The sequence below is a fragment of the Azospirillum sp. OGB3 genome (assembly GCF_014192915.1).
Classification (GTDB): domain Bacteria; phylum Pseudomonadota; class Alphaproteobacteria; order Azospirillales; family Azospirillaceae; genus Azospirillum.
In genome coordinates this window covers 54,804-109,674 of record NZ_JACHYN010000002.1, presented here as the reverse complement: position 1 = coordinate 109,674, position 54,871 = coordinate 54,804, and the positions used below count along the sequence as shown (strand labels likewise).

The 54,871-nt window shown below is 68.8% G+C and carries 54 protein-coding genes and 1 tRNA gene (1 of these 55 running past the window's edge); 36 read left to right on the top strand and 19 right to left on the bottom strand.

What is annotated here, in order from left to right; all coding sequences use genetic code 11:
- Both FHW79_RS04385 and ipdC read right to left on the bottom strand, forming a co-directional pair.
- Positions 1-70 carry the beginning of a hypothetical protein gene (locus FHW79_RS04385; protein WP_014239485.1) on the bottom strand. 500 nt of this gene lie to the left of the window's left edge, so only the first 70 of its 570 coding nucleotides appear in the window; the start codon lies at positions 68-70; the stop codon falls past the left edge of the window.
- Positions 71-274: 204 nt separating this feature from the next.
- The gene (gene ipdC, locus FHW79_RS04380) at positions 275-1,912 is read right to left on the bottom strand and encodes an indolepyruvate/phenylpyruvate decarboxylase (protein ID WP_183177828.1); all 1,638 of its coding nucleotides are present in this window, start codon (positions 1,910-1,912) and stop codon (positions 275-277) included.
- 401 nt (positions 1,913-2,313) lie between these two features.
- Between ipdC and gltX the strand changes: the two genes are divergently transcribed.
- Both gltX and cysS read left to right on the top strand, forming a co-directional pair.
- Positions 2,314-3,657 carry a glutamate--tRNA ligase gene (gene gltX, locus FHW79_RS04375; protein WP_183177827.1) on the top strand — a complete coding sequence of 448 codons (1,344 nt, stop codon included), beginning with the start codon at positions 2,314-2,316 and terminating at the stop codon, positions 3,655-3,657.
- 76 nt (positions 3,658-3,733) lie between these two features.
- Entirely contained in the window at positions 3,734-5,107 is a 1,374-nt protein-coding gene (gene cysS / locus FHW79_RS04370; protein WP_183177826.1) for a cysteine--tRNA ligase, read from the top strand.
- A gap of 259 nt (positions 5,108-5,366) precedes the next feature.
- On the opposite strand, the gene FHW79_RS04365 is transcribed toward cysS, so the two are convergent.
- Together FHW79_RS04365 and adh are read right to left on the bottom strand one after the other, a co-directional pair.
- On the bottom strand, positions 5,367-5,750 hold the full coding sequence (locus FHW79_RS04365; protein WP_183177825.1) for a DUF779 domain-containing protein: 384 nt from the start codon (positions 5,748-5,750) through the stop codon (positions 5,367-5,369).
- A 98-nt stretch (positions 5,751-5,848) separates the two neighbouring features.
- Positions 5,849-7,369: an aldehyde dehydrogenase gene (gene adh, locus FHW79_RS04360; RefSeq protein ID WP_183177824.1), complete on the bottom strand. Its 1,521-nt coding sequence runs from the start codon at positions 7,367-7,369 to the stop codon at positions 5,849-5,851.
- A 253-nt stretch (positions 7,370-7,622) separates the two neighbouring features.
- Here adh and FHW79_RS04355 point away from each other — a divergent pair, with 253 nt between their 5' ends.
- The 6 genes from FHW79_RS04355 to FHW79_RS04330 all read left to right on the top strand — a co-directional run bounded on the left by FHW79_RS04355 (position 7,623) and on the right by FHW79_RS04330 (position 11,727).
- Positions 7,623-8,030 (top strand): LysR family transcriptional regulator, encoded by a 408-nt coding sequence (locus FHW79_RS04355; protein WP_114859276.1) that lies wholly within the window; start codon positions 7,623-7,625, stop codon positions 8,028-8,030.
- Positions 8,031-8,087: 57 nt separating this feature from the next.
- Positions 8,088-8,483 (top strand): cytochrome c family protein, encoded by a 396-nt coding sequence (locus tag FHW79_RS04350; RefSeq protein WP_183177823.1) that lies wholly within the window; start codon positions 8,088-8,090, stop codon positions 8,481-8,483.
- A 73-nt stretch (positions 8,484-8,556) separates the two neighbouring features.
- Entirely contained in the window at positions 8,557-8,802 is a 246-nt protein-coding gene (locus FHW79_RS04345; RefSeq protein WP_183177822.1) for a hypothetical protein, read from the top strand.
- Between the two features lie 109 nt (positions 8,803-8,911).
- On the top strand, positions 8,912-9,490 hold the full coding sequence (locus tag FHW79_RS04340) for a YqaA family protein (protein WP_014241343.1): 579 nt from the start codon (positions 8,912-8,914) through the stop codon (positions 9,488-9,490).
- Positions 9,491-9,586: 96 nt separating this feature from the next.
- Complete coding sequence (locus FHW79_RS04335) at positions 9,587-10,570, top strand: SDR family oxidoreductase (RefSeq protein WP_183177821.1); 984 nt, start codon at positions 9,587-9,589, stop codon at positions 10,568-10,570.
- A gap of 293 nt (positions 10,571-10,863) precedes the next feature.
- Positions 10,864-11,727, top strand: a complete 864-nt coding sequence (locus tag FHW79_RS04330; protein WP_247884177.1) for an RNA methyltransferase — start codon at positions 10,864-10,866, stop codon at positions 11,725-11,727.
- A gap of 21 nt (positions 11,728-11,748) precedes the next feature.
- On the opposite strand, the gene FHW79_RS04325 is transcribed toward FHW79_RS04330, so the two are convergent.
- Positions 11,749-12,198, bottom strand: a complete 450-nt coding sequence (locus FHW79_RS04325) for an RNA polymerase sigma factor region1.1 domain-containing protein (protein WP_183177819.1) — start codon at positions 12,196-12,198, stop codon at positions 11,749-11,751.
- A gap of 165 nt (positions 12,199-12,363) precedes the next feature.
- On the opposite strand from FHW79_RS04325, the gene msrA reads away from it, so the two are divergent.
- The 4 genes from msrA (at position 12,364) to FHW79_RS04305 (ending at position 16,493) form a co-directional block, all read left to right on the top strand.
- A complete protein-coding gene (gene msrA, locus FHW79_RS04320; RefSeq protein ID WP_211108120.1) occupies positions 12,364-13,005 on the top strand; it encodes a peptide-methionine (S)-S-oxide reductase MsrA in 642 nt (213 codons plus the stop codon).
- Between the two features lie 208 nt (positions 13,006-13,213).
- Entirely contained in the window at positions 13,214-13,930 is a 717-nt protein-coding gene (locus FHW79_RS04315) for a PAS domain-containing protein (protein ID WP_183177818.1), read from the top strand.
- A complete protein-coding gene (locus FHW79_RS04310; protein ID WP_183177817.1) occupies positions 13,927-15,984 on the top strand; it encodes a DNA translocase FtsK in 2,058 nt (685 codons plus the stop codon). The genes FHW79_RS04315 and FHW79_RS04310 overlap by 4 nt, the downstream gene beginning before the upstream one ends.
- Positions 15,985-16,001: 17 nt before the next feature.
- Positions 16,002-16,493 carry a DinB family protein gene (locus tag FHW79_RS04305; RefSeq protein ID WP_183177816.1) on the top strand — a complete coding sequence of 164 codons (492 nt, stop codon included), beginning with the start codon at positions 16,002-16,004 and terminating at the stop codon, positions 16,491-16,493.
- Positions 16,494-16,506: 13 nt separating this feature from the next.
- Here FHW79_RS04305 and FHW79_RS04300 read toward each other — a convergent pair whose 3' ends face one another.
- From FHW79_RS04300 to FHW79_RS04290, 3 genes are all read right to left on the bottom strand, one after another.
- Entirely contained in the window at positions 16,507-17,235 is a 729-nt protein-coding gene (locus FHW79_RS04300; protein ID WP_183177815.1) for an MgtC/SapB family protein, read from the bottom strand.
- 253 nt (positions 17,236-17,488) lie between these two features.
- Positions 17,489-17,890 (bottom strand): hypothetical protein, encoded by a 402-nt coding sequence (locus tag FHW79_RS04295; RefSeq protein ID WP_183177814.1) that lies wholly within the window; start codon positions 17,888-17,890, stop codon positions 17,489-17,491.
- Positions 17,891-17,903: 13 nt separating this feature from the next.
- A complete protein-coding gene (locus FHW79_RS04290) occupies positions 17,904-18,725 on the bottom strand; it encodes a hypothetical protein (protein WP_183177813.1) in 822 nt (273 codons plus the stop codon).
- A 322-nt stretch (positions 18,726-19,047) separates the two neighbouring features.
- On the opposite strand from FHW79_RS04290, the gene carB reads away from it, so the two are divergent.
- Both carB and greA read left to right on the top strand, forming a co-directional pair.
- Positions 19,048-22,299 (top strand): carbamoyl-phosphate synthase large subunit, encoded by a 3,252-nt coding sequence (gene carB, locus FHW79_RS04285; protein WP_183177812.1) that lies wholly within the window; start codon positions 19,048-19,050, stop codon positions 22,297-22,299.
- 82 nt (positions 22,300-22,381) lie between these two features.
- On the top strand, positions 22,382-22,855 hold the full coding sequence (greA, locus tag FHW79_RS04280; RefSeq protein WP_079285121.1) for a transcription elongation factor GreA: 474 nt from the start codon (positions 22,382-22,384) through the stop codon (positions 22,853-22,855).
- A gap of 122 nt (positions 22,856-22,977) precedes the next feature.
- On the opposite strand, the gene FHW79_RS04275 is transcribed toward greA, so the two are convergent.
- On the bottom strand, positions 22,978-23,889 hold the full coding sequence (locus FHW79_RS04275; RefSeq protein WP_183177811.1) for a dienelactone hydrolase family protein: 912 nt from the start codon (positions 23,887-23,889) through the stop codon (positions 22,978-22,980).
- 252 nt (positions 23,890-24,141) lie between these two features.
- Positions 24,142-24,696, bottom strand: a complete 555-nt coding sequence (locus FHW79_RS04270; RefSeq protein WP_183177810.1) for an Lrp/AsnC family transcriptional regulator — start codon at positions 24,694-24,696, stop codon at positions 24,142-24,144.
- Positions 24,697-24,872: 176 nt separating this feature from the next.
- Between FHW79_RS04270 and FHW79_RS04265 the strand changes: the two genes are divergently transcribed.
- From FHW79_RS04265 to trxB, 4 genes are all read left to right on the top strand, one after another.
- Entirely contained in the window at positions 24,873-25,862 is a 990-nt protein-coding gene (locus FHW79_RS04265) for a mitochondrial fission ELM1 family protein (protein WP_183177809.1), read from the top strand.
- Positions 25,863-26,027: 165 nt separating this feature from the next.
- Entirely contained in the window at positions 26,028-26,684 is a 657-nt protein-coding gene (locus FHW79_RS04260) for a 2OG-Fe(II) oxygenase (RefSeq protein ID WP_183177808.1), read from the top strand.
- A 40-nt stretch (positions 26,685-26,724) separates the two neighbouring features.
- Positions 26,725-27,369 (top strand): 2OG-Fe(II) oxygenase, encoded by a 645-nt coding sequence (locus FHW79_RS04255; protein ID WP_183177807.1) that lies wholly within the window; start codon positions 26,725-26,727, stop codon positions 27,367-27,369.
- A 147-nt stretch (positions 27,370-27,516) separates the two neighbouring features.
- Positions 27,517-28,503 carry a thioredoxin-disulfide reductase gene (gene trxB / locus FHW79_RS04250; RefSeq protein WP_183177806.1) on the top strand — a complete coding sequence of 329 codons (987 nt, stop codon included), beginning with the start codon at positions 27,517-27,519 and terminating at the stop codon, positions 28,501-28,503.
- Between the two features lie 46 nt (positions 28,504-28,549).
- Here trxB and FHW79_RS04245 read toward each other — a convergent pair whose 3' ends face one another.
- From FHW79_RS04245 to FHW79_RS04235, 3 genes are all read right to left on the bottom strand, one after another.
- Complete coding sequence (locus tag FHW79_RS04245; RefSeq protein WP_183177805.1) at positions 28,550-29,008, bottom strand: DoxX family protein; 459 nt, start codon at positions 29,006-29,008, stop codon at positions 28,550-28,552.
- 136 nt (positions 29,009-29,144) lie between these two features.
- Entirely contained in the window at positions 29,145-29,612 is a 468-nt protein-coding gene (locus tag FHW79_RS04240) for a Dps family protein (RefSeq protein WP_035675596.1), read from the bottom strand.
- A gap of 239 nt (positions 29,613-29,851) precedes the next feature.
- Positions 29,852-30,349, bottom strand: a complete 498-nt coding sequence (locus FHW79_RS04235; RefSeq protein ID WP_183177804.1) for a cache domain-containing protein — start codon at positions 30,347-30,349, stop codon at positions 29,852-29,854.
- 234 nt (positions 30,350-30,583) lie between these two features.
- Between FHW79_RS04235 and FHW79_RS04230 the strand changes: the two genes are divergently transcribed.
- From FHW79_RS04230 to nhaA, 3 genes are all read left to right on the top strand, one after another.
- Positions 30,584-31,507, top strand: a complete 924-nt coding sequence (locus FHW79_RS04230) for a 2-dehydropantoate 2-reductase (protein ID WP_183177803.1) — start codon at positions 30,584-30,586, stop codon at positions 31,505-31,507.
- 247 nt (positions 31,508-31,754) lie between these two features.
- Entirely contained in the window at positions 31,755-33,794 is a 2,040-nt protein-coding gene (locus FHW79_RS04225) for an elongation factor G (RefSeq protein ID WP_183177802.1), read from the top strand.
- Between the two features lie 153 nt (positions 33,795-33,947).
- Positions 33,948-35,174: a Na+/H+ antiporter NhaA gene (gene nhaA, locus FHW79_RS04220; protein WP_183177801.1), complete on the top strand. Its 1,227-nt coding sequence runs from the start codon at positions 33,948-33,950 to the stop codon at positions 35,172-35,174.
- A gap of 80 nt (positions 35,175-35,254) precedes the next feature.
- Here nhaA and FHW79_RS04215 read toward each other — a convergent pair whose 3' ends face one another.
- Both FHW79_RS04215 and FHW79_RS04210 read right to left on the bottom strand, forming a co-directional pair.
- The gene (locus tag FHW79_RS04215) at positions 35,255-35,602 is read right to left on the bottom strand and encodes a hypothetical protein (RefSeq protein WP_183177800.1); all 348 of its coding nucleotides are present in this window, start codon (positions 35,600-35,602) and stop codon (positions 35,255-35,257) included.
- Positions 35,603-35,813: 211 nt separating this feature from the next.
- Positions 35,814-37,019 (bottom strand): pyridoxal phosphate-dependent aminotransferase, encoded by a 1,206-nt coding sequence (locus FHW79_RS04210; protein WP_183177799.1) that lies wholly within the window; start codon positions 37,017-37,019, stop codon positions 35,814-35,816.
- 263 nt (positions 37,020-37,282) lie between these two features.
- Here FHW79_RS04210 and FHW79_RS04205 point away from each other — a divergent pair, with 263 nt between their 5' ends.
- Positions 37,283-37,711 (top strand): cytochrome c, encoded by a 429-nt coding sequence (locus FHW79_RS04205; protein WP_183177798.1) that lies wholly within the window; start codon positions 37,283-37,285, stop codon positions 37,709-37,711.
- Between the two features lie 63 nt (positions 37,712-37,774).
- Here the strand turns inward: FHW79_RS04205 and FHW79_RS04200 are convergent, their stop codons facing one another.
- Positions 37,775-38,482: a cytochrome b/b6 domain-containing protein gene (locus tag FHW79_RS04200; RefSeq protein ID WP_183177797.1), complete on the bottom strand. Its 708-nt coding sequence runs from the start codon at positions 38,480-38,482 to the stop codon at positions 37,775-37,777.
- Between the two features lie 212 nt (positions 38,483-38,694).
- On the opposite strand from FHW79_RS04200, the gene FHW79_RS04195 reads away from it, so the two are divergent.
- The 7 genes from FHW79_RS04195 (at position 38,695) to FHW79_RS04165 (ending at position 45,436) form a co-directional block, all read left to right on the top strand.
- Positions 38,695-38,934, top strand: coding sequence for a DUF4170 domain-containing protein (locus FHW79_RS04195; RefSeq protein WP_035675610.1), 240 nt, complete (start codon positions 38,695-38,697; stop codon positions 38,932-38,934).
- Between the two features lie 62 nt (positions 38,935-38,996).
- Positions 38,997-39,530 (top strand): metallophosphoesterase family protein, encoded by a 534-nt coding sequence (locus tag FHW79_RS04190; protein WP_183177796.1) that lies wholly within the window; start codon positions 38,997-38,999, stop codon positions 39,528-39,530.
- A 201-nt stretch (positions 39,531-39,731) separates the two neighbouring features.
- On the top strand, positions 39,732-40,256 hold the full coding sequence (locus tag FHW79_RS04185) for a sigma-70 family RNA polymerase sigma factor (protein ID WP_183177795.1): 525 nt from the start codon (positions 39,732-39,734) through the stop codon (positions 40,254-40,256).
- 118 nt (positions 40,257-40,374) lie between these two features.
- On the top strand, positions 40,375-41,385 hold the full coding sequence (locus FHW79_RS04180; protein WP_183177794.1) for a FecR family protein: 1,011 nt from the start codon (positions 40,375-40,377) through the stop codon (positions 41,383-41,385).
- Between the two features lie 236 nt (positions 41,386-41,621).
- Positions 41,622-44,039: a TonB-dependent receptor gene (locus FHW79_RS04175; RefSeq protein WP_247884176.1), complete on the top strand. Its 2,418-nt coding sequence runs from the start codon at positions 41,622-41,624 to the stop codon at positions 44,037-44,039.
- Positions 44,040-44,090: 51 nt separating this feature from the next.
- Positions 44,091-45,254: a PepSY domain-containing protein gene (locus tag FHW79_RS04170; protein WP_183177793.1), complete on the top strand. Its 1,164-nt coding sequence runs from the start codon at positions 44,091-44,093 to the stop codon at positions 45,252-45,254.
- Positions 45,251-45,436 (top strand): hypothetical protein, encoded by a 186-nt coding sequence (locus FHW79_RS04165; protein ID WP_149165700.1) that lies wholly within the window; start codon positions 45,251-45,253, stop codon positions 45,434-45,436. The genes FHW79_RS04170 and FHW79_RS04165 overlap by 4 nt, the downstream gene beginning before the upstream one ends.
- Before the next feature lie 343 nt (positions 45,437-45,779).
- Here FHW79_RS04165 and FHW79_RS04160 read toward each other — a convergent pair whose 3' ends face one another.
- Positions 45,780-46,856 (bottom strand): IS5 family transposase, encoded by a 1,077-nt coding sequence (locus FHW79_RS04160; RefSeq protein WP_183177792.1) that lies wholly within the window; start codon positions 46,854-46,856, stop codon positions 45,780-45,782.
- A 368-nt stretch (positions 46,857-47,224) separates the two neighbouring features.
- On the opposite strand from FHW79_RS04160, the gene FHW79_RS04155 reads away from it, so the two are divergent.
- The 6 genes from FHW79_RS04155 (at position 47,225) to FHW79_RS04130 (ending at position 51,681) form a co-directional block, all read left to right on the top strand.
- Positions 47,225-48,178 (top strand): GTP-binding protein, encoded by a 954-nt coding sequence (locus tag FHW79_RS04155; RefSeq protein WP_348984073.1) that lies wholly within the window; start codon positions 47,225-47,227, stop codon positions 48,176-48,178.
- A 37-nt stretch (positions 48,179-48,215) separates the two neighbouring features.
- On the top strand, positions 48,216-48,938 hold the full coding sequence (gene nthB, locus FHW79_RS04150; protein ID WP_183177790.1) for a nitrile hydratase subunit beta: 723 nt from the start codon (positions 48,216-48,218) through the stop codon (positions 48,936-48,938).
- 15 nt (positions 48,939-48,953) lie between these two features.
- Positions 48,954-49,574 carry a nitrile hydratase subunit alpha gene (gene nthA / locus FHW79_RS04145; RefSeq protein ID WP_183177789.1) on the top strand — a complete coding sequence of 207 codons (621 nt, stop codon included), beginning with the start codon at positions 48,954-48,956 and terminating at the stop codon, positions 49,572-49,574.
- Positions 49,575-49,614: 40 nt separating this feature from the next.
- A complete protein-coding gene (locus tag FHW79_RS04140) occupies positions 49,615-49,971 on the top strand; it encodes a nitrile hydratase accessory protein (protein ID WP_183177788.1) in 357 nt (118 codons plus the stop codon).
- A gap of 29 nt (positions 49,972-50,000) precedes the next feature.
- Positions 50,001-50,654 (top strand): energy-coupling factor ABC transporter permease, encoded by a 654-nt coding sequence (locus FHW79_RS04135; RefSeq protein WP_183177787.1) that lies wholly within the window; start codon positions 50,001-50,003, stop codon positions 50,652-50,654.
- A gap of 70 nt (positions 50,655-50,724) precedes the next feature.
- On the top strand, positions 50,725-51,681 hold the full coding sequence (locus tag FHW79_RS04130; RefSeq protein WP_183177786.1) for a DJ-1/PfpI family protein: 957 nt from the start codon (positions 50,725-50,727) through the stop codon (positions 51,679-51,681).
- Between the two features lie 878 nt (positions 51,682-52,559).
- Here the strand turns inward: FHW79_RS04130 and FHW79_RS04125 are convergent.
- Together FHW79_RS04125 and FHW79_RS04120 are read right to left on the bottom strand one after the other, a co-directional pair.
- Positions 52,560-52,650: transfer RNA gene (locus FHW79_RS04125), tRNA-Ser, on the bottom strand.
- Positions 52,651-52,768: 118 nt separating this feature from the next.
- The gene (locus FHW79_RS04120; protein ID WP_183177785.1) at positions 52,769-53,572 is read right to left on the bottom strand and encodes an alpha/beta hydrolase; all 804 of its coding nucleotides are present in this window, start codon (positions 53,570-53,572) and stop codon (positions 52,769-52,771) included.
- A gap of 42 nt (positions 53,573-53,614) precedes the next feature.
- On the opposite strand from FHW79_RS04120, the gene FHW79_RS04115 reads away from it, so the two are divergent.
- On the top strand, positions 53,615-54,856 hold the full coding sequence (locus FHW79_RS04115; protein ID WP_183177784.1) for a glycosyltransferase family 4 protein: 1,242 nt from the start codon (positions 53,615-53,617) through the stop codon (positions 54,854-54,856).
- Positions 54,857-54,871: the final 15 nt, after the last annotated feature.

The window sequence follows — 54,871 nt, the reverse complement described above, 5'->3', positions numbered from 1 at the left end:
CGTTCACGCCCGCGCTGTCACCGCCCATCCACACACGATCGCCGTCCACCAAGCCAACAATGCAGGTCATCGCCGTCCTCGTCCCTGAATAAATTCTGCCCGAAAGCAGGGACAGGGTGGGCTTTTATGGTTAACGAATTGTTGCGCCGCGGCGGTGCCGAAGGGGGTATTTCGCTTCGGCACCTCGCTCCAAGCGCAAGCGCGACAACGGCTTAGCGGGCAATCCCGATCGTTGGGTGGCTGGCCGCCAGCCTGCGGACGCGGTTCCCGCCCCTTACTCCCGGGGTGCTGCGTGCAGGCGCTTCTGCCCCTGGACGAAGCGGGCCAGCGTGTCGGACAGCACGCCGCGCGGGATCATCGCCTCGATCAGCTGGAAGCGCCCGCGCGTGGCGAAGGCCTTGTCCAGCGCCGCCTTCAACTCCGCCCGCGTGCGCACGCGGACGCCATCGCCGCCCATGCCCGCCGCCATGTCGGCGAAGCGCCAGTCGTCCAGGTCGTTGAAGGCGGATTCGGGCTGGAAGGTGCGCAGCATCTCCCAACTGGCGTTGTTGAACAGGATCACGATGGGGTCGATGCCCAGCCGTCGGCAGTTGCCAAGCTCCCACCCGGTCATCTGGAAGGCGCCGTCGCCGACCACGGTCAGGATGCGCTTGCCGCCCGACACGCACTGCGCCCCGATGCCCGCCGGCACGCCGAAGCCCATGCCCGCGTAATAGCCCGGCGCCATCAGCCCGGCGTCGATCATGTCCATCGCGGTGAACAGGCAGTCGCCCATGTCCGCGGCGATCAGCAGCGGCTCCTGCCCGGCGCGGACGCGGTCGTTGACGGCGCGGGCGATGTCCATCGGGGCGATCGGTTCGCCGTCCGCCTGCAGGCCGGTCGGATAGGCGTGGGGCTCCTTGCCGCGGGTCGTCCGGTCGGACGGCGGCAACCGCTCCAGCAGCGCGTCCACCAGCCCGCCCAGCGGGATGTCGGCGTAGGTGTGATAGCCCAGGGTCACCGCCCGGTCGAAGGCGTGGATGGTCTTGCGCAGGTCGATCTTGCGCTGGGACACCGCGAAGTTGGTGTCGCTGAGGATGGCGCCGAGCAGGAACAACCCGTCCGACTCCTCGACCAGCCGGGTGATCTCCGCGTCGCCCGCCACGCCGATGTAGGTGCCGAGCGGCGGGGTCGGCGCGTCGGCCAGCAGGCCGCGCCCCATGAAGGTGGTGACCACCGGCACGCCCAGCCGCTGCGCCAGCTCCGCCACCTTGGCCTCCAGCCCGTAGCGGCGGACCTCGACGCAGACCATCAGCACCGGCGACGTGGCCGAGCGCATGGCCGCCAGAACCTCGTCGGCGCAGGCGGCCAGCGCGTCGCGGTCCACCGGCCAGGCGGGGTCGGCGCCCACCGGCTCGACCTTGGCGTTGACCATGTTGCGGGGAATTTCCAGATAGACCGGGCGCGACAAAGCGCGGGCGGCCCCCAGCACGCGGGCGATCTCCGCCGGAGCCTTGGCCGGGTCGTCCAGCCGAGCCTGGGCTACGGTGATCTCCTTGAACACCTGGAACTGCGTGTCCAGCGTGCGGCCCTGGTGGTGCAGCAGCAGGCCGGCATTGCCCTCCGTCGTGCCCGGCGCGCCGGAGATGACGACAACCGGCGACTTCTCGGCGTAGGCGCCGGCCACCGCGTTCACCATGTTGAAGGCGCCCGCCCCGTAGGTGACCGCCGCCACCCCCAGCGTCGAACTGTAACGCGCCGCCGCGTCCGCCGCGAAGCCCACCGCCGGCTCGTGGCTCAGCGTGTGGAGGGGCAGGATTTGCGTTTCCTCCGCCACCTTGAAGAAGGGCAAGGCGAAGTCGCCCGGAATCCCGAACATGGCCTGTGCGCCGCGATCCTTCAGCGCGCGCAGCAGGGCTTCGGCCAGCTTCATGGCCGCTCTCCCGTTCCAATTGGTTTCGCGGGCCGAAAACCCGCACAGAGGGACAGCATCGCCTCCGCCACCGCTCCGCGCAAGAATTGTTTCAATCGAAACAATCCATGTGCGCCGGAAATTGTGGAGGGGTGGAGGCCGCGCTTGACATCCCCTCTCCCGTCCCGGGAGAGGGAAGGGGCCCACGCGAAGCGTGGGAAGGGTGAGGGTATCGCCAAGGATCAGCGGATTGATCCTCGGACGACCCTCACCCGGCACCTTCGGCGCCACCCTCTCCCGGGGCGGGAGAGGGATTCTTCTCCAAACGCGATAGGCCCCTTGGCGCCTGATGGGCGTCTTTCGGACGGGCGCGCGGCGTGCTACGACTGCCGCCCTGTTCCCGACTTTCGAATGATGCCCGCATGTCCGTCGCCGTCCGCTTCGCCCCCAGCCCGACCGGTCTCCTCCATGTCGGCAATGTGCGCCTTGCGCTCGTCAACTGGCTGTTCGCGCACAAGGCGGGCGGCAATTTCCTGCTGCGCCTCGACGACACGGACGAGGAGCGGTCCAAGCCGGAATACGCGGAGGGGATCGAGCGGGACCTGACCTGGCTCGGCCTGACCTGGGACCGCTTCGCGCGGGAAAGCGACCGCTACGGCCGCTACGACGCGGTGGCGGCGGCGCTGAAGGCGTCCGGCCGGCTCTACCCCTGCTACGAGACGCCGGAGGAGCTGAACCTCAAGCGCGCCAGCCTCGTCTCGCAGGGCCGTCCGCCGATCTACGACCGGGCGGCGCTCCGCCTGAGCGACGCCGACCGCGCCCGCCTGGAGTCGGAGGGGCGCAAGCCGCACTGGCGCTTCAAGCTGGAGCACAAACCGGTCGAATGGACCGACCTCGTGCGCGGGCCGGTGCATTTCGAAGGCTCCGCGCTCAGCGATCCCGTGCTGATCCGCGAGGACGGGCGCCCGCTCTACACGCTTACCAGCGTGGTGGACGACGCCGACCTCGCCATCACCCACGTCATCCGGGGCGAGGACCACGTCGCCAACACGGCGGTGCAGATCCAGATCTTCGAGGCGGTTGGTGGGGCCATCCCGGTCTTCGCCCATCTGCCGCTGCTGACCGACGCGACGGGACAGGGCCTGTCCAAGCGGCTGGGCAGCCTGTCGGTGGCGTCCTTGCGCGAGGAGGAGGGGATCGAGCCGATGGCGCTGGCCAGCCTGCTCGCCAAGCTCGGCACCTCCGACGCCATCGAGCCTCGGCTGACGCTGGACGAGCTGGTGGCCGAGTTCGACATCGCCAAGGTGTCGCGCGCCACCCCGAAGTTCGACCCGGAGGAGCTGCTGCGGCTGAACGCCCGCATCCTCCACCTGCTGCCCTTCGAGCGGGTGTCCGGGGAACTGGCCGCGCTGGGTCTGGATGATGCCGACGCCGCCTTCTGGGAGGCGGTGCGCCCCAACCTGTCGCGCGTCGCGGAGGCCCGCGACTGGTGGGCGGTGACCCACGCCCCGGTCGCCCCGGCGGCGGACGATCCCGCCTTCCTCGCCGAGGCGGCGGCCCTGCTGCCGGATGAGCCGTGGGACCTCTCCACCTGGGGCACCTGGACGGGTGCGGTGAAGGCGAAGACGGGTCGGAAGGGCAAGGATTTGTTCCTCCCCCTGCGCCGGGCCCTCACCGGGCGGGACCATGGACCGGAATTGAAGAACCTGCTACCCCTGATCGGCCGAACCCGCGCGCAAAAGCGCCTCGCGGGAGAGACGGCCTGAAGTCCTTTTCCCCCACCCCGGCCCTTCCCCGCTGGGCGGGGGAGGGGGATGAACCTTTCACAGGAGATAGGGCGCCGTGCCGCTGGACCTCTACAACACGCTGACCCGCCGCAAGGAACGCTTCGAGCCGATGAGTCCGGACCGGGTGGGCATGTATGTGTGTGGACCCACGGTCTACGACACCGCGCACATCGGCAACGCCCGCCCGGTGGTGGTGTTCGACCTGCTGTTCCGGCTGCTGCAACGGCTGTACCCGGCGGTGACCTACGTCCGCAACATCACCGACGTGGACGACAAGATCATCGACCGCTCGCGCGACAGCGGGGAGCCGATCGAGGCGCTGACCAAGCGCACCGCGGACCTCTACCACGCCGACATGGACGCGCTGAACGCGCTGCGCCCGACCATCGAGCCGCGCGCCACGCACCACATCTCGCACATGGTTGCCCTGATCGGCCTGCTGATCGAGCGCGGCCACGCCTACGCCGCGGAAGGGCATGTGCTGTTCTCCGTGCCGTCGATGGCGGAGTACGGGCAGCTCTCCCGCCGCTCGCTGGACGAGATGATCGCCGGCGCCCGCGTCGAGGTCGCCCCCTACAAGCGCGACTCCTCCGACTTCGTGCTGTGGAAGCCGAGCGCCGACGGCCAGCCCGGCTGGGACAGCCCATGGGGCCGCGGCCGGCCGGGCTGGCACATCGAATGCTCGGCCATGGCCAAGGAGCATCTGGGGGTCACCTTCGACATCCACGGCGGCGGGCTGGACCTGATCTTCCCGCACCATGAGAACGAGATCGCCCAGAGCCGCTGCGCCCACGACGGAGAGCCGCTGGCCCGCTACTGGGTCCACAACGGCTTCGTGACCGTCGAGGGCGAGAAGATGTCCAAGTCGCTGGGCAACTTCTTCACCGTGCACGATCTGCTGGACGAGTTCCCCGGCGAGGCCATCCGGCTGACGCTGATGAGCGCCCACTACCGCCAGCCGCTGGACTTCACCCGGGAGGGGCTGAAGCAGTCCAAGGCGACGCTCGACCGCTGGTACCAGGCGTTGCGCGGCGAGCCCGCCGCGGCGGACGCCGAACTGCCCTTCGACGTGCTGGCCGCGCTGGAGGACGACCTCAACAGCCCGCTCGCCATCTCCCATATGCACGAGCTGGCCTCGGCGGTGAACAAGGCGACGGGGGATGCCGGGAAGGCCGCCGCCAAGGGCGCGCTGCGCGCCGCCGGCGAGGCGCTGGGCCTGCTCCAGCAAGACCCGGAGGCGTGGTTCCGCTGGGCGCCGAAGGGGGCCGCCGCCCTGTCCGACATCGACATCCAGCAGCGCATCGACGACCGTCTGGCCGCCCGCAAGGCCAAGAACTACGCGGAGGCCGACCGCATCCGCAAGGAGCTGGCCGACCTCGGCATCATTCTCGAGGACGGCCCGCAGGGCACGACCTGGAAGCGCGCCTGAACGCCACGCCGGCGTTCATCGGATGAAGGGGAGGCTGCGGACGGAACCGCAGCCCCCGCTCATCCAAAGGTCCAAGGGACCACCACTCCCACGCAACGAAAAAGACGCCCTCCGCCGTCGCGGAAGGCGCCTGAGTTCGGTTCCATATGCACCACCACGCGGGGGAGCCGGTCTGAACACGGATCAGACCGCCCGGAGGCCGTGCCGACTGGGAAAGTCCCAAAGTCGAATCCTGAATACCGCATTCCACGAAACAGCGCTATGCCTTTTTCGTCATATCGCTTGGATCGGAGCACAGCGCCTCCACCTCGCCATCGGAGAACAGGCGGGAACGGGTGAGGAAGCGAACGCCCTCCGGCGCCTCCAGCGAGAAGCTGGCGCCGCGGCCCGGCACCACGTCGATGATGAGCTGGGTGTGCGACCAGTACTCGAACTGCGCCGCCCCCATGTAGAAGGGACAGCCCCCGATCTCCCCCAGCCGGACGTCCTGCCCGCCGGGGCGGAACTCGCCGTCCATGAAGCACATCGGCGCGCTGCCGTCGCAGCAGCCGCCGGACTGGTGGAAGAACAGCGGTCCGTAGAGCCCGCGCAGCTTTTCGATCAGCGCCAGGGCCGCCGGTGTGGCGACGACTCGTTCGACCATGGGCGGACACTCCCGAATGAATGGCCCGTCGGATGAGAAAAAGGGCCGGAGGCCGAATGGCCGCCGGCCCAAAGGTCGTCAGGGAGGAGACAGGACGCTTAGAAGAAGCCCAGAGCCTTCGGGCTGTAGCTGACCAGCAGGTTCTTGGTCTGCTGGTAATGGTCGAGCATCATCTTGTGGGTCTCGCGACCGATGCCCGACTGCTTGTAGCCGCCGAAGGCCGCGTGGGCCGGGTAGAGGTGGTAGCAGTTGGTCCACACGCGGCCGGCCTGGATGGCCCGGCCCATGCGGAAGGCGCGGTTGCCGTCGCGGCTCCACACGCCGGCGCCCAGGCCGTAGAGCGTGTCGTTGGCGATGGCGAGCGCCTCCTCCTCGGTCTTGAAGGTGGTCACGGACACGACCGGCCCGAAGATCTCCTCCTGGAAGATGCGCATCTTGTTGTGGCCTTCGAAGACCGTCGGCTGGACGTAGTAGCCGCTCTCCAGCTCGCCGCCCAGATGGGCGCGCTCGCCGCCGACCAGCACCTTTGCCCCCTCGGCCTTGCCGATGTCGATGTAGGAGAGGATCTTCTCGAGCTGGTCGATGGACGCCTGGGCGCCGATCATCGTCGCGGGGTCGAGCGGGCTGCCCTGCTTCACCGCGCCGACGCGGGCCACCGCCCGCTCCATGAACTTGTCGTAGATCTTCTCCTGCACCAGGACGCGCGACGGGCAGGTGCAGACCTCGCCCTGGTTCAGCGCGAACATGGCAAAGCCTTCCAGCGCCTTGTCCAGGAACTCGTCGTCGTCGGCCATCACGTCGTTGAAGAAGATGTTCGGCGACTTGCCGCCCAGCTCCAGCGTGACCGGGATGATGTTCTCCGCCGCGTACTGCATGATCAGGCGGCCGGTCGTCGTCTCGCCGGTGAAGGCGATCTTGGCGATGCGCGGGCTCTGGGCCAGCGGCTTGCCGGCCTCGATGCCGAAGCCGTTGACGACGTTGAGGACGCCGTCGGGCAGCAGGTCGCCGATGATCTCCATCAGCACCATGATGGCCATCGGGGTCTGCTCGGCGGGCTTCAGCACGACGCAGTTGCCGGCGGCCAGCGCCGGGGCCAGCTTCCACACGGCCATCAGCAGCGGGAAGTTCCACGGGATGATCTGGCCGACGACGCCCAGCGGCTCATGGAAGTGATAGGCGTAGGTGGTGTGGTCGATTTCCGCGATGGTGCCTTCCTGGGCGCGGACGCAGCCGGCGAAGTAGCGGAAATGGTCGATGGCGAGGGGCAGGTCGGCGTGGGTCGTCTCGCGGATCGGCTTGCCGTTGTCCAGCGTCTCGGCCAGCGCCAGGACGTCCAGACGCTCTTCCATGCGGTCGGCGATCTTGTTCAGGATGCGCGCGCGCTCCGCCGGGGAGGTGCGGCCCCAGGCGTCCTTGGCCTTGTGGGCGGCGTCCAGAGCCTTCTCGATGTCCTCGGCGGTGGAGCGGGCGACCTCGCACAGCGTCTTGCCGGTGATCGGGGTCAGGTTGGTGAAATACTGGCCCTTCGTCGGCGGAACCCACTGGCCGCCGATGAAGTTGTCGTAGCGCGGCCGGATGGCGACCTGCTTGCTGAGCGTTTCCAGGGCCTGATGGATCACGGCGGTTTCCTCCCGAAGCGGATTGCCCGAACTGAATGTCGTGGAATGACGTTTGGCGGGTTGTGCGCCCTGTGTCCGTTCGTCCGATGATCGGTATCCGTCACAGCGCCCCGCCGTTATCGCGGTTTCGAGGAAGGCCGGTAAATTCGACTTTGGTTGCAGACGCGGAGCCCCCCAGATTCGCGACCGGCCGCCGGGCGGCAGGTGATACCTTGGGCGGAGACCCCTCCGTTTCCCGGCGAGACTTCAGGCCATGACGACCGACATCCGGCTGCGCTTCCTCCACCCCTCCGGCGCCATCGGGCCCGGCAAGGTGTCCCTGCTGGAGGAGATCGACCGCACCGGCTCGATCTCCGCGGCGGCGCGGGCGCTCGGCATGTCCTTCCGCCGCGCGTGGTTCCTGGTGGAAACCATGAATTCCGCCTTCCGCGAGCCGGTGGTGCGCACCAACGTCGGCGGGCGCGAGGGCGGCGGGACCGGCCTGACCGCCTTCGGCCAGGAGGTGATCGCCCGCTACCGCCGCATGGAGGAGGAGGCCCGCCGCGCCGCCGCGCCCCACCTCGCCTGGCTGGACGAGGCGCTGAAACCGGAGGCGGCGTCCGAAAAGGGCGCGGACTCCGCTGATCCAAAGTCCAATGGCCCGGACTCCGGCGATCCGTAAAGTCTCCCTCGACGCCGCGACCTTCCGCCGCGGCGAAACGAAGGAGGCCCCCGACCCATGCGAACCGCCGCCCGCACCGCTGCCCCTGTAGCCTTGGCCGCCCTGGTCCTTCTCGCCGCGGCGCCGCTCCCAGCCCTGGCCGACGGCGATCCGGCGAACGGCGAGAAGCTGTTCCGCCAGTGCAAGGCCTGCCACACGATGGAGGCGGGCAAGAACCGCGTCGGCCCGACGCTGCATGGGCTGTTCGGGCGCAAGGCCGGCACGGTGGACAGCTTCGCCAACTACTCCGAGGGGCTGAAGGCCTCCGGCATCGCGTGGGACGCCAAGACGCTCGACCCCTATCTCGCCAACCCGAAGGCGGTGATCCCCGACAGCCGCATGGCCTTCGCCGGGGTGGCGAAGCCGGAGGACCGGGCCGACCTGATCGCCTATCTGGAAACCGCGACCAAGTGAGCGTCAGCGGGACGGGAACCGCGGCGGCGCCCATCTGTTGCCCGGTTTCCATTCCCGCAGCCGGAGAACGGCCATGGCCGACGACACCGCAGGACAAAAAGGCGCCGAGCCCAAGGACATTCACAAGACCGACATCGAGCCTCTTTGCGACGAACAGAGTGGTGGTGGCGGGTCCAACCCGGACACGCGCTACCGCGGAATGCCCGGCGGCCATCCCGGCGGCTCCCGCGACGGCGACTGCGATCCGGTGGCGCGCGCCGACCCTGAGAAGGCGGAACCGGACGCCGCCGAATCCGGGAGCAGGCCCGCGCCCCGCTAGGCCGATGGCTTAGCCTTTCCGGGGCCGCCCCGAATTGGTCGTAGCCGCTGACACGGTCCCCCGCTAAAACAGGGGCTCCCTCACCGGCACAACACGGGCTGCGACCGGCATGCTGAAGCGCCTTTACGACTGGACGATGGCCAAGGCGGCCTCGAAGAACGCCACCACCTGGCTGGCGGGGGTTTCCTTCGCGGAAAGCTCCTTCTTTCCGATCCCGCCGGACATCCTGATGGTGCCGATGGTGCTCGCCAACCGGCAGGCCGCGTGGCGGATCGCGACGATCTGCACGCTGGCCTCGGTGGTGGGCGGCGTCGCCGGCTACATGATCGGCTACTTCCTGTACGAGGCCATCGGCAAGGCGGTCATCGACTTCTACCACCTGGAAGCCCAGTTCGAGACGCTGCGCCATACCTTCGTCGAATACGGCGCGGAAATTCTCATCATCAAGGGCATGACGCCCATCCCCTACAAGCTGCTGACCATCACCGCGGGTGTCGCGAAGCTGAACATCTGGGTGTTCATCGGCGCCTCGATCCTGTCGCGGGCCATCCGCTTCTATCTGGTCGCCGCCCTGCTCTACTGGTTCGGCGAGCCGGTGCGCGCCTTCATCGAAAAGCGGCTGACCCTGGTCACCACCGCCTTCGCCGTCGCGCTGATCGGCGGCTTCCTGGCGATCAAGCTGATCTGATCCACGGCAACGCCAACCCAACTCCACTGCGGCACCGCGACGCCGGGCCGTCCTGTCCTGTTGATGCCGCAGTGAGGCATTGACGGGAGAGGATGGATGGACAGCGTGCGCGGGGCCGTGGTGGTCGTAACCGGAGCGTCGAGCGGGATCGGGCGGGCCACCGCCCTGACCTTCGCGCGGGAGGGCGCCCGGCTGGTGCTGGCCGCCCGGCGGGAGGCCCTGCTCGACGAGGTCGCCGAGGAATGCCGGGAGCTGGGGGGCGAGGCCGAGGTGGTGCCCACCGACGTCACCGACGCCCAGGCGGTTCTCCGGCTGGCCAACCGGGCGATGCAGGTGTACGGCGGCATCGACGTCTGGGTGAGCAACGCCGGAGTCGGCGCCGTCGGGCGGTTCGAGGACACGCCGCTGGAGGCGCACCGCCGCGTCGTCGAGACCAACCTGTTCGGTCCCTTGCACGCCGCCCACGCCGTGCTGCCGCTGTTCCGCCGGCAGGGCCATGGCGTGCTCATCAACACGGTGTCGGTCGGGGCCTGGGCGCCCGCCCCCTACGCCGCCGCCTACGCGGCCAGCAAGTTCGGGCTGGAGGGCCTTCTGGAAAGCCTGCGGGCGGAGCTGGTCGACGCGCCGGGCGTCCATGTCTGCGGAGTCTATCCCTTCTTCACCGACACGCCGGGCATGTCGCACGGCGCCAATTACACCGGGCACCAGCTCGACGCGGAAAGCCCCTTCTACGGCGACCCGCAGGACGTGGCGGACACCGTGCTGTCCCTCGCCCTGCGCCCGCGCGCCCAGGCGATGGTCGGGGCGATGACGCCGTTGACCCGGCTGGGGCACGCGGTGGCGCCGCGCCTGATGGAGAAGATCGCCGGCTACGGCGCCCACCGCCATTTCAGCCGGACTCCGCCCGCCGCGCCGAGCGACGGGAACCTGTTCAGCCCGGTGGAGCGCGGCCGCGGCGTCACCGGCGGCTTCCGCACCCCGCCGCCCGACTGGGTGTCGCCGCTGCTCGTCGCCGGGGTCGCGGCCGCTGCCGCTGCGGCCTACGCCGGCTACGCGCGGAGACGGAACGGCGGAGATTGAACGCGGTCCTTATGAAGGCAACGCGCGGGAAACGCGGGCAAAGATCGACACGGATTGCTCGGATTGAAACCGGGCTTCACGGAACGGTTGAGGCGGATGCGCCTGAGATGCGGCCTGGATTAAGGAATCCGTGAAATCCGCGCCCAGGTCCGTGAAATCCGTGTCGATCTTGTTTCACAATCACGCGGCGCAGCTCGTCAAGCGATGGCTGCAGGAAAACCACTCAGGGCTTTGAGTTCGGGAACGGGTTGGTCCAGAATGCCGGCCCGTTCCCGCAAGACCCCGAGTCCATCATGCCGAAGCCGACGACCCCGCGCGGCCGTCCGCCCGTCCCGTCCCCTGCCCGCTCCTCCCGTCCGCGTCCGGCCCAGGCCAGCAAGGACGTCCGCCGGGAGGAACCGCGGGAGGAGCCGGGCAAGCTGTTCCGCGTCGCCGGCCTGTCCGCCGTGTCCGCCCTGTTCGCCCATGACGCGGCGCGGGTGGAACGGCTGTTCTTCGAAGAGCGGCTGAAGGCGAAGACCGGCGACTTCTGCAAGGCGATGGCGGCGGCACGCAAACCCTACCGCATGGTCGAGGCCGACGAGCTGGCGAAGGTCGCCGGGACGGTGCTGCACGGCGGGGTGGTCGCGCTGATCGCGCCGCGCCCGGTGCCCGCCTTCGACGGGGAGGCGGCGAAGCGCTGGGCGGCGGACGGCCAGCCGCTGCTGATCCTGGACGGGGTCGGCAACCCGCACAATCTGGGCGCCATCCTGCGCACCGCCGCCTTCTTCGGCCTGCGGCGCGTCGTGGTCTCGGACCATCCCGGACAGGCCCTGCCGTCGGAATCCGCCTACCGGGTGGCCGAGGGCGGGTTCGAATGGGTGGAGCTGTACCGGGCGGCCAACCTGCCGGCGGTTCTGAAGCGGCTGCGCGAGGCCTACCGGGTGGCCGGGACGGCGCTGGGCCGCGGCCGGGCGGTGGTCACCGACCCGGCGGTCCTCACCACGGGCGACCGGCCCGCCGCCGTCGTGCTGGGCAACGAGGAGGACGGGCTTCCCCCCGCCACCCTCGCCGCCTGCGAGGACATCCTGACCCTGCCCGGCACCGGCCGCATCCAGTCGCTGAACGTCGCGGCGACCGCGGCCATCCTCATCCACGCCCTGGCCAAGCCGGGCTGAGGCCGGACCGGAGGCCGGTCCTCAGCCGCCCAGGGCGATGATCAGCACCAGCGCCACGACCAGGACCGAGACGATGGGCAGCATGTCCACGCCGTCGCGGTCCCAGGTCGGCGCCCGGCGCGAGCCGTGATGCGCGCCGTGGGCGTGGCCCAGACCCTCGTCGGCCCAGCCATGTTCGGAAGGGCGGGCGCCGGGGGCTGAGACGGCGGGGGCCGCCGGGCTGGCGATGGTGACCACCCCGGCCCCGCGCTGGTAGTCGCCGCCACCGCCGCTGCGCGGGCGCTTCAGCCGTTCGTCGGTCAGCTCCACGTCGATGCCCGCGGCCTCCAGCCGCTCCACCACCACGGCGACCTCCTCCGGGGTCATGGTTTCCACCGGCACGTCCTGGCCGAGTTGCTCGACGCTGAGCCGGTTGCCGTGCTTGCGCCCCTTGTCGATCAGGCGCTGGAGGGTGGCGTCGTCGATCGTCATCGTTCTCTCCCCGCGGTTCCACCTTGGACTGAACATTCCGAAGGGTAAACACGCCGGGCCGCGGAAGGCTCCCGTGCAAAGGCGGCGACTTGCCTCCGGGGCGGGGCGACCCGACATAATCCCCAAACCCCCATCCCCAAATCCTACGCCATCGGAGAGGCCGAGATGCTCGGAATGTTCATGCGCAAGCCCCTGGCGCTGCCCAGCGCGGAGGAAGCGCTGCCCGGACGCGACACGCCGGTTCCCGTGCCGCCCCGCCATCACGTCAACGGCAACCCGCTGACCCCGCCCTATCCGGAGGGGCTGGAGGTCGCCGACTTCGGGCTCGGCTGCTTCTGGGGGGCGGAGCGCAAGTTCTGGAAGGTGCCGGGCGTCTGGACGACCATGGTTGGCTATCAGGGCGGCCACACCCCCAACCCGACCTACGAGGAGGTCTGCTCCGGCCGCACCGGCCACACCGAGGTGGTGCGCGTCGTCTACGACCCCGCCAAGGTCGGGTTCGAGGAGTTGCTGCGCGTCTTCTGGGAGGCGCACGACCCGACCCAGGGCATGCGCCAGGGCAACGACGTGGGCACCCAGTACCGCTCCGCCATCTACACCCACACCGACGCCCAGCGCGCCGCCGCCGAGGCCAGCCGCGAGTCCTATCAGGCCCGCCTGGAGCAGGCCGGCTTCGGCCCGGTGACGACGGAGCTGCGCGAGGCCCCGCCCTTCTACTACGCCGAGGACTATCACCAGCAGTATCTGTCCAAGAATCCCGCTGGCTATTGCGGGCTGGGCGGCACCGGGGTTACCTGCGCGGCGTGACACGCTCTTGCGGTGCGGGGACTGAACCTCGGAGGCAGGTTCCCGCACCGCCACTGCGGCATCCGGGCGACAGGGTTAAGCCGGCTTGAACGGGGCGGTCCCTTGCGGTTGCGCCTGCCCGTCGCTTGCGGGTATGGTTCCGGCGGTCCATGAAAGCTCCAGGGGGTAGCCCCGCGGGGCGCCGCCCGAGAAATTCCGCGCCCAATCCATGATCAAGGAAAGAACCGAGCTGGCGACGCCGCACCTGAGCGGCCTGCTTGACTTCTGGCTCACCAAATGCATCGGCGGGAAGCCGCCGGTGTCCAGCAGCATCGCCCCGGCCGACCTGCGGCCGTGGAAGGATAATATTGTGATTTTCGAGGTCATCGGCGACGACGACTTCGTTTATTCCTATTACGGCCGGTCCCTCGCGGCCGCCTTCGGGCATTCGCGCCTGGGCGCCACGCTGGACGATCTGCCGGAGGAGCAGCGGGCCATCCTGCGCCCCGAATACGCCTCCCTCCTGCGCGAACGGTTGCCGGTCGCCCGCGTCTACACCGCCGATTTCAGCGGCGTCATGCGGACCTGGGAGCGGCTGGCTCTGCCCATGTCCAGCGACGGCGAGACCATCGACAAGATCCTGGTCGCCGCCTACGAGCAGCCGCCGGACGAACCGCCCTGCACCGCGCTTGCCCCCCTTGCGGCGGACGAAGAGGCGGAGGTTGAGATCGAGAGTCCGCATGATGACGGGCCGGAGGCGGACGACACGGTGGACAGCGAACCCGAGTTCCTTGCGGACGAGGGCGCCGACATCGACGGCGATACGGACGGGACCGCGGACACCGAGACCGAGCCAGAAGCCGACGACAGCCCCGAAGACACCTCCGACGACGCCGAAGACGGCGAGTCCTCCTCCACCGAACAGAAACCGGGAGCCCCGGCATGACGCCGCGCACGCCCCACCTGACCGCGCCCGCGACCCAGTCGGGAGTCGTCACCGCCGACGAATTCAATCTGTGGTGCGCGCTGAACGGCCGCCCCTTCAACCTCATCCCCAACGCGCGCCCGGACGGGCGGCTGCTGTGGGACGTGGAGGTGCTGCCCGGAACCCCGCGCGCCGGCACGGTCTATTCGACCAACCTCGGCGACGAGGCGCTGGCGGTCGTCGCCGGCTTCGCCTTCCTGTCCGGCGTCGAATGGGCCTACGAGGCGCGCGCCGCCGAGACGGCTCCCCCGGCCCTGGTGTCGGATGCGGCCGTGGACGCGCCCGCGGAGGTGGAGGATCTCCTGATTCCCGACGCCGAGGCGCTGCCCGGGGACGCGGAATCCGAGGAGGAGGCGGACGACGCCCTCGCCTATGAGGACGAGGCGGAGGATAGCGACGACACCGGTGACTTCGGCGACGGCGACCTGGACGACGGCGATAGCGACGATCTCGGCGACGATTCCGAATCGGACGCGGATGTGTTGCCGGCCGGCGAGGACGATCCCTACGCCCTGCCCGGCACCACGCTCCTCCAGAACCCGCCGCCGCGCCCGCCGCAGCAGCATGACGAGACGGTCCTGGCCCGCAACGCGCGGATGCTGGAGACGGTGCTGCGAAACTTCCGCGTCCGCGGCGAGATCATGGACGTGCGCCCCGGCCCCGTCGTGACGCTCTACGAGTTCGAGCCGGCGCCGGGCACCAAGTCGGCCACGGTCATCAACCTGACCGACGACATCGCCCGCTCCATGAGCGTGGTCACCGCCCGCATCGCCATCGTGCCGGGCCGCAGCGTGATCGGCGTGGAACTGCCGAACCCGGTGCGCGAGATGGTCTATCTGCGCGAGATGTTCGACCACGCGGCCTTCGCCGAGTCGCAGGCCCATCTCGCCATCGCGCTCGGCAAGGACATCAGCGGGGAGCCGGTGGTCGCCGACCTCGCCCGCATGCCGCACCTGCTGGTCGCCGGCACCACCGGTTCGGGCAAGTCGGTGGCCATCAACACGATGATCCTGTCGCTGCTCTACCGGCTGCCGCCGGAGCGCTGCCGCTTCATCATGGTGGACCCGAAGATGCTGGAGCTGTCGGTCTATGACGGCATCCCGCATCTGCTGACCCCGGTGGTGACCGACCCGAAGAAGGCGGTGATCGCGCTGCGCTGGGCCGTGCGCGAGATGGAGAGCCGCTACGAGGCGATGTCCAAGCTCGGCGTGCGCAACATCGAGGGCTACAACGCCCGCATCGCCGAGATGATCGCCAACGGCGAGCCGATGCCCCGCCGCCATGTGCCGGGCGAGGCCGAGACCGTCTTCGACCTGACCCCGCAGGAACCGACGCCGCTCCCCTACATCGTGGTCATCGTGGACGAGATGGCCGACCTGATGCTGGTGGCGGGCAAGGAGATCGAGGCGGCGATCCAGCGCCTCGCCCAGATGGCCCGCGCCGCCGGCATCCACCTGATCATGGCGACGCAGCGCCCGTCGGTGGACGTCATCACCGGCACCATCAAGGCCAACTTCCCGACCCGCATCAGCTTCCAGGTCACCTCCAAGATCGACAGCCGCACCATCCTGGGCGAGGCCGGGGCGGAGCAGCTTCTCGGCCAGGGCGACATGCTCTACATGGCCGGTGGCGGCCGAATCACCCGCGTCCACGGCCCCTTCGTCTCCGATTCGGAGGTCGAGGAGATCGTGCAGTTCATCAAGTCGCAGGGCGCCCCCAACTACGTCACCGCCATCACCGAGGAAGAGGATGAGGCGGTCGCCGACGAGGACGACGAGAGCGGCGGCGGCAACTCCGGCGACGACCTCTACATGCAGGCCGTCAACCTCGTGGTGCGCGAGGGCAAGGTGTCGGTCAGCTTCATCCAGCGCCAGCTCCAGATCGGCTACAACCGCGCCGCCCGTCTGGTCGAGCGGATGGAGACGGAGCGCGTGGTCGGCCAAGCCAACCACCAGGGCAAGCGCGAGGTGCTGCTGTCCCCCGCCGGCCTGTCGGCCAAGCGCGCCGGGGTCTAGGAAAGGGAGAGAGGGCGATGAAGGCGCATTTCGAACGGTTCGCGCGCTACAACCGCTGGGCCAACCGCCGCCTCTACGCTGTGGCGGCCGAGCTGTCGGACGCCCAGTACCGCGAGGACCGCAGCGCCTTCTTCCGCTCGGTGCGGGGCACGTTGAACCACATCCTGGTGGCCGACCGGGTATGGCTGCGCCGCATCGAGGGGGACGGACCGACGCCCTTCGCCCTGGACGAGATCCTTCATGACGGCTTCGACGAGCTGCGCGCCGCCCGCGAGGCGGAGGACGAGCGCCTCATCCGCGTCGTGGCGGAACAGGAGGAGGCGCGCTTCGCCGCGGACCTCCACTACCACTCGCTGGCCGGGCAGGCCTTCACCATGCCCTTTTCCGCGGTGCTGGCCCATGTCTTCAACCACCAGACCCACCACCGCGGGCAGGCGCACACGCTGCTGACGCAGTTCGGGCTGGCCGCGCCCAGCATCGACTTCGCCTATTTCCTGTTGGACAAGTAGGCGCTCCGGCGCCTCACATGCGCGACGGCGACAGGCGGAACTCCACCACCCGGCTGCTGTGGGCGAGCTTGTCGATCAGCTCCATCGGGTCCGGCGTGCCGTTGGCCTGGAGCGTGAGCTGATACTCCAAGTGGCCGCTGCCATTGCGCAGATGGAAGGCCCAGGACACGATCTCGTAGCCGTGCTCCAGCGCCTTGACGCGAAGCATCTCCGCCGGGGGCGCGTGCTCGCGCTCGAACACCAGCATCACCTGGACCACCGTGTGGTGGGGCAGCACCGCCTCCAGCCTTTGGAAGGCGCTCATCACCAGAATGACCAGGAAGGCCGCACCGATGGCTGCGGCGTAGAAGCCCAGCCCGATGGTCACCCCGATCGCCGCTGCCGTCCAGATCGACGCCGCGGTGGACAGGCCACGGATGGAGAAGCCCTCCCGCATGATGACCCCGGCGCCGAGGAAACCGATGCCCGTCACGATGCCCTGGATGACCCGCGTCGGGTCGCCGCCCCCACCGCTTCCGTTCCCGATGCCGCCGTACCACAGTCCCGGATAGGCGTTGACGACGGTCAGCGCCGTCGAGGCGAGGCAGACCAGCGCATAGGTCCGCATCCCCGCCGCCCGCCCGTGGAAGGAGCGCTCGTACCCCATCAGGATGCCGAGCCCCAGCGCCCCGACCAGATGCAGCAGGATGACGCCGTTGACGGCCAGTTCGGCCGGCGACCAGTAGGCGGACAGGTTCAGCATGGCCCCTCCCACGGCTATCGTATTTGGCGTTCAACCCCCTCTCCCGTCCCGGGAGAGGGTGCCCGCGCAGCGGGCGGGTGAGGGTCGCACGAGGATCAGGGCACTGCTTCTTGGAAGCACCCTCACCCTTCCCACGCATTGCGTGGGCCCCTTCCCTCTCCTGGGACGGGAGAGGGGATGTCACATGTGATCCCCTGGGACGTCCGGTCCCGAGACGTCCAGTGTAGCGCCGATTGGTTGGCGAAGGGCCACCCTACCCCAGCCCGCCCAGTGTCCAGCGGGCGAGCAAAGCCACCAGCATGCCTTCCGCGGTCGCCAGCATCAGCCGCAGCATCAGGCTCACGAGGTCGGTGAAGCGGTCGCGGCGGGGAAACACCTCGGCCAGCATGCCGGTTATGGCGCGGCGCAGATTCAGGCTGACGAGGCCGATCACCAGCGCCACGGCGGCGGTGCCGACCACGTAATAGAGCGCGCCCTTCCAGCCGGCGAAGCTCTGCGGGTTCTCCAGATAGAAGAGCGTGCCGACGGCGATCCACACGGCGGAGGGCCAGACCCCCACCATGTCGGCGCCACCGGCCGGCTTGGCGTCGCCGGGCGCCGGGGCCGGCGTTCCGGGAGACGGCCCATCCGGTGGAGGTTGCGCGCTCCAGGGCACCGCGCCGCTCCCGTCAGCCCCCCGGCACGTGCCGGAAGGCCAGCACGCGGGCCGGGCGGCCGTCCTCGTCGGACAGCGGCAGCAGCAGTTCGACGAAGCGCGCCCCCGGCAGCATCGGGTCGTCGCGCACCAGAAGGCCGCGCGGTTCCCCTGTCTCCAGGCAGGCGCGCAGGTCGGCGTTGAAACGCGCCGCCGCCTCGGCGGGGTGGCAGTCGCTGACCGGGCGCGGCACCGCGCGCTGGCCGATCCGGCGCTGCACCGCCCGCCCGCAGGCGCGGTAGAGGAAATCCTCGCCGCCGCGCAACGGCTCCATCAGGCACAGGCGCGGCACGCATTCGCGGATCTGCGCGGTGTCGATGTCGCGTGCCTCCGGCATCGGGCGCCCGCGGCCGACGCGCCGCCAATGGACGTAGAGCAGGCTGGCGATCTGCGGAATCTGCTCGAGGTCCAGCGGCTCCGACCGGCAGACCGGCGGCGCGGGCGGCGGCGGCGGAACGGCGGGGGCGGCGGCCGTGACCACGCGCACCGGCGCTGCGGCCACAGGCTCCGGGACCGGCTTCGGCGCGGAGGCGGGGGCGGGGCGGCTGGCGAAGACCGGCTGGCGCTCCGGGCGCCCGCCATGCTTCTTCAGCATCGGCAGCGGCGCCCAGGTCGGGCAGGTGTGGTAGGAGCGTGTGACCTTCCGGTAATCCTGGCTGGTCGCCGTCCGGCACTCCCCCTCCGCGCTGTAGCGGTCGACGTGGACGAGCGTGTTGTCGTCCGACAGGGCGCGGTCGCCCCCCCACGAAACGCAGGCGGCGCAGGCGCGGCTGTCCTTGGCGAAAGCGTGGGTCATCGTGGGGCGCGAACTCCGGCGGCAATCAGGTCAAGGTGTGCGGGCTTCTCCCGCTGGTCGATGTCGGAAAGCGCCGGGTTTCCGGCGCACCCCGATTGATGACGCCCTTTCGGCGCAGGTTCAAGCCTTGCCTCGCCGCCCGCTGGCGATGTTTCAGACATGTGGCCCGCGCATCATCCCACCCCTTCCCCCGCGCCGCCTTGTTCCCTATAAAGGGGCCTCGCAACGACATATTGATCCGTGCCCCCTCACACCCGCGCCCCCGCCAGGGGGCCAATGGCGCGAGGGGGCTTTTGCTGCACGAACGTCGAGAAGCGGACCCATGCCCAAGCGCACTGATATCAAATCCATCTGCATCATCGGCGCGGGGCCGATCGTCATCGGCCAGGCTTGCGAGTTCGATTACTCCGGCGTCCAGGCGTGCAAGGCGCTGCGCGAGGAAGGCTTCCGCGTCATCCTGGTCAACTCCAACCCGGCCACCATCATGACCGATCCGGGTCTGGCCGACGCCACTTACATCGAGCCGATCACCCCGGCCGTGGTGGCGAAGATCCTGGAGAAGGAGCGCCCCGACGCCCTGCTGCCGACCATGGGCGGCCAGACCGCGCTGAACACCGCCATGGCCCTGTCCGACGACGGCACGCTGGAGCGGCTGGGCGTGGAGATGATCGGCGCCAAGCGCGACGTCATCGCCAAGGCCGAGGACCGCATCCTGTTCCGCGACGCCATGGACAAGCTGGGCCTGGAATCGCCGCGCTCGCGCCTCGTGCGCAACATGCAGGAGGCGACCGAGGCGCTGGAGTTCGTCGGGCTGCCCGCGATCATCCGCCCCAGCTTCACGCTGGCCGGCACCGGCGGCGGCATCGCCTACAACCGCGCCGAGTTCGAGGACATCGTGCGCGGCGGCCTGCGCGCCAGCCCGGTCGGCGAGGTGCTGATCGAGGAATCGGTGCTGGGCTGGAAGGAGTACGAGATGGAGGTCGTCCGCGACAAGGCGGACAACTGCATCATCGTCTGCGCCATCGAGAACATCGACCCGATGGGCGTGCACACCGGCGATTCGATCACCGTCGCCCCGTCGCTGACGCTGACGGACAAGGAATACCAGATCATGCGCAACGCCTCGATCGCGGTGCTGCGCGAGATCGGGGTGGAGACCGGCGGGTCCAACGTCCAGTTCGCGGTGAACCCGGCGAACGGCCGCCTGATCGTCATCGAGATGAACCCGCGCGTGTCGCGCTCCTCCGCTCTGGCGTCGAAGGCCACCGGCTTCCCGATCGCCAAGATCGCCGCGAAGCTGGCCATCGGCTACACGCTGGACGAGCTGACCAACGACATCACCGGCACCACCCCGGCCAGCTTCGAGCCGACGATCGACTACGTCGTCACCAAGATGCCGCGCTTCACCTTCGAGAAGTTCGCCGGCACCGAGCCGCTGCTGACCACCTCGATGAAGTCGGTGGGCGAGGCCATGTCGATCGGCCGCACCTTCCAGGAGTCGGTGCAGAAGGCGCTGCGCTCCATGGAGACCGGCCTGACCGGCTTCAACGAGGTGCGCATCGGCGACAGCGACACGCCGGACGCCGCCGCCATCCGCGGCGCGCTGGCCCGGCCGACGCCGGACCGCCTGCTGGTCATCGCCCAGGCCTTCCGCCACGGCTTCACCGTCGCCGAGGTCCAGCAGGTCTCCAAGTACGACCCGTGGTTCCTGGAGCAGATCAAGGCCATCGTGGACCGCGAGCAGGCGATCCGCAGCGGCGGCCTGCCGACCGACAAGGCCGGCTGGCAGGCGCTGAAGCAGATGGGCTTCTCCGACGCCCGTCTGGCCGAGCTGGCCGGCACGTCCGAGGCCGAGGTCGCCGAGGCCCGCCGCGCCGCCGGGGTCACGCCGGTCTTCAAGCGCATCGACACCTGCGCGGCCGAGTTCGCCTCGCGCACGCCCTACATGTACTCCACCTACGAGACCGACGGCACGGGTGCCGCCGAGTGCGAATCGGACCCGACCGAGAAGAAGAAGGTCGTCATCCTGGGCGGCGGGCCGAACCGCATCGGCCAGGGCATCGAGTTCGACTATTGCTGCGTCCACGCCGTCTACGCGCTGCGCGAGGCCGGCATCGAGACCATCATGGTCAACTGCAACCCGGAGACGGTCTCCACCGACTACGACACCGCCGACCGCCTGTATTTCGAGCCGCTGACCGCTGAGGACGTGATCGAGCTGGTCCGCGTCGAGCAGCGCAACGGCACGGTGCTCGGCTGCATCGTGCAGTTCGGCGGGCAGACCCCGCTGAAGCTGGCCGACGCGCTGGAGAAGGCCGGCATCCCGATCCTCGGCACCTCGCCCGACGCCATCGACCTCGCCGAGGACCGTGAGCGGTTCCAGAAGCTGCTGCACCAGCTCAACCTGCTCCAGCCGGCCAACGGCCTCGCCCGGTCGCTGGAGGAGGCGGAGACGGTCGCCGCGCGGATCGGCTTCCCCGTCGTCATCCGCCCGTCCTACGTGCTGGGCGGCCGCGCCATGGAGATCGTCCACGACATGGCCGGGCTCAAGCGCTACATGGGCAACGCCGTGAAGGTGTCGGGCAAGAACCCGGTGCTGATCGACAGCTACCTGCAGGACGCCATCGAGGTGGACGTGGACGTGGTGGCCGACGCCACCGGCCAGGTCTACATCGCCGGCATCATGGAGCACATCGAGGAGGCCGGCATCCATTCCGGCGACTCGGCCTGCGCGCTGCCGCCCTATTCGCTGCCCGCCGAGACCATCGCCGAGATCGGCCGCCAGGGCGAGGCGCTGGCCCGCGCCCTCCACGTCGTCGGCCTGATGAACGTCCAGTTCGCGGTGAAGGACGGCACGGTCTACATCCTGGAGGTCAACCCGCGCGCCAGCCGCACAGTGCCCTTCGTCGCCAAGGCCACCGGCACCGCCATCGCCAAGATCGCCGCCCGCGTCATGGCCGGCGAGACGCTGGCCGACTTCACGCTGAACGGCCCGACACCGCCGCACACCGCCGTGAAGGAGGCCGTGTTCCCCTTCGCCCGCTTCCCCGGCGTGGACATCGTGCTCGGCCCGGAGATGAAGTCGACGGGCGAGGTGATGGGCCTCGACCACAACTTCGCGCTGGCCTTCGCCAAGTCGCAGCTCGGCGCCGGCGTCACCCTGCCGGTCCAGGGCACCGTCTTCATCTCGGTGAAGGAGCGCGACAAGCCGTCGGCGGTGCAGATCGGGCAGAAGCTGCACGGCATGGGCTTCCGCGTGCTGGCGACCACCGGCACCGCGGCGGCTCTGCGCCAGGCCGGCGTCCCGGCGGAGTCGATCAACAAGGTGGTGGAAGGCCAGCCGCACATCGTCGACGCGATGATCAACGGCGAGGTGCATCTGGTCATCAACACCACGGACGGCGCGCAGGCCCTGTCCGACAGCTTCAGCCTGCGGCGCACGGCGCTGACCTACAACCTGCCTTACTACACCACCATGGCCGGTGCACGCGCGGCGGTGGAAGCGATTGCCGCACTCCGGAACGGCAGCCTTGAAGTCGCGCCGTTGCAGTCGTACCTTAGCGGTTCCTATTAGGACGGTTTACGGCGCGGCGGACCTCCTCCGCCGCGCCGTAGCTTTCCCAGGGCGCTGCGTCGGCATGGTGATGGATTGAACGATGGAAAAAGTTCCAATGACTGCGGCGGGATACAACCGCCTGCAAGAGGAGTTGAAGCACCTCAAGACTGTCGAACGGCCCAACGTCATCAAGGCGATCGCCGAGGCGCGTGAGCACGGGGACCTGTCGGAAAACGCCGAATACACCGCCGCGCGTGAACGCCAGAGCTTCATCGAGGGCCGCGTCGCGGAGCTGGAGGACAAGATCAGCCGCGCCGAGGTCATCGACCCGACGAAGCTGTCCGGCAGTTCGGTGAAGTTCGGCGCCACCGTCACGCTCGCGGACGAGGACACCGACGAGGAGATCACCTACCAGATCGTCGGCCAGGACGAGAGCGACATCAAGAACGGCATGCTGTCCATCCAGGCGCCGCTGGCCCGCGCGCTGATCAACAAATCGGTCGGCGACAGCGTGGAGGTCTCCACCCCCGGCGGCTCCAAGGTCTACGAGATCGTCACCGTCGCCTTCAAGTAAGCGCGGGTTCAAGCTTCAGGGGCCGGTCCACAAGACCCAAGCCCCGCCACCGACCGCGAACCGAAACGCCCCGCACCGACAACCGGTGCGGGGCGCTTTGTTTTCACCCGTGACCCGCCTTCCTACCCCCGCAGCCGCTCCGCCAGGAAGGCGCTGACCCGTTCGATGGCGTCCTTGCGGGCGGACTCGTCGGTGCCGACCGTCGCCTCGCCCGCCGGGGCGGTCGCCAGATTGCGGCGCTTGCGCAGCGGCGAATGGGGGGAGTCGAAGCCGTGATGGGCGTCGGGGTAGACCACCACCTCGGTGCGCTCCTTCACCGGTTCGCGGTTCGCCAGTTCCAGGCAGCGCTCGGCCGGGGTCCATTCGTCCTTGCCGCCCAGCAGCATCAGCAACGGCCCTTCCGGCTGCCAGTCGGCGTCGCTCAGCGGAGTCCGGCAGCCGGGATAGAAGGCGATGGCGGCGCGGAAGCCGTTCCCCTGCCCACCCGGCCCATAGGCGGCCAACACCGTGCCCGCCCCCTGCGACCAGCCCATCAGGGCGATCCGGTCGCTGTCCACGTCGCTGCGCGCGCGCAGATAAGCCAGCGCTGCCCAGGCGTCGCGCTTGCGCTCCTCCGTCGCCCGAACGGAGCGGTCCTTGACCGTGCAGACCTCCGCCACGCCGCGCGGGCCGAAGCTGTCCACCATCAGCACCGCGTAACCCTGCTCGCGCAGCGTCAGCGCCCAGTCGATGTGCCGGGACGCCACCCTCCCGGTCTTGGCGTAGAGGCCGCTGCAGCCGTGCAGAAGGACGACGGTGGGATGGGGCCCGTCGGCCTTGGGGCGCAGGAAGCGCCCGGTCAGGGGGGTCGGGGCGCCGCTGGTCAGGTCGGCGTCGAGCGAGGGGAAGCGGACAATCTCCTCCGCATGGACGCCCGGCGTGGCCGCTGCGGCCGGCGGAGAGCCGAGCAGGGGCGGCAGGGCCAAGGCGGCGGCGAGCGCCAGCGTCGGCAGGAACAGGCGCGGCGGAAGGGCACGGCGGCGGGGTGAGGCCATCATCGTCTCCCGATCACGGACAAAATCGTCACGGGCAAAAGCGGCGGAGTCGGTGTCGCGCAAGTTTAGCACCTTCGCCGCGAAAAACATCGCATGTGCGAAGACGGGCAGGAATCCATTTTCGGAAATGCTCGGCGTCATAAAATTACGCGAGGACGTCTGCCCCCGGAACGCGAACAGCCGGCAACGCGCCCCACAGGTGGGTGCGATGCCGGCTGTCCGTGAATGGCTATGCGTCGGTGCGAAGCCGCGTCAGCGGCGTGCCACACGGGTCGAGGACTCGTCCTCAACCTCCTCGTCGTCATCCTCCAGCGAATCGGGGATGTCCGGCGAGTCGACGTCGATCGGCACACCGGGCGTGTGCTTCGACGTGCGGATCGACAGGGCCGACTTGACGTGCGCCACGTTGGGCGCCGCCGTCAGCTTCGTGGTCAGAAAGCGCTGGTAGTCGTCCCAGTCCTCCGCCACGATCTTCAGCAGGAAATCATACTCGCCAGCCAGCATGTTGCACTCACGCACCATGGGCCAGGAGTTGACGAGTTCCTCGAATTTCTTTAGGTCCACTTCAGCTTGGCTGGACAGGCCAACCTGGGCGAACACGGTGACACCGAACCCGAGCGCGTCGGGGTTGATGTCGGCGTGATAGCCGCGGATGAAGCCCGCCTCTTCCAAGGCGCGGACACGCCGCAAACACGGAGGGGCAGAGATGCCGGCACGCCTCGCGAGTTCTACGTTGGTCATCCGGCCGTCATTTTGCAGGTCGCGCAAAATCCGCCGGTCAATTCGGTCGAGTTTGACCCGCCGCATGGTTTGCTCGGTCGCTCCGGGGGTGATTTGAAGAAAGGATATTACACGGCGCAGCCATCGACGCCAAGCAAGAAACCCGTATCGGCGCCGGTGGAAAAACTTTCCATCGATGTATCCAGCCCCGACGCCCACCCAGGCGCGACAACCAGACGCACCCCCAAACCATTCGTGTGACGATGCAGTCCTCCCTTTCCGGTTCCCTCACCTGCTGGGTCGTGTCGGACGGCAAGCCCGGCATGGAAAACCAGTGCATCGGCCTCGCCGAGGCGCTGGGCCTCACTCCCGTCGTGAAGCGCGTGCGGCTGCGCAGCCCGTGGCGCCAGCTCAGCCCCTTCCTGCGGCTGGGCAACCGCTTCGCCGCCGGGCCGGAGGGCGATCCCATCCGCGCGCCCTGGCCCGACCTGATGATCGGGTCGGGGCGCCAGGCCATCGCGCCGTTGCTGGCCGCCAGCAAGCAGTCGCGCGGGCGGACCTTCACCGTCTACATCCAGGACCCGCAGATCAACCCGCGCCACTTCGGCCTCGTCGTGGTGCCCCGCCACGACCGGCTGCGCGGCCCCAACGTCATGGCCACCCGCGGCGCCCTGCACCGCGTGACGCCCAAGCTGCTGGCCGAGGCCGCGCAGCGCCACGCCCCCCGGCTCGCCGACCTGCCCCACCCGCGGGTCGCCGTGCTGATCGGCGGCACCAACGGCGTCTACGCCCTGACCCCGACCATCATGGGCGACGTCGCGGAGAAGCTGTCGGAACTGGCCCGCGGCAAGGGGGCCGGTCTGATGGTCACCCCGTCGCGCCGCACCGGCGCCGACAACGAGGCGATCCTGCGCGCCCGCCTGAACGGCCTGCCGGCGGAGGTGTGGGACGGCACGGGGGAGAATCCCTATTTCGCCTATCTCGGGCTCGCCGACGCCGTGGTGGTGACCTGCGACAGCGTGTCCATGACCTCCGAGGCCTGCTCCACCGGAAAGCCGGTCTATGTGATCGAGTTGGAGGGCGGTTCACCGAAATTCCGCAACTTCCATGAAGCACTCTACAAGGAAGGCTTCACCCGGCCCTTCACCGGAGCCCTGGACCACTGGACTTACCCAACGTTGGACGACACCCGGCAAGTCGCCGACGAGTTGCGCCATCGTCTTTTGGCCCACCGAGCCAAGCATGGCGCATGAAATCCGGAGCACACCCCCGCTCCGCGATGGCACGACGTATCGTTGTCTGCTTGCACTGTTCGGGAGAGAATCCTGTCAAACGGTTCATGAACGCTAATTCATTTAGCGCGTGTCCCGGCGCGTGGTAATTCGACTTTACCGCTTGGACGCATTGGATCTTTTCGCATGGTTTCGCCCGACGCGGTCCAGGACGCCTTCATCCGCTGCCTGGACGACGCCCCGACCAAGGATGACCCCTATCGCCACTGGCTGTTGTCGCGCGCGCTTCCCGAGGAGACCGCGGACGGCATCGCCGCCCTGCCCTGGGCACCGCCTCCGGTCGGCGACACCATGGGCAAGCGCGACACCAACAACGCCACCCGCAGCTATTTCTGCGCCCGCAGCCGCGCCGAGCATCCCGTCTGCGACGCGGTCGCCACGGCCTTCCAGCGCCGTGCGGTGACGGAGGCGATCGGGCGCATCTGTGGCGTCGATCTGGCGGGCACCTCGCTGCGCATCGAATATTGCCAGGACACCGACGGCTTCTGGCTGGAGCCGCACACCGACATCGGCGTCAAGAAGTTCACGATGCTGATCTATCTCTCCAGGGGGCCGGACTGCGCCGGCTGGGGCACCGACGTGCTGGACGCCACCCGCACCGTCGTCACCCGCGCGCCCTACGCCTTCAACGGGGGACTGGTCTTCGTTCCCGGGACGAACACGTGGCATGGCTTCGCCCCGCGCCCGATCCGCGGCGTGCGCAAGTCGATCATCGTGAACTATGTCGGCCCGGAATGGCGCGCCCGCCACGAGCTGGCCTTCCCCGACACGCCCGTCGCCTGAATTGCCGTCGCCTGAATTGTTGCCGTCTGGAGACCGCCCCATGTCCATGCCCACCTCCATGCTGGATCTGGACCGCTTCCGCGCCACCCCGCTTCAGCACGAGCCGTTCGACTTCCTCTGCGTCCCCGGCTTCGTGAAGCGGGAGCATCTGGAGGCCCTGCACCGCGACTACCCCAAGGTGGACAAGCCCGGCTCGATCCCGCTCGGCGTCTTCCCGCAGGGGCCGGCCTTCGACGCTCTGATCGAGGAGCTGCGCGGCGAGGCGGTCTGCCAAGCCTTTTCGGAGAAGTTCGGGCTGGACCTGTCGCGCTACCCGACCATGTTCACCGCCCGTGGCATGTGCCGGGCGACCGACGGCAAGATCCACCCCGATTCGGCCAGCAAGATCGTCACCGTCCTGATCTACATGAACCCGCCCTGGGAGGCGTCGGGCGGGCGCCTGCGCGTGCTGCGCAGCCCGAACCTGGAGGATTACGCCGCCGAGGTGCCGCCGGACGAGGGCACGCTGCTGTGCTTCCGCCGCTGCGACACCTCGTGGCACGGGCACCATTCCTTCGAGGGCCGGCGCCGCGCCGTGCAGATGAACTGGGTCCGCAACAGCGTCTACATCTGGCACGAACAGTGGCGCCACCGCGTCGGCGCCTGGCTGAAGAACCGGTCGGGAACCGTGCCGGCCCGGTATTGATGGGCGTTTCCCGGACGGCCGGGGTGAAACATCCTCCCCATGATGGGCCGGCATGGCAGGCTTTCCGGTGACAGCGCGCCGGATCTGGACCATATGTTCGGCGCGGCCCTATGGTCCGCGCCAGCCCAGATCGTGACGGACAGAGCGATGCCCAGCACCCACCACACCAAGGTTCTCATCATCGGCGCCGGTCCCGCCGGCTACACCGCGGCCATCTACGCGGCGCGCGCCAACCTGCAGCCGCTGATGGTGCAGGGGATGCAGCCGGGCGGCCAGCTCATGATCACCACCGACGTCGAGAACTATCCCGGCTTCGCCGACCCCATCCAGGGGCCGTGGCTGATGGAGCAGATGCAGAAGCAGGCGGAGCATGTCGGGACCAAGATGGTCTTCGACCTGATCACCGACGTCGATTTCAGCCAGCGCCCCTTCGTCTGCAAGGGCGACTCGGGCGACACCTACACCGCCGACAGCGTCGTCATCGCCACCGGCGCGCAGGCGCGCTGGCTGGGCATCTCCAGCGAGGAGATCTACCGCGGCTTCGGCGTTTCGGCCTGCGCCACCTGCGACGGCTTCTTCTTCCGCGGCAAGGAGGTCGCGGTGATCGGCGGCGGCAACTCCGCGGTGGAGGAGGCGCTGTACCTCACCAACCACGCTTCCAAGGTGACGGTCATCCACCGCCGCGACGGCTTCCGCGCCGAGCGGATCATGCAGGACCGGCTGTTCCGCAACCCCAAGATCGAGGTGGTCTGGGACAGCGTCGTCGAGGAGATCGTCGGCGAGGGCGACGGTTCCATGGGGAACCCGCGTGGCGTCACCGGCGTGCGCGTCAAGAACGTGAAGTCGGGCGAGGAGCGGGTGATCCCGGTGGCCGGCGTCTTCGTCGCCATCGGCCATGTGCCGGCCACCGCCGTCTTCCAGGGCAAGGTGGAGACCGACTCCGAGGGCTACATCGTCACCGCCCCCGACTCGACGGCCACCAACGTGCCGGGCGTCTTCGCCGCCGGCGACGTGAAGGACAAGGTGTACCGGCAGGCCGTCACCGCCGCCGGCATGGGCTGCATGGCCGCCCTGGAGGCCGAGCGCTGGCTGGCCCACCACGCGGGCGAGCCGAGCCCGGCGGGCAACTGGTAACCCGGTGGCGCGGGGGCCGGGCGACCGGCCCCTTCCTACCGCCGGTTCATCGGCGGCGGTTCATCAGCCCGTCGACGCTGAACCGCCCGGCCCCGGCGGCGATCAGCGCGAGGAAGCCGCCGATGATGGCGAGATTCTTCATGAACTGGATGCGCTGCATCCCCTGGGCCTCCGGCGGGTAGGTCCAGTAGCGGTGGGCGATCAGCGTCGCCATGATGGTGAAAAGGACCACCGCCGCCGCGGCCAGCCGCGTCCAGGCTCCCAGCACCACCGCCAGCCCGCCGAAGCACTCCACCGCACCCCCGAGCACGGCCAGCAGCATCGGCATGGGCAGTCCCTGGCCCGCCAAATTCCCGGCGAAGCCCCCGAGATCGATCAGCTTGCCGAAGCCGCTCTCCACGAAGATCGCCCCGATCAGCAGCCTTGCGGCCAGCAGCAGGAGATCCTGCCCGCCCGTCGCCGCCCGGTCCGCTCCCCGCGTTCTGTCATAGTTGTAGGAGGCCATGGCGCCCTCTCCCGCGTCCATCGGACATCCGAGGAGAACGCGCGGCCCCAGCCGGTTGTTTCCTGACGCCCAAAAAGACGGGGCGCCGCCCCGAAGGACGGCGCCCCATCGAATCGCGGGCCGCTGGGCGGGCCGACTATTCCAGCATGGAGCGCAGCATCCAGGCGGTCTTCTCGTGGATCTGCAGACGCTGGGTCAGCAGGTCGGCGGTCGGCTGGTCGTTGGCCTCCTCGGCGGTCGGGAAGACCTTGCGGGCGGTGCGGGCGACGGCCTCATGCCCCTCGACGAGCTGGCGCAGCATCTCCTGGGCGTTCGGAACGCCCTGCTCCTCCTTGATCGAGGCGAGCTTGGTGAACTGCGAGAAGCTGCCCGGCGCCGGGTAGCCGAGGGCGCGGATGCGCTCCGCCACCTCGTCCAGGGCGGTCCACAGTTCCGTGTACTGGGTCATGAACATGGTGTGGAGCGTGTTGAACATCGGCCCCGTGACGTTCCAGTGGAAGGAATGCGTCTTCAGGTACAGGGCGAAGGTGTCGGCCAGCACGTTGTTCAGGCCTTCGGCGATGGCCTTGCGGTCGGCTTCCGCGATCCCGATGTCGATCTGCATGGTTTCCCAATCCTCCGAGGGGTTGTCTTCCATTCTTGGCTGCAATCAAGGCTACGCCCCGCTGCGCCCCGGGTAAAGACCCTACTTTAGAAACTTTCTAAAAAGCAGCCCTGCGCAACCCGCATGCCCCGGCATGCCGTGAAGGCCACCCCGACAAGCTTGGGCGCGCCCGGTGCGGGTCAAGATGTGCGCCGCAACAGCGTCCGCATCAAGCGCTTCGAACGCACGTCCCCACGCCGTCAATGGTACAGCCCGACATAGGCGACCAGATCCTGGCCCGGCACCCGCTTCACAAAGGTGGTCTTCGGCTCGATCCGGTTGCTGGCCGGGTTCAGCCAGCGATACTCCACCCAGCCCTCGCCGGCGTCGCGCGCCACCGACAGGATGTCGCGGACGATGTCGCGCCCGTCGGGGTCCTTCACGTTGATCACGCTCATCCCGACCCCGGCAGGCCGGGGCGGATAGACCTTCCACACCCCGGCGAAGTCGATGACCGTGACGTAGAGCGCCTCGTGCCGGAACTCGCCGTCGCGGTTGAACACCGCCGCCGCCGCCTCCAGCCCCCGCGCGGCGATCAGGTCCGCCGCCTTCAGAGCGATGGCGCGGACCCGCTCCGGGTCGTCGGTCTGGGCGCGGGTGCCCGCGGGATGGACCGCCGCGACCAGAAGGGTGATCAGCAAGACCCTCAAGACGCGGAGCGGCGGCGTTCGGACGAAGGCGCGGACAAAGGCGCTCATGGCAAATCCCCCGGATCGGCCAATGCAGGAAAAAGGGCGCCGATCGGTTCGCCCACTGTCGAAAGAATGTTGGCGTCCGGCAATCCGCAATCCTGCGGCCTATTGCCGCAAAGTTCCGCGCGCGCCACACTGTCCCCCAGCGTCCGGCACCAAAGGCCCGCCCGGCCTCCGCCGATTCCCCGGCCCCATCCAACGGAGCGCGCCGGCCCGGACCGCATTTGGGAGGAGCATCGCATGCGCATCGCAATCATGGGGGCGGGCGCGGTCGGCGGCTATTTCGGCGCGCGCCTCGCGGCGACCCGCGGAGCCGAGGTGCATTTCATCGCGCGCGGCCGGCATCTGGAGGCCATCCGCCGCGACGGCCTGCGCATCGAGAGCGAGGCCGCACCCTTGCATTTGACCGACGTCCGCGCAACCGACGACCCGGCCGAGGTCGGGCCGGTCGACCTCGTGCTGTTCGCCGTCAAGCTGTGGGACACCGACCGCGCCGCCGAGGCCTGCCGACCGCTGGTGAAGCCGGGCACGGTGGTGGTCACCGTGCAGAACGGCGTCACCGGGCTCGACACGCTGTGCCAGCTCCTGGGGCGGGAATATGTGGCGGGCGGCGTCGCCCACATCGGCGCCACCATCGCCGCCCCCGGCGTGATCCGCCACACCGGGACGCTGGCCCGCCTGACCTACGGGGAGCTGGACGGGCGCCCCTCGCCCCGGCTGACCGCCTTCCACGCGCTGGCCGAGGCGGCCGGGTTCGAGGCGGTGCTGTCCGCGGCGATCCTGCGCGCGCAGTGGGAGAAGTTCGCCTTCCTGGCGCCCTTCAGCGGGGTCACCGCCCTGACCCGCCAGCCCGCCGGGGTGATCCGCCGCGTCCCGGAAAGCCGCGCCCTGTTCCTCGACGCGGTGGCCGAGGTCGCCCGGCTGGCCCGCGCCCGCGATGTGGATCTGGGCACCGGCATCGTCGCCCGCGTCGAGGCGCTGCTCGACGGCCTGCCGCCGGCCATGACCTCGTCCATGCTCAACGACCTGACGCGGGGCGGACGGCTGGAGCTGCCCTGGCTGTCCGGGGCGGTGGTTCAACTCGGGTCGGAGCTGGGAGTGCCGACGCCCGTCCACCGGGTGATCGCGGCGGCCCTGGCGCCCTACGCCGACGGACCGCCCTAAGGAGTGACACCCCAGCAGGGGCGGCGTGACGTCATGCCGCCCCTTTTTTCCATCGACAGGTCCCCCGCCACGGGTGGACCATAACGTTGAAAAGGCACTGTTTTCAAAGCACCGGACCAGTCCGGCACCCTGTCAGGGCCACGCGCGCCGCCGGTGCATCCGGCCACAGCGTCCCAACCCGGCCCACCCAGGCCACCCGGCGTTCCGGCCGATGCCCACACGGGAAGACGCCATACGGGAGGTGTGCATGCCCCATTCACAGATCCAGACGGCCCGCTGCGCCGCGCTGGTCGGCCCCTATCTCAGCGGCAAGACATCGCTTCTGGAAAGCCTGTTGTCCGCCGCCGGGGCGACCACGCGCAAGGGCAGCGTCCGCGACGGCAACGCGGTCGGCGACAGCTCCCCCGAGGCCAAGGCCCGGCAGATGAGCGTCGAGGTCAACGTCGCCTCCTTCGAGTTCCTGGGCGAGCGCTGGAGCGTGCTCGACTGCCCCGGCTCGGTGGAGCTGGCCTGCGAGACGCAGAGCGCCCTGATGGTGGCGGACGTCGCCGTGATCGTGGCCGAGGCGGCGCCGGAAAAGGCCGTGCTGCTCGCCCCCCTGTTCAAGTTCCTCGACGACAACCGCATCCCCCACCTGCTGTTCATCAACAAGGTGGACAGCCTGGGCGACCTCAGGGTGCGCGACGTGGTGCAGGCCTATCAGGCGGTGTCGGCGCGCAAGCTGGTGCTGCGCGAAGTGCCGATCCGCGAGGGCGGCAAGATCACCGGCTTCGTCGATCTGGTCAGCGAGCGCGCCTGGCACTTCAACCCGCACAAGCCGTCCAACCTCGTCCAGATTCCCGACAGCTTGAAGGACCGCGAGCACGAGGCCCGGCAGGAGATGCTGGAGGCCGTGGCCGACTATGACGACGCGCTTCTGGAAAAGCTGCTGGAGGACGTCGCCCCCGACACGCAGGAGATTTACGACCGGCTGGCCAGCGAGTTGGCCGACGACCTGATCGTCCCGGTCTTCTTCGGCTCGGCGGAGAACGACAACGGCATCCGCCGGCTGTTGAAGGCGCTGCGCCACGAGGGGCCGGACGTCGCCACCTCGGCGGAGCGCGCCGGAATCCCGGCGGACGCCACGGTGGCCGCCCAGGTCTTCAAGACGCTGAACGGCTCCCATGCCGGAAAGATCAGCCTCGCCCGGGTCTGGCGTGGCACGGTCAACGACGGCATGACGCTGGGCGGGGAGCGGGTGTCCGGCGTCTTCCGCATGATGGGTCACAGTCAGGAGAAGCTGTCCCAGGCGGCGGCCGGCGAGGTGGTGGCGCTCGGCCGGCTCGACAAGGCGGCGACCGGGGACCTGCTGACCGACAAGGGCAACGCCGGCCGGTCGGCGCTGTGGCCGGAGCTGCCTCCGCCCGTCTTCGGCCTCGCCCTGCACGCCCAGAACCGCAACGACGAGGTGAAGCTGACCGCGGCCATCCAGAAGCTGGTCGAAGAGGACCCGTCGCTGAAGCTGGACCAGTCCACCGACACCGGCGAGCTGGTGCTGTGGGGGCAGGGCGACATCCATCTCCAGATCGCCATGGACCGGTTGCGCAACAAGTTCAACGTCTCGGTCAAGGGCGTGCCGCCGCAGGTGCCCTACCGCGAGTCAATCCGCAAGGGCACGGCCCACCACGCCCGTTTCAAGCGGCAGACCGGCGGCCACGGCCAGTTCGCCGACATCCATGTGGAGGTCAAGCCGCTGCCCCGCGGCACGGGCTTCCAGTTCGAGGACGGCGTTGTCGGCGGCGTCGTGCCGCGCCAGTTCATCCCGGCGGTGGAGACCGGCGTGCGCGACTACGCGGTGCGCGGGCCGCTGGGCTTCCCCGTGGTGGATTTCGCGGTGAAGCTGACCGGCGGCCAGTTCCACGCCGTGGACAGCTCCGAGATGGCCTTCAAGACGGTGGCGCGGCAGGCGATGACCGAGGCGCTTCCGGCCTGCGAGCCGGTGCTGCTGGAGCCGATCCTGACCGTCTCCATCGCCGTGCCCAGCGACTTCACCTCGAAGGTGCAGCGGCTGGTCAGCGGACGGCGCGGGCAGATCCTGGGCTACGACGCGCGCCCCGGCTGGCAGGGCTGGGACGAGGTGAAGGCCTATCTGCCGCAGGCCGAGATGCACGACCTGATCGTCGAGCTGCGCTCCCTGTCGCTCGGCGTCGGCACCTTCACCTGGAGCTTCGAACGGCTGCAGGAGCTGACCGGCAAGGCCGCCGACAAGGCAGTGGAGATCCGCCGGGAGACGCTGGCCGCGCAATAAGCCCTCAAATTCCCTCTCCCGCCCCATTCCGGGAGCGGGAGAGGGGGTCGTTTTCGGTTCAATCCGGTCGATTCAACCTGTCCGTGGCCCCTCCGCATCCCCACGTGTCACCCGACCGATTTAATTGGCCGTACACGAAAGGAACAGCGCGCCATGGATGCTCACAGGCAACCCGCCGGCCGGCGCCCGGCAGCCTTCATCCGCAACTTCATGAGCAACGAGGCCTCGGGCGGCATCCTGCTGATGGTCGCCGCGGCGCTGGCTCTGGTGGTGGCGAACTCCCCCCTCTCCGCCGCCTACTTCGACACGCTGCACACCTACGTCCTGGGGCTCAGCATCGGCCATTGGATCAACGACGGGCTGATGGCGATCTTCTTCCTGCTGGTCGGGCTGGAAATCAAGCGGGAGATGCTGGACGGTCAGCTGTCCACCTGGTCGTGCCGCATCCTGCCGGGCGTCGCCGCGGCGGGCGGCATGCTGGTGCCGGCGCTGGTCTATCTCGCCTTCAACAGCGGCAATCCGGAGACGGTGCGCGGCTGGGCGATCCCGGCGGCGACCGACATCGCCTTCGCGCTCGGCGTGCTGTCGCTGCTCGGGCCGCGCGTTCCCGTCTCGCTCAAGATCTTCCTGACGGCCCTGGCGATCATCGATGATTTGGGCGCGGTCATCATCATCGCCCTGTTCTACACCGCCGACCTGTCCCTCCCCGCGCTCGGCGTGGCGGCTCTGCTCCTGGCGGTGCTGATCGGCCTCAACCGGTTCGGCGTGCGCAGCCTCCCGCCTTATCTCGTCCTCGGCGTGGGCCTGTGGGGCGCGGTTTTGCTGTCCGGCGTGCACGCGACGCTGGCCGGCGTGACCCTGGCCCTGACCATCCCGCTGCGTCCCGTCTCCGGCGCGGCGGCGGACCCGCATGCGCCGCTGCTCCGGCTGGAGCACGGCATCCATCCCTGGGTCGCCTTCCTGATCGTCCCGGTCTTCGGCTTCGCCAACGCGGGCGTGTCCTTCGCCGGGATGGACGCCTCGATCCTCACCGGCTCGCTGCCGCTGGGCATCGCGCTCGGCCTGTTCCTCGGCAAGATGGTCGGGGTGTTCGGCACCGCCTGGCTGACCATCCGGCTGGGCTTCGCCGGCATGCCGGCGGGGGCCAGCACCGCGCAGCTCTACGGTGTCGCCCTGCTGTGCGGCATCGGCTTCACCATGAGCCTGTTCATCGGCGCGCTGGCCTTCCCGACCTCGCCGGAGCTGGGCGACGCGGTGAAGGTGGGCGTCTTCGCCGGGTCCATCCTGTCCGCGACGGCCGGGGCCCTGGTCCTGCGGCTGGTCTCGGCCAAGGACGCCGCGCCGTCCCTGCACGCCGCGGGGGCCGACCGCGGCGCGTGACCGGAGGGGGCCTTTCGGGCCCCCTCGCCAGCCCCCTGCTCGCATCGGCCGTGAAGGACGGCGCCGTCAGGGGTGAATCGTCAAGGATGATAGTTCTGATCCGGGGGCTGGCCGGGCGTCATCGCGACGACCGCCCCGGAGGTCTGGGTGCTCCAGTCGTTCAGGCCGGAAATCCAGGCGTTGCCCGCGATCTTGGTCCAGGCATTGCCATTCCATTTGTAGTGGACGTGGGCGCGCACCGTGATCGGGTCCAGGCCCTCGACGGCGACGTTCGACCATTGGACGGTCAGGGTGTACTGGTAGCCCCGCTCGGCCCAGGCCGCCTGCGGCACCGGCGCGAAGATGGGGTTGGCATCGTACGGCCCCGGATTGGCCAGAAGGGTTGTGGCTGCGGCGATCTTCCGCTGGTTCGGTGCGACGTAAGGCATCGTCGGGATGCTCCTGATCGTTGATCTCCAAGGGCCGCGCCGGCAATCCAGGCGCCGCCCCATACCACAGACGCCCAAACGCCCAGGATGTGAAAGCCACCCCCTCGATCCCGCGCACAAGAAAAGGGCCGGAGGCTTTCGCCTCCGGCCCCTTCCCGACGACCGGCCCCGATGACCGGCCCCGACGACCGGTCAAAAAAACCGCCCGAGATCAGTCCCTCAGATTGCCGCAGGCGCGCTGGATGCGCTTGCAGGCCTCTTCCAGGGCCTCGGTGCTGGTGGCGTAGGAGATGCGGAAATGCGGGGCGAGGCCGAAGGCCGAACCCTGGACGACCGCGACGCCTTCCGACTCCAGCAGGTAGGTGACGAAATCCTCGTCGGTCTCGATCACCTTGCCATCCGGCGTCGTCTTGCCGATGGTGCCGGCGCAGGACGGATAGACGTAGAAGGCGCCTTCCGGCTTCGGGCAGGAGATGCCCTTGGCCTGGTTCAGCATCGACACCACCAGATCGCGGCGCTGGGCGAACACCGCCGCGCGCTCCTTGATGAAGTCCTGCGGACCGTTCAGCGCCTCGACGGCGGCGGCCTGGGCGATCGAGGTCGGGTTGGAGGTCGACTGGCTCTGGATCACGCCCATCGCCTTGATCAGCGCCTTCGGGCCGCCGGCGTAGCCGATGCGCCAGCCGGTCATGGCGTAGGACTTCGACACGCCGTTGACGGTCAGCGTGCGGTCGTACAGCGCCGGCTCGACCTGGGCCGGGGTCACGAACTCGATGCCGTCGTAGAGCAGGTGCTCATACATGTCGTCGGTCATCACCCAGACCTGCGGGTGCTTCACCAGCACGTCGGTCAGGGCCTTCATCTCGTCGCGCGTGTAGGCCGCACCCGACGGGTTCGACGGGGAGTTCAGGATCAGCCACTTGGTCTTCGGCGTGATCGCCTTCTCCAGGTCGGCGGGCTGCAGCTTGAAGCCCTGCTCGGCCGGGCAGGAGACGAAGACCGGCGTGCCTTCGGCCAGTTCCACCATGTCCGGGTAGGACACCCAGTAGGGGGCCGGGATGATGACCTCGTCGCCAGGGTTCAGCGTCGCCATCAGGGCGTTGTACAGCACCTGCTTGCCGCCGACGCCGACCGTGATCTGGTCGGGCGCGTAGGTCAGGCCGTTCTCGCGCTCGAACTTGGCGCAGATGGCCTTCTTCAGCGCGGGCGTGCCGTCCACGGCGGTGTACTTGGTGTCGCCGGCCTGGATGGCCTTGATGGCGGCGTCCTTGATGTTGTCGGGGGTGTCGAAGTCCGGCTCGCCGGCGCCGAGGCCGATGACGTCGCGACCGGCCGCCGCGAGCTCGCGGGCTTTCTGGGTGACGGCGATGGTCGGCGAGGGCTTGATGCGCGACAGACGGGACGCGATGATCGACATGGCGTACTGGCCCCTATGACGAAGGTGGCGGAAGGTTCGGGTGAGAACTTGGTATGACCGCGCGAACGCGACGCGGGACCTTACTTCCGCCTTATTGCTCTTGCAAGCCGATCACTCCCCGAGCAGGGCGGTTTCCCGGCAGACGGACGCGCCGTTCGGCGCGGAAGCCGCTTGCTGCACCGCACAGGCCCGGCTTGACAGCCCGCGCGGCGGACGGGGTATCTTACCTCTTTCTAATCGAATCCATCATCCGGAGGATCTGCATGCTCACCCGCGTCACGCTGGCCGCCACGGCCGCCCTGCTCCTCGTCGGCGGCACGGCGATGGCCCAGGATTCGATCAAGGCGCGCAAGGATGGTTTCCAGACCAGCAAGAACGCGATGGCCGAGATCAAGGACCTGCTGGGGAGCGACAAGGTCGCCCAGGTCGGCCCGGCCGCCCAGCGCATGAGCGCCTTCGCCGCCCAGATCCCCACCCTGTTCCCGGCGGGCAGCGACAAGGGCGACACCAAGGCCAAGGCCGATATCTGGGCGAACAACGCCGACTTCACCGCCAAGGCCCAGGCCTACGAGGCGGCCGCCAAGGGGCTGGAAGCCGCCGCCGCCACCGGCGACAAGGCCGCCACCGCCAAGCAGTTCGCCGCCGTGGGCGGCGCCTGCAAGGCCTGCCACGAGCGCTACCGCGCCGACTGATCCGGCCGGTCCGCAAACGCGTCCTTCCCCGCCGGTTGCGGGGAAGGGCCCTTGCGGCGAGCCTCAGCCCGCCTGAACCACCGCCGCCACCAGCCCGGCCGCCGCGGCCAGCACGGCCAGAGCCAGCGCCGCCGGACGGCGCTTCGGCGACTCGACCGGCGCGTCCGCCGGGATCGCCTTCCGCCCCGTGACCATCGGGCGGATCAGGTTGTCCCGTTTCACCACCAGATAGGCCAGCACGGCCAGCACATGCACGCCGATCAGGATCAGGATCCCGTCGGCCAGGATGCGGTGCAGCGTGCTGAAGGCGGCCACCACGCCCCCCGACGCCTGCGCCACCAGCGGCCCGTCCACCAGGATGTCGTCGGAGGTGAAGAGCCCGGCCACCGCCTGGAGCGTCAGCGCCCCGAGCAGCGCCACCACCATCAGCCCGCCCATCGGGTTGTGCCCGACGACCGGGGCGGAGTCCTTGCCGCCGCGCCCGACGCGAACCATCCCGCAGGCGTAGGCGAGGACGGCGCGAGGCCCCTTCACGAAGTGGCTGAAGCGCGCGGTCTGGCTGCCGATCATTCCCCAGACCAGCCGGAACAGCAGGAGCGCCAGGATCGCCTCCCCCGCCAGCATGTGGATGGTCATGCGGTCGGTCTTGGCGGAGACCACCGCAACCGCCACCAGAAGGACCAGGCCCCAATGAAACAGGCGCGTCGGCAAGTCCCAGACCGCCACCTCGCGCCGGGCCGTCGTCCGATTTGTGGTATTACCAGCAACCATGAATCACCCCTCGCTTCTTCTGTTCTTCCTTCGACTATGCCCCAAGGCGGTGCCTTTTGCCCAGCTTTCGAAAAAAAAGCGACAATCAGGGGATAACCAGACGTCGCAGCACTGTCATTGCACTTGAAGAAGCGGGCGGACGACGGATATGACGTACTCAAAAATCCGGTCCAACCCCGTCCCAACCCCATCCAAGCAAGGATGCCCGCGTCATGCCCGACAAGCAGCTTCTCCACCTCGTCTTCGGCGGCGAACTTGTCCGTCCCGACTCCGACCAGTTCGTCGATCCGACGAAGGTCCACATCGTCGGCATCTTCCCCAACTACGACGAGGCGTACAAGGCGTGGCGCGGCGCCACCGGGATGACCATCGACGACGCCCACACCCGCTACTTCATCGTACACCTGCACCGGCTGCTCGATCCGTCGGCGGACGGGCACAAGCACGATTGACGGATGGCGGCAAACGGCGGCGCGGGGAACCCTCCGCGCCGCCGCCGCGTTGAGGACCCCCGATGGCGGTCTTCTTCACCAGCGACACGCATTTCGGCCATGCCGGCGCGCTCAGCCGCTTCCGCCGCCCATTCGCGTCGGTCGCAGAGATGGACGAGGCCATGGCGGCCAACTGGAACGCCACGGTCGGCCCGGACGACGAGGTGTGGCACCTCGGCGACTTCGCCCTGCACCGCAAGCCGGACGCCATGGCGGCGCTGCTGGAGCGCCTGCACGGCACCAAGCACCTGATCACCGGCAACAACGACGGCCCCGCCACCCTGGCCCTGCCCGGCTGGGCGAGCGTCCAGGCCTATGCGGAGCTCCTGCTGGGCGAGCGGCGGCTGGTGCTGTGCCATTACGCCTTCCGCACCTGGAACGGCATGTACAAGGGCGCCCTGAACCTGCACGGCCACAGCCACGGTCAACTGAAGGGCATGCCCCGGCAATTCGACGTCGGCGTGGATGTGTGGGATTTCCGCCCGGTCATCGTCGAACAGATCCTGGCCTCACGGCAACGGACGAAGAAGCCGGACCAGTCCACGCGCATGCCGTGACAGCCGGCCCGCCGCATCCGCACCGCACTTTGATAATAAGAATAGTTCGCATTCCAAGCGTGATGCGGCTATACCGGTTCGACCGGCCTTCCGGGCGATGGCCCCACGGGCGCCGGTTCCCTCGCCTCCGTCATTCCGCGCGTCTGTGCCCGACACCCTCCGCCCACCGCTGCCCGACGATACCCGTTCCCGGGGCGCCCGATGACGGGCTCCATGGGCGCCTGGGCGCGCAAGATCGCGGAACTGTTCGATGCCCATCGACTGCGCGTGGAGCGTGCCATCGCACGGCGGACCGGCGATCCCCAAACGGCGGGCGATCTCGCGCAGGACGCCTTCCTGCGGCTGGCCCGTCTTCCCGATGGCGAGGCGATCCAGAACCCCGCCGGTCTGCTGTATGTGGTGGCCGACCGCGTGGCGCTGGACCATTGCCGGGCCGCCAGGCGCCAGCGCCTGCGCGAGGCCGGTCCGCCCGACGAGGAACTGCCCTCCTCCGGCCCTGCGGCCGATGCGGTGGTGGAGCGGAACCAAATCATGGCCCGGCTGCGCGGCGCCATTGACTCCCTGCCGCCCAAGACCCGGGACGTGTTCCTTCTCTATCATGTCGAAGGCTTGTCCTACCGCGCCATCGGCGAACGGCTTGGCATCTCCCCCCGCACGGTGGAGTACCATCTGCGCACGGCGCTGGAGCAGTGCCGCGCGCGCATGAAGCGGCGGCCGCTGCGATGATGGGCCAGGCCAAGGTCCCGGCCGGCCATTTTCTTTGAGGGATCGGGCGCCCTCGACCGTCTATCCAGACACGAGACGACCCAAAACACGGGACAACGGGAGCGCTCAGCGGGACGCGATGGATCATCAGGACGGACAGCGCAGCGAGCCGGCGGACGGCGGACAGGATGAGGACCGGCTGTTCTCGGAAGCCAACGCGTGGCACTTCCGCCTGCAATCCGACGACGTCAGGCCGGCGGAGCGCGCCGCCTTCGCCGACTGGCTGGCCCGCAGCCCGGCTCACGCCCGTGCCTGGACCGCCCTGCAATCCCTTCTTCACGACCTGAAGGAACCCGCGCGCGCCGCCTACGCCATGTCCCGCAGCGCGCCGCGCCGCCACCCCGCGGCGGCCGGCGTGCGGCGCCTCGCCGCGGCGATGACCATCCTGCTGGTGGTCGGCGGCCTTGCCGCCTGGCACGGACCGACGCTGTACCAGAACGCCGTCGCGGATCAGGTGACCGCGACCGGGCAGCGCCGGAGCTTGACCCTGCCGGATGGCTCGACGGTCGACATGAACGGCGACACCGCGCTGGCGCTCGATTACCGCGATGGCGAACGGCGCGTCCGGCTTCTGCGCGGCGAAGCGTGGTTCAGCGTCACGCGCGACCCCGACCATCCCTTCGTCGTCGACGGCGGGGCGGGGGCCGCCCGCGTGCTGGGAACCCAGTTCAGCGTCCGGCGCGAGAGCGAGCGCACGACGGTCACCGTAGGCGAAGGGCTGGTGGAGGTCGTCGCCCATCGGAACGCCGACGGCAACGCCCCCTGGCCCGACAGCGTCCGCCTGCGCCCCGGCGAGACCGCGGAGGCCGACGCCAACGGCCTGACCGGGCCGCGGGCGGTGGATCCCGCCGTCGCCTTCGCGTGGCGCCAGGGCCAGATCGTCTTCCGCCAGCAGCCGCTCGCCTCCGTCATCGCGGTCCTGAACCGGCAATGGCCGGGCCGGGTGGTGCTGCTGAACGACGAGGCGGCGGAGCGCGTCGTGTCCGGCGTCTTCGCGCTCGACCGGCCGGACGCCGTGATCGACGCGCTGGAGCGCGGCCTCGGCGTGCGCGCCACCCGCATCACCCCCTACCTGACCCTGCTGCGCTGAAAAAAACGGCGGGACCTGAAAAAACTTCCCAGGGTTCGCCGCGCGCCCGTCGTCATGTCCGGGAAAGGGAGAATGAGACGCAATCGCAGAAAGCGATGCGCTCTCTCACCGGACGACAGAGGCGAGCGATGACATCGGTGAAGTGTGAAGCGACGGGTGTGACGAACGGACGCCGGGACAGCGTCCAGGGTGGGCGACTGGGACGCGGGCTCACGGGGCGGCTCCCGGGCCGGCTTATGGGGCGCCTCCTGGCGACGACGATGCTGATCGTGCCGGGCCTGCTCCTGTCCGGCGTCCCCGCGGCGGTGGCGCAGCCGACCCAGGAGTCGATCCCGGCCGGACCGGTGACCTTCGCCATCGTGCCGCAGTCGGTGGACGGGGCGCTCGTCGCCTTCTCCACCGCCACGCGCATCCAGGTGCTGACCCCCGGCGCCGTGACCCAGGGCGTCAATTCCCCCGGCGTCAGCGGGTCGATGACCGCGCGCGAGGGGCTGAACCGCCTGCTTTCCGGCACCGGACTGGCCGCCCGCTTCCTCAACGCCGAAACCGTGACGGTCGAGCGCGTGGCCGCCGGCGACGCCGTCCTGCTCGATCCGCTGCAGGTCGAAGGCAGCCGGGGCGCCACCGGCCCCGGCGCCCTGCCCCCGGCCTATGCCGGCGGCCAGGTGGCGCGCGGCGGGCGCATCGGCGCGCTGGGCAACCAGGACGTGATGGACGTCCCCTTCTCCGTCACCAGCTACACCGCCGAAACCATCCGCAACCAGCAGGCGGACACCATCGCCGACGTCCTGGCCAATGACCCGGCGGTGCGCAGCAGCCTCGGCTACGGCAATTTCTCCGAGAGCTTCGTCATCCGCGGCTTCCAACTGGCGGGGGAGGATCTGTCGGTCGACGGCCTCTACGGCACCGCTCCGCGCCAGATCGTCGCCACCAACATGTTCGAGCGCGTGGAGGTGCTGAAGGGCGCCAACGCCTTCCTCAACGGTGCTGCCCCCAGCGGGTCCGGCATCGGCGGCGGCGTGAACCTCGTGCCCAAGCGGGCAGAGGATGATCCGCTGACCCGGCTGACCGCAAGCTACGCCATGGACAGCCGGCTCGGCCTGTCTGCGGATGTCGGGCGCCGGTTCGGCGACGCCAAGCAGTTCGGCGTGCGCGCCAACGCCGCGGTCCGCGGCGGTGACACCGCCATCGACGGCGAAGAGCGGACGCTGAAGCTCGGCTCCCTGGCGCTCGATTACCGCGGCGAGCGCGCCCGCGTGACGCTCGATGTCGGCACCCAGACCCAGCGGGTGGAGCAGGGCCGCCCCGTGGTCTATGTCGGCAGCTTCGTCCCGGCGGTGCCGTCGGCCTCGCAGAACTACGCGCAGCCCTGGAGCTACTCGCGGATGCGCGACACCTTCGGCCAGATCCGCGCCGAGTACGACCTGCTGCCCAACCTGACCGCCTACGGCGCCTTCGGCCTGCGCAGCATGCGCGAGGACGGCGACTACGCCTCCCCCACCATCACGCGGCCCGACGGCACCGGCACGGTCCGGCGCCTGACCGTCCCGCGCGAGGACGACACCGTCACCGGCCAGGGCGGCGTCCGCGCCGACCTGCAGACCGGCCCGCTGCGGCACCAGCTGAACGCCGGCGCGTCCGCGCTGCGGACGACCAACAACAATGGCTTCGAATTCGGTACGACCTCCACCATCAACCTTTACAACATGGTCGGCTTCCCGCGCCCGGCGACGACCTCGGCCAGCGGCATGGTCGGCGACCTGCCGAAGGTCAGCGAGTCGGTGCTGCGCAGCGTCTACGCGTCGGACACCGTGTCGATCCTGAACGACCGGGTGATGGTCACCGCCGGCCTGCGCCAGCAGAACATCCAGGTCCGCGGCTACAACCGGGCCAACGGCGCCCGCACCTCCGACTACGACCAGTCGGCGCTGACGCCGGTGGTCGGGCTGGTGGTGAAGCCGGTCGAGGCGCTGTCGCTCTACGCCAACCGGATCGAGGGGCTGGCGCAGGGGCCGACCGCCCCGTCCACCGCGGCCAATTCCGGAGAGATCTTCGAGCCCTACCGGTCGGTCCAGTACGAGGTCGGCGGCAAGCTGGACTTCGGCAGCTTCGGCGGGTCGCTGTCGCTGTTCCAGACCACGCAGCCCAGCGGCGTCACCGACGCGTTCACCCGCGTCTACAGCGTGTCCGGCGAACAGCGCAACCGCGGCGTCGAGCTGATGCTGTACGGCGAACCGGTGCCGGGCGTCCGGCTGCTGGGCGGCGCCACCTTCATCGATCCGGAGCTGAGCGACACCGGCAGCGCCGCGACCGAAGGCAAGGACGCCGTCGGCGTGCCGCGCCACCAGTTCAACGCCAACGTCGAATGGGACCTGCCCTTCCTCCCCGCGTCCTTCCCCACCGTGACGCTGACCGGGCGCGTGATCCACACCGGGTCGCAGTATCTCAACACCGCCAACACGTTGAAGATTCCCAGCTGGACCCGCTTCGACGTCGGCGCGCGGATGATCGCCGACGTCCAGAACCGTCCGGTCGCCATCCGGGCGGCGGTCGAGAACGTGACCGACAAGGCCTACTGGGCGTCGGCCTCCGGCGGCTACCTCAGCCAGGGCAACCCGCTGACGGCCAAGCTGTCGGTGTCAGTGGACTTCTGAGGCCGGATTTCCGACCCGGCAAAGCCATGACGGCGGCATGAGGGGGCCCCGATGACCAACCGAACCATCCGGATCTGGACCCTGATCCACAAATGGACCAGCCTGATCTGCACGATCTTCATGCTGCTGCTGTGCCTGACCGGCCTGCCGCTGATCTTCCATGACGAGATCGAGGCGCTGACGGCGGAGGACACGCTTCCGCCCATGCCGGCCGACACGCCCTTGAAATCGCTGGACGAGGCGGTAGCCTCGGCGCTGGCGACCTACCCCGGCGAGCGCCCGCTGTTCCTCAGCTTCGACGTGGATCGGCCGGTGGTGAACGTCACCACCGGCCCGGGGGCCCGCCCCCCGGTGTCGCAGATGCACATCTCGGCCATCGACCTGCGCACCACGCGAATTCTCGCCGACCTGAACGACGACGGCGGGTTCATGCATGTGATGCTGCGCCTGCATGTGGACCTGTTCGCCGGGCTGCCCGGCGAGTTGTTCCTCGGCTTCATGGGCTTCCTGCTGTTCCTGGCCACCCTGTCGGGGGTGGTGATCTATGCCCCCTTCATGCGCAAGCTGTCCTTCGGCACGGTGCGGGCCGGGCGCGGCCGGCGGCTGAAATGGCTCGACCTGCACAACATGCTGGGCATCGTCACGCTGATGTGGGTGGTGGTGGTCGGGTTGACCGGCGTCATCAACACCCTTTCCGTGCCGCTGGTCGCCTACTGGCGCGCCAACGAGCTGGCGGCGATGATCGCCCCCTACGAGGGCAAGCCGGTTCCGGAGCGCTTCGCCTCGGTCGACGCGGCCGTCCGCACCGCCATGGAGGCCGCCCCCGGCATGCGACCGCAATTCGTCGCCTTCCCCGGCGTGCGCTTTTCCAGCAACCACCATTACGCGGTGTGGCTGAGGGGCGCCACGCCGGCCACCAACCGCATCCTGACCCCTGCCCTGATCGACGCCGAGACGGGGGCCTTCACCGACATGCGCTCCATGCCCTGGTACATGCTGGCGCTGCGGTTGTCGCAGCCGCTGCATTTCGGCGACTACGGCGGGCTGCCGATGAAGATCCTATGGGCGGTGCTGGACCTGCTGACCATCGTCATCCTCGGCAGCGGCCTGTATTTGTGGATCGCCCGCCGCCGCCTTGTCCAGGCTCGCCGTGCCCAGGATCATGCCGCCGCGAGCCCCGGCCTGCGCGCCACCGCCGGGGAGGCTGCGGAATGACGCCGCGCACTCCCTTCCGACCGCTGGCGGTCTTCGGCATTCCCGTGGCGATCGCGCTTGTCACCGCCGTCGGGCTGATCGCCGCCCTGCTGGATGACGGCGTCGTGGACGCCGTGTCCTGGGCAGCACTGTCGGTCCCCGTGCTCGCCGCGGTCTGGTCCTGGCGCAACCGCAACCGCTGAACGCAGCTCATCGTGCCGCCATGGGGAGCGATGCATGCCATTGTCTGGTATGCTTCGCGGTCGGCGACCGCCTGTGGGTGCTTTGCGGCTGGACCCCGATCCCCCAGCGGCTACAATGCGGTATTGGGTAGCAAACACACCCGCGCAAATCGTTCGTAGACAAAAGGAGCCGCCGTGGGTGGCCCTTTTCTGTTAGCGGGGCGCGGAAAAATGACCATATTCCGGCTTTTTGCCTCCGCTGAGGCTGAAAATGCGGGTTGCGGCGGGCGATTTGGTCGAGACGGAGCGTTTTTCCTCGCTCTGAGGCTCCTGGAACCGCCGTTCAGGCGGATTGCGGGCGTGATTATGCCGCAGCCAGCGGCTTGGGCAGGCGGATCAGGTTGTAAGCGGTGGCGGTCAGGGTGAACATCCAACCGACACGGACTGCTCTGCGATGGCGCGTCTTGCGCAAGCCGGCTCCCTTGATCCAGCCAAAAACCTCTTCGATCCGCTTGCGGACTCGGAGGCTGACGGCGTAGCCGGGATGGCGGGTGGTCCGGCCGTCGATCGCCGAGCGGCGGTTGCTGGTGTTCCGGGCAACGTGCGGAGCCACGCCCAAGTCTCGCATGTCCGCCACGAAATCCTTGGTGTCGTAGGCCTTGTCGGCGCCCACCGTGATGCGGTGGCGCCCGGGGATGGCCTCGACCATCGACACCGCCGCCTCGCGCTCGGCCAAGCCGGTGGCCGCGGTGAGCCGGACATCGACCAACAGGGCGTGGCGGTTCTCCATCAGCACATGCCCCATGAAGGCCAGTTTGGCCGGTGGCCCGTTGCCCTTGCGATACAGCCGCGCCTCCGGATCACTGGTCGAGGCATGGGTCTCGTTGGACCGCTTCTCACCATGGAAGTCGCGCTCGCCGTTGCGCTCCGGCCCCGGCGGCTCGCCGCTGCCGTCCTTGGGCCGGAAGCTCTTCACCGACGCCCAGGCTTCGATCAGCGTGCCGTCCACCGAGAAATGTTCGTCCGACAGCAGCGCCTTGACCTTCGGCTGACCCAGCACAGTCGCCAGGAACTTGGCCGCCACATCGCCAGCCAGCAGACGCTCGCGGTTCTTGGTGAACACCGTCACGTCCCACACCGGCGCGTCCATGGACAGGCCGACGAACCAGCGGAACAGCAGGTTGTAATCGAACTGCTCCATCAACTGGCGTTCCGAGCGCACCGAGGAGAAGGCCTGGAGCAGCAGCGCCCGCAGCAGCTTCTCCGGCGGGATCGACGGCCGCCCGATCTTCGAGTACAGACCCTCGAAGGCTGGCGACATCACCTCCAGCGCCTCGTCCACGATGGCCCGGATCGCTCGCAGCGGGTGGTGGGCCGGAACCCGTGCCTCGCAGCTCACGTAGCTGAACAGACTCTCGCTGCGTTCGTCCGAACCCCGCATCGTCCCCTCGTCGGCCGCGTTCTCCTCAACCGAAAAGAATCACGAACAACCGGCTGGGCACAGCCTTTTTCCGCGTCCTGCTAGAGGCCGCTTGAGCGGCCACGCTCCAGCCACGCCGCGGCACCGAGGACGCGGAATGACCGTATTCCCACGCCCCTTCACATAAGGCGGTTGGCCGATTCTGATAGGCGCTTTGTCCGGAATTGCCCTCTGCCGCTTGTTGAGTCAGCGAATAGTATGCGGTGCAATGTATACCACAGCAGCGCCGCAGCGGACCGTCCGGATCTTTTCGGCCATCTCCGCAGGTGAAGGCTGCCCTTTGCAACCTGAAGCAACGGAGCATCGCCATGCGACCTATTCCGGTGACTGTGTTGACCGGATTTCTCGGGGCCGGCAAGACGACCCTGCTCAACCGCATCCTGGCGGAGCGTGGCGGCGAGCGGACCGCCGTCATCGTCAACGAATACGGTGAGCTTGGCATCGACGGGCTGCTGGTGACGGCGACGGACGAGACGATCGTCGAACTCAACAACGGCTGTGTCTGCTGCATCGTCCGCGGCGACCTGATCGAGGCGTTGATAAGGCTGGCCGAGGGCGAGCGCGGATTCGACCGGGTGGTGATCGAGACGAGCGGCCTCGCCGACCCGGCCCCCGTCATTCAATCCTTCGTGCTGGACGAAGGGCTGCGTGGCCGCTTCGCACTGGACGCCATCATCACCGTGGCCGATGCCCGCCACCTGCCCTTGCAACTCGGCCATGACGAAGCGCGCGAACAGGTTGCCTTCGCCGACGTGATCCTGCTGAACAAGATCGACCTGGAGCCCGCCGCGGTGCTCGACACCGTGGAACGCGAGATCCGCCGGCTCAACCCGCTGGCCCGCATCCACCGCACCGAGGAATGCGCCCTGCCGCTCTCGGAGATCCTGGGCATCGGCGCCTTCGACCTGCAGAACATCCTGCGCCTCGACCCCGATATCCTGGATGAGCATGAGCACGAACACGACGCCGGCATCGGCTGCGTGGCCTTTCGCGAACCCGGACGGCTCGACCCGGCGGCCGTCGACCGCTGGCTCAACCAGCTTGTCCAGGACAAGGGGCGCGACCTGCTGCGCGCCAAGGGCGTGCTGGACCTCGACGGCCAGGGACGCCGCTTCGTCTTTCACGGCGTTCACATGACGCTGGACGGGCGGCCGGGCCGCCCTTGGAAACCCGGCGAGGAACGGCTGAACCAACTCGTCTTCATCGGGCGCGACCTCGATGCCGAAAGGCTGCTGGAGGGGCTTCGCGGCTGCGCCGTCGCGGCGGACGTCGCCGCCCTCTGACGCTTCTGTTTCCGTTCCCGATTGCAGGAAGCACCCAATGAAGCTGCAACATTACCTCGGGGGCCTGGAGGGTCTCGGCCCCATCACCGTCGAAACGCGTGTCTTCGTGGAGGAGTGGGAGACGCGCATCTTCGGCATTCACACGGCGATGATGGCGCTCAGCCCGCAATTGCCGCTTCCCCCCACGCCGAGCGCCTTCCACACCGTCTGGACCTGGGCCCATCTGCGCACCGGAGCCGAAGGGCTCAACCCTTTCGATTATTTCAAATACCGCTACTACGAAAAGTGGCTGGGCGGCATCAGCGGCTACTTCATCGAGAACGGCTACATCACGGAGGAGGAGCTGGAGGCCCGCACGGCGGAGTATCTGGCTGATCCGGAGAAGCCTCTGCCGCAAGGCGGCGCGCCGGAGATCGACCAGCGCGTCGAACGCTATCTGGCGGAAGGGGATTCCCCGAAGCGTGACGTCGCGATCCAACCCGACTTCCGGGAAGGCGACACGGTGACGGTCAGGAACGTGCCGACGCTTGAGCACACCCGCCTGCCCGGGTTCCTGCGCAACCACAGCGGCGTGGTCGAGACGGTTTATCCGGGCGCCTACGGCTATCTGACCGACACCGGGACGGACGGCGTCGGCGCGCCGATGCCCGTCTATTGCGTGCGCTTCGAGGCCAAGAACCTGTGGCCCGGCAACACGGAGCCGAATGTGACGCTCTATGCCGATCTCTACGCCGCCTACGTCACCAAGCCCGTTGCCTGACCGGAGCCATCGCGAATGACCGATCGTTTCCATCATCCCGACGACCGCGAGGCCCGGAGCGCCGCGCGCGTCCGTGCCCTCGAAGCGCTGCTCATCGAAAAGGGCGTCATCACCAGCAAGACCGTGGACACGGTGCTGACCGTGTTCGAAACGAAGATGGGCCCGTTCAACGGCGCCAGGATCGTCGCCCGCGCCTGGGTCGACCCGGCCTTCAAGCAACGGCTGATCGAGGATGCGCCGGCCGCCATCGCCGAAATGACGGATCTGCCGGAAGGCATGGCCGGGGCCGAGGGCGAGCACATGCGCGCCGTGGCGAATGGCGAGGGCGTCCACAACCTGGTCATCTGCACGCTCTGCTCCTGCTATCCCTGGCCGGTGCTGGGGCTGCCGCCGTACTGGTACAAGGACCCGACCTTCCGCAGCCGCGCCGCCCGCGAGCCGCGCGCCGTGCTGAAGGAGTTCGGGCTCACCGTGCCCGAAAGCACCGAGGTCAAGGTCTGGGACAGCAGCGCGCAGATCCGCTGGTTCGTCATTCCCGAGCGCCCCGCCGGGACCGAGGGCATGAGCGAGGAGCAGCTTGCCGCCCTGGTCACGCCGGAAGCCATGATGGGCGTGGCGGTGGCGGCGTCCGCCTGACCCCCGAACCGGCCCTTCAGAACCGCCAGGAGGAACGGGCATGCTGACCCGCTTCGAACATTTCGCCCTGACCAGCATGGCCGGGGCCGAGGATTCCCCGCCCCGTGCCAACGGCACCCTCTGCTTCGCGGAAGAGTGGGAGCGGTCGGCCTTCGGCGTGGCGCTTGCGCTGGCCCGGGAGGGCCATTTCGAGTGGGAGGATTTCCGCCGGAACCTGATTGCCGCCATCGGCGACTGGGAGCGGACCCAGGCCCCCGACGGCCCCTCCTGGAACTACTACGAACAGTGGTTGAGCGCCCTGGAGGCGACGATCCTTCAATCCGGCCTCGCGACGCCCGACGAATTGTCGGCCCGCCTCGCCACCGCCACTGCGACTGCCGACACACGGCCGGCCTGACACCATCATCCGAACATCGGGAGACGTCCATGCACATCGAACCCGGCATGCTGTCCGCCGCGAAGATCGTCGGCGCCAACGCGGCCGCGCTCAGCCTTCTCGCCTCGTACACTCCGGCCTTCCTGCGCCGGCCTCTCGAATGGGGCAAGGCGCTCCTGGCGGCTGCCTTCTTCTCGGTCTTCATGGAGTTTTGGCACCAGCCGGTCGGCCCGTCGGAACTGCATTTCATCGGCGCCTCGGCCATTTATTTCATCTTCGGATTTCCCGCGACCCTGTTCGGGTTCGGCATCGGACTGGCGCTGCAGGCGCTGCTGTTCGAGCCGCAGGATCTCGCGCATCTCGCGGTGAATTCGCTGTCGCTGATGGTGCCGTTGGTTGCCGCACACGCCATGGGTGGAAAGCGCCTGTTGGAATCCGGCGGGCTGGCCTCGATCCGCTGGTCTTCGGTGCTGCGCTTCGACGCCGTCTATTACAGCGGCGTGGTCGCCATGGTCGGCTTCTGGCTGATGCTGGGCGAACGGGCGACGCCGTTTGCGGACTGGGCGGTCTTCGCCGCCGCCTATCTGCCGGTCGTGCTGTGCGAACCGGCGATCAGCTGCGGGCTTCTGCGGGCGCTGGGCCGGCTGGACGCCGGCAACCCGGTGCTTCGCGTCACCACGCTCCGCAGCCCGGCTCTTGCCTGATAGTTGGCATGCCAAATACAATCGGGCGGCTGTGCCCCTTGGCCGCCCGATTGCAGGAAGAGCGTCTTTCATGCGGATTGTGCTTCTCGCCCCTCCCGGGGTTCAGGCGTTGGATGTGGTGGGTCCGGCGGAGGTGTTCTGGGAAGCGGCCCGCCGTCTCGGCGATCCGAAGGCCTACGAGGTGCAGGTGATGGGCACCGCGGAGGGGCCGGTTTGCGGGACCGGCAGCCTGCGCTTCCTTGCCGACCGAACCATCCACGACCCCGACCAGCCGATCGACACGTTGCTGATCGCCGGTGACCCGTCGTTCAGCGCCATCGATCCGGCGGTGATCAACTGGCTCAGGCGCCGCGTTCCCGAAGTCCGCCGCTACGGGTCGATCTGCACGGGGGTGTTCCTGCTGGCGGCCACCGGACTGCTTGACGGCCGCCGTGTCACCACCCATTGGGAATGCGCCGACAAGCTTCGCGCTGAGTTTCCAACCCTGACGGTCGATTCGGACCAGATCTTCATTCGCGACGGCAACATCTCCACCGCCGCCGGCGTCACCTCCGGCATCGACTTGGCGCTATCCCTGCTGGAGGAGGATCATGGGCGGGAACTGGCGCTGCTGGTCGCGCGCTACATGGTGATGTTCCTGAAGCGGCCTGGGGGGCAGTCGCAATTCAGTGCCCATCTCGCCGCCCAGGTGTCGAGCCGTACCGGAATCCAAAAGATCCAGGAGTATGTGCTGGACAACCTTTCCGCCGATCTCTCCGTGGAGGCCTTGGCGTCCCAGGCCGGCATGAGTTCGCGGAATTTTGCCAGGGTGTTCAAGCGCGACGTCGGCCGGCCTCCGGCCGATTTCGTGGAAGCGGCTCGACTCGACGCGGCACGCCGGATGTTGGTCGATTCCTCCACACCGCTCCAACGGGTGGCTCATATTTGTGGGTTTGGTGACGCCGGTTCCATGAGGCGGGCGTTTGTTCGCAATATCGGCATCAATCCGGTTGATTACCGGAAGCGCTTTCGCACAACGGCGGCCTGATCCGTGAGGTGACTGCGTGGAAGCCGCACACCCCGAATGCTCGTGGGACGTGCTGGTCGGCACGCCGGTGGCGGGATCCATGATCAGGTGCAGCTTGTGCCACGAGCGATGGTTTGGCCTCCCTGCGTCACCCGCCACCACTCACCGTCGCTGAACACCGTCAGGCGGGTGCACGCAGCGGCTCTGGGTACCCAGATTTTACAGACGGGATTTCAGCGGCCGCAGCGTGGCGCGCGCCGTGCGGAAAACGGCTTGGGTGAGATCGCCCAGACGACGGCTTGCCATGCGGCTGGACGCCTCTCAGAGCCTATACGCGCCGTTCCCCAGTACCTCCGGTATACCTTCTGTAACAGGGTGCGGGGACTTTCAATAAGCGCGACGATCACCCTCGCTCCCGTCAGGGAAGTTATAGAAAAACTTAGGGTCCTCTCCGTTTGGAAGGGTCGGACCATCAACCACAACACGGCCCAAAAGCCGGTATTCTTGAAGTGACCATTCAGAAAGGGCGGGAGGATCTTGGTTCCATGTAGGGAAGTTAGGGACTCCTACGGCAATCGCACTGCCCTGCTTCCGCTGCTGACACAGCTTCCAATAGGGCGAGGCGAGGCGTTCGCCGTGCAGTTCCGGCAAGAGCCTCAGGAAGCCCGTTGCAGAGTCGCTGGGTTCGGTCTGGGGATTGGGGAGCTACCCCAAGCAGCCGGGAAGCGCAGAAGCCTCTCAGCGAGTCGCTAATGGAGGCGAACTTGGAAGCTGTTTAGAAAGCCGTTCACGGCTTTACGGAAGGGCAAACGTGCATCCCATCCGTGCACCCTACCCGCCTACTTCCCTGGAGTAGCTTCCCAGGAAAATCGAACTTACTTAGACAGGTAGAGGTATGCTGGCGGAGGGAGAGGGATTCGAACCCTCGATACCCTTTTGGGGTATACACACTTTCCAGGCGTGCGCCTTCGACCACTCGGCCACCCCTCCGCAGAGGCCGCGTTTATATCCAGCCCGAAGGCGGTGCGCAAGCCCCTGAAATCACTTTTTGGAAAAATCTTGCACCGCCTTAGGGATGATCCGCGGGACGAATCGAAGCCCTCTTTCTTCAGGCCAAGCCGCGGACCAGATCGCCCACCGTGCGGCACAGCAGGTCGATGTCCTGGTCGCGCGACAGGCGGTGGTCGCCGTCCTTCACCAGCGTCACCCGCACGTCCGCGCTGCTCAGCCGGTCGGCAAGCGTCAGGCTGACCTGCCAGGGCACATCCGGATCGGCCATGCCATGCAGCAGGCGCACCGGCTTGTCGAAGGCGATGGGCTGGCGCAGCAGCAGGTGGTCACGACCGTCCTCGATCAGGGCGCGGGTGATCGGCTGCGGCTCCGGCCCGTAGTCCGAGGGGCGCAGCCAACGACCCGTCTCCAGGATCTCGCGACGCACGGGCTCGTCGAAGAGGTCCCACATCAGATCCTCGGTGAAGTCCGGGGCGGCGGCGATGCCGACCAGCCCGGCCACCCGCTCCGGACGGCGCAGCGCGGTCAGCAGCATCATCCAGCCGCCCATCGAGGAGCCGACGAGGATCTGCGGCCCCACCGTCACGCGATCCAGGACGGCCAGCGCGTCGTCGGCCCACAGCCCGATCGTCCCCTCGTCGAACCGCCCGCTGGAGGCACCGTGGCCCTGATAGTCGAAGCGGGTGAAGGACAGCCCCTCGCCCGCCGCCCATTCCTCCAGGGCCAACGCCTTGGTGCCGGTCATGTCGGACATGAAGCCGCCCAGGAACATCACGCCGGGGGCCAGCCCTTCCGGGTCGCGGCCGGGGGTGTGACGATAGGCTATGGTCGCGGCGCCGCGCTTCAGGCTATGGTGCGCGCCGCCCGGCGACGGGACGGGGCCGGCTGCGGGTTCGGTCATATCGGATACCTCTGTGGGCCAGGACTTTAGGAATCTGTGACTATGGACGTCGAATCCCAGCTTAGCACCGGCGAGGACCCGCGCAACCCGGCCAACGCCTTCGCGAAGGGCGCCTTCGCGGCCGCCGGCCGCCGGCCGGTCGTTCTCCAGGTGCTGCCGGCGCTGGTCACCGGCGGGGCCGAGCGCGGCTGCATCGACGTGGCGCTGGCGCTGGCCCAGGCCGGCGCGCTGCCGCTGGTGGCGTCCGAGGGCGGGCCGATGGCGGCGGAGCTGGACCGCGCCGGCATCCGCCACATCACCCTGCCGCTGGCGTCCAAGAACCCACTGGTCATCCGCCGCAACGCGCGCAAGCTGGAGGCGATCATCCGGGAAAACGGCGTGGACATCGTGCACGCCCGCTCCCGCGCCCCGGCCTGGAGCGCCTGGCTGGCCTGCCAGGCGACCGGCGCGCGCTACATGACCACCTTCCACGCCCCGTACAATTACAAGAACGGGCTGAAGCGCTGGTACAATTCGGTGATGGCGCGGGGCGAGCGGATCATCGCCATCTCCGGCTTCATCCGCCGCCACATCCTGGAGAATTACGACGTCGATCCGGCGGTCATCCGCACCATCCACCGCGGCATCGACCCGCTGTCCTTCGCGCCGGAGCGGGTCAGCTCCGCCCGCATGATCCAGCTCGCCCAAAAATGGCGGCTGCCGGACGACAAGCCGGTGATCCTGCTGCCCGGCCGCCTGACCCGGTGGAAGGGCCAGACGGTGCTGATCGACGCTCTGGCGAAGCTGGGGCGCAAGGACGTCTGCGCGCTGCTCGTCGGGTCCGACCAAGGCCGCACCGGCTACCGGCAGGAGCTGGAGGAGCAGGTGCGCCGCGCCGGGCTCGAAGGCGTCGTCACGATGACCGACCACTGCAACGACATGGCCGCCGCCTACCGGCTGTCCACCGTCGTCGTCTCCGCCTCGCAGGAGCCGGAAGCCTTCGGGCGGGTGATCGTCGAGGCGCAGGCGATGGGCCGCCCGGTGATCGTCTCCGCCATCGGCGCCTACCAGGAGACGGTGATCCCCGGCGAGACCGCCTGGGTGGTGCCGCCCGCCGATCCCGATGCGCTGGCCAAGGCGCTGGACGAGGCGCTGTCCCTGACGACGGAGCAGCGCGACGCCATCGGCGCCCGCGCCCGCGCCTTCGTCGCCGAGCGCTACACCAAGCAACGCATGTGCGCCGACACGCTGGCCGTCTATGCGGAGCTTCTCACCGAGCCCAAACACGCCGCAAAAGGCCGCTGAGCCGCCCATTCTTCC

Excerpts from the sequence above, each read along its gene's own strand:
- FHW79_RS04270 (WP_183177810.1), bottom strand. The coding sequence starts at position 24,696 with ATGCGGCGGGTCAAACTCGACCGAATTGACCGGCGGATTTTGCGCGAC.
- FHW79_RS04340 (WP_014241343.1), top strand. The coding sequence starts at position 8,912 with ATGCTGAAGCGCCTTTACGACTGGACGATGGCCAAGGCGGCCTCGAAG.
- FHW79_RS04215 (WP_183177800.1), bottom strand. The coding sequence starts at position 35,602 with ATGCCTTACGTCGCACCGAACCAGCGGAAGATCGCCGCAGCCACAACC.
- FHW79_RS04230 (WP_183177803.1), top strand. The coding sequence starts at position 30,584 with ATGCGCATCGCAATCATGGGGGCGGGCGCGGTCGGCGGCTATTTCGGC.
- FHW79_RS04135 (WP_183177787.1), top strand. The coding sequence starts at position 50,001 with ATGCACATCGAACCCGGCATGCTGTCCGCCGCGAAGATCGTCGGCGCC.
- FHW79_RS04240 (WP_035675596.1), bottom strand. The coding sequence starts at position 29,612 with ATGCAGATCGACATCGGGATCGCGGAAGCCGACCGCAAGGCCATCGCC.
- FHW79_RS04205 (WP_183177798.1), top strand. The coding sequence starts at position 37,283 with ATGCTCACCCGCGTCACGCTGGCCGCCACGGCCGCCCTGCTCCTCGTC.
- ipdC (WP_183177828.1), bottom strand. The coding sequence starts at position 1,912 with ATGAAGCTGGCCGAAGCCCTGCTGCGCGCGCTGAAGGATCGCGGCGCA.
- nhaA (WP_183177801.1), top strand. The coding sequence starts at position 33,948 with ATGGATGCTCACAGGCAACCCGCCGGCCGGCGCCCGGCAGCCTTCATC.
- FHW79_RS04315 (WP_183177818.1), top strand. The coding sequence starts at position 13,214 with ATGATCAAGGAAAGAACCGAGCTGGCGACGCCGCACCTGAGCGGCCTG.
- FHW79_RS04345 (WP_183177822.1), top strand. The coding sequence starts at position 8,557 with ATGGCCGACGACACCGCAGGACAAAAAGGCGCCGAGCCCAAGGACATT.
- greA (WP_079285121.1), top strand. The coding sequence starts at position 22,382 with ATGGAAAAAGTTCCAATGACTGCGGCGGGATACAACCGCCTGCAAGAG.
- FHW79_RS04335 (WP_183177821.1), top strand. The coding sequence starts at position 9,587 with ATGGACAGCGTGCGCGGGGCCGTGGTGGTCGTAACCGGAGCGTCGAGC.
- FHW79_RS04305 (WP_183177816.1), top strand. The coding sequence starts at position 16,002 with ATGAAGGCGCATTTCGAACGGTTCGCGCGCTACAACCGCTGGGCCAAC.
- FHW79_RS04330 (WP_247884177.1), top strand. The coding sequence starts at position 10,864 with ATGCCGAAGCCGACGACCCCGCGCGGCCGTCCGCCCGTCCCGTCCCCT.
- FHW79_RS04115 (WP_183177784.1), top strand. The coding sequence starts at position 53,615 with ATGGACGTCGAATCCCAGCTTAGCACCGGCGAGGACCCGCGCAACCCG.
- FHW79_RS04140 (WP_183177788.1), top strand. The coding sequence starts at position 49,615 with ATGCTGACCCGCTTCGAACATTTCGCCCTGACCAGCATGGCCGGGGCC.
- FHW79_RS04130 (WP_183177786.1), top strand. The coding sequence starts at position 50,725 with ATGCGGATTGTGCTTCTCGCCCCTCCCGGGGTTCAGGCGTTGGATGTG.
- FHW79_RS04300 (WP_183177815.1), bottom strand. The coding sequence starts at position 17,235 with ATGCTGAACCTGTCCGCCTACTGGTCGCCGGCCGAACTGGCCGTCAAC.
- FHW79_RS04235 (WP_183177804.1), bottom strand. The coding sequence starts at position 30,349 with ATGAGCGCCTTTGTCCGCGCCTTCGTCCGAACGCCGCCGCTCCGCGTC.
- FHW79_RS04225 (WP_183177802.1), top strand. The coding sequence starts at position 31,755 with ATGCCCCATTCACAGATCCAGACGGCCCGCTGCGCCGCGCTGGTCGGC.
- FHW79_RS04325 (WP_183177819.1), bottom strand. The coding sequence starts at position 12,198 with ATGACGATCGACGACGCCACCCTCCAGCGCCTGATCGACAAGGGGCGC.
- FHW79_RS04160 (WP_183177792.1), bottom strand. The coding sequence starts at position 46,856 with ATGCGGGGTTCGGACGAACGCAGCGAGAGTCTGTTCAGCTACGTGAGC.
- FHW79_RS04210 (WP_183177799.1), bottom strand. The coding sequence starts at position 37,019 with ATGTCGATCATCGCGTCCCGTCTGTCGCGCATCAAGCCCTCGCCGACC.
- FHW79_RS04255 (WP_183177807.1), top strand. The coding sequence starts at position 26,725 with ATGTCCATGCCCACCTCCATGCTGGATCTGGACCGCTTCCGCGCCACC.
- FHW79_RS04190 (WP_183177796.1), top strand. The coding sequence starts at position 38,997 with ATGGCGGTCTTCTTCACCAGCGACACGCATTTCGGCCATGCCGGCGCG.
- FHW79_RS04350 (WP_183177823.1), top strand. The coding sequence starts at position 8,088 with ATGCGAACCGCCGCCCGCACCGCTGCCCCTGTAGCCTTGGCCGCCCTG.
- FHW79_RS04245 (WP_183177805.1), bottom strand. The coding sequence starts at position 29,008 with ATGGCCTCCTACAACTATGACAGAACGCGGGGAGCGGACCGGGCGGCG.
- FHW79_RS04355 (WP_114859276.1), top strand. The coding sequence starts at position 7,623 with ATGACGACCGACATCCGGCTGCGCTTCCTCCACCCCTCCGGCGCCATC.
- FHW79_RS04365 (WP_183177825.1), bottom strand. The coding sequence starts at position 5,750 with ATGGTCGAACGAGTCGTCGCCACACCGGCGGCCCTGGCGCTGATCGAA.
- FHW79_RS04275 (WP_183177811.1), bottom strand. The coding sequence starts at position 23,889 with ATGGCCTCACCCCGCCGCCGTGCCCTTCCGCCGCGCCTGTTCCTGCCG.
- FHW79_RS04175 (WP_247884176.1), top strand. The coding sequence starts at position 41,622 with ATGGGGCGCCTCCTGGCGACGACGATGCTGATCGTGCCGGGCCTGCTC.
- FHW79_RS04170 (WP_183177793.1), top strand. The coding sequence starts at position 44,091 with ATGACCAACCGAACCATCCGGATCTGGACCCTGATCCACAAATGGACC.
- nthB (WP_183177790.1), top strand. The coding sequence starts at position 48,216 with ATGAAGCTGCAACATTACCTCGGGGGCCTGGAGGGTCTCGGCCCCATC.
- FHW79_RS04165 (WP_149165700.1), top strand. The coding sequence starts at position 45,251 with ATGACGCCGCGCACTCCCTTCCGACCGCTGGCGGTCTTCGGCATTCCC.
- FHW79_RS04310 (WP_183177817.1), top strand. The coding sequence starts at position 13,927 with ATGACGCCGCGCACGCCCCACCTGACCGCGCCCGCGACCCAGTCGGGA.
- carB (WP_183177812.1), top strand. The coding sequence starts at position 19,048 with ATGCCCAAGCGCACTGATATCAAATCCATCTGCATCATCGGCGCGGGG.
- FHW79_RS04185 (WP_183177795.1), top strand. The coding sequence starts at position 39,732 with ATGACGGGCTCCATGGGCGCCTGGGCGCGCAAGATCGCGGAACTGTTC.
- FHW79_RS04180 (WP_183177794.1), top strand. The coding sequence starts at position 40,375 with ATGGATCATCAGGACGGACAGCGCAGCGAGCCGGCGGACGGCGGACAG.
- msrA (WP_211108120.1), top strand. The coding sequence starts at position 12,364 with ATGCTCGGAATGTTCATGCGCAAGCCCCTGGCGCTGCCCAGCGCGGAG.
- FHW79_RS04120 (WP_183177785.1), bottom strand. The coding sequence starts at position 53,572 with ATGACCGAACCCGCAGCCGGCCCCGTCCCGTCGCCGGGCGGCGCGCAC.
- FHW79_RS04290 (WP_183177813.1), bottom strand. The coding sequence starts at position 18,725 with ATGACCCACGCTTTCGCCAAGGACAGCCGCGCCTGCGCCGCCTGCGTT.
- FHW79_RS04265 (WP_183177809.1), top strand. The coding sequence starts at position 24,873 with ATGCAGTCCTCCCTTTCCGGTTCCCTCACCTGCTGGGTCGTGTCGGAC.
- nthA (WP_183177789.1), top strand. The coding sequence starts at position 48,954 with ATGACCGATCGTTTCCATCATCCCGACGACCGCGAGGCCCGGAGCGCC.
- gltX (WP_183177827.1), top strand. The coding sequence starts at position 2,314 with ATGTCCGTCGCCGTCCGCTTCGCCCCCAGCCCGACCGGTCTCCTCCAT.
- FHW79_RS04260 (WP_183177808.1), top strand. The coding sequence starts at position 26,028 with ATGGTTTCGCCCGACGCGGTCCAGGACGCCTTCATCCGCTGCCTGGAC.
- FHW79_RS04200 (WP_183177797.1), bottom strand. The coding sequence starts at position 38,482 with ATGGTTGCTGGTAATACCACAAATCGGACGACGGCCCGGCGCGAGGTG.
- FHW79_RS04195 (WP_035675610.1), top strand. The coding sequence starts at position 38,695 with ATGCCCGACAAGCAGCTTCTCCACCTCGTCTTCGGCGGCGAACTTGTC.
- trxB (WP_183177806.1), top strand. The coding sequence starts at position 27,517 with ATGCCCAGCACCCACCACACCAAGGTTCTCATCATCGGCGCCGGTCCC.